The sequence below is a fragment of the Pseudomonas sp. SJZ079 genome (genome assembly GCF_007993865.1).
In the GTDB taxonomy this organism is placed as follows: Bacteria; Pseudomonadota; Gammaproteobacteria; order Pseudomonadales; family Pseudomonadaceae; genus Aquipseudomonas.
Genome location: NZ_VIUH01000029.1, coordinates 1 through 54,471 on the forward strand (window position 1 = coordinate 1; position 54,471 = coordinate 54,471).

General features: G+C 61.9%; 54 protein-coding genes, 4 tRNA genes and 1 pseudogene. 25 read left to right on the plus strand and 34 right to left on the minus strand.

Annotated elements, in window-relative coordinates:
• Positions 1 to 90: 90 nt before the first annotated feature.
• From FBY03_RS19770 to speE, 4 genes are all read right to left on the minus strand, one after another.
• Positions 91 to 1,461: a cystathionine beta-synthase gene (locus tag FBY03_RS19770; RefSeq protein WP_147174063.1), complete on the minus strand. Its 1,371-nt coding sequence runs from the start codon at positions 1,459 to 1,461 to the stop codon at positions 91 to 93.
• A 323-nt stretch (positions 1,462 to 1,784) separates the two neighbouring features.
• Positions 1,785 to 3,872 (minus strand): LTA synthase family protein, encoded by a 2,088-nt coding sequence (locus tag FBY03_RS19775; protein ID WP_147174064.1) that lies wholly within the window; start codon positions 3,870 to 3,872, stop codon positions 1,785 to 1,787.
• A gap of 5 nt (positions 3,873 to 3,877) precedes the next feature.
• Positions 3,878 to 4,744 (minus strand): hypothetical protein, encoded by an 867-nt coding sequence (locus FBY03_RS19780; protein ID WP_147174065.1) that lies wholly within the window; start codon positions 4,742 to 4,744, stop codon positions 3,878 to 3,880.
• Between the two features lie 259 nt (positions 4,745 to 5,003).
• Positions 5,004 to 5,864: a polyamine aminopropyltransferase gene (gene speE / locus FBY03_RS19785; protein ID WP_147174066.1), complete on the minus strand. Its 861-nt coding sequence runs from the start codon at positions 5,862 to 5,864 to the stop codon at positions 5,004 to 5,006.
• Between the two features lie 186 nt (positions 5,865 to 6,050).
• Between speE and FBY03_RS19790 the strand changes: the two genes are divergently transcribed.
• Together FBY03_RS19790 and FBY03_RS19795 are read left to right on the plus strand one after the other, a co-directional pair.
• Positions 6,051 to 6,935, plus strand: a complete 885-nt coding sequence (locus tag FBY03_RS19790) for a DNA-3-methyladenine glycosylase (RefSeq protein WP_147174067.1) — start codon at positions 6,051 to 6,053, stop codon at positions 6,933 to 6,935.
• A 4-nt stretch (positions 6,936 to 6,939) separates the two neighbouring features.
• Entirely contained in the window at positions 6,940 to 7,437 is a 498-nt protein-coding gene (locus FBY03_RS19795; RefSeq protein ID WP_147174068.1) for a methylated-DNA--[protein]-cysteine S-methyltransferase, read from the plus strand.
• Between the two features lie 102 nt (positions 7,438 to 7,539).
• Here FBY03_RS19795 and FBY03_RS19800 read toward each other — a convergent pair whose 3' ends face one another.
• From FBY03_RS19800 to aroC, 6 genes are all read right to left on the minus strand, one after another.
• Positions 7,540 to 7,731, minus strand: coding sequence for a PLD nuclease N-terminal domain-containing protein (locus tag FBY03_RS19800; protein WP_147174069.1), 192 nt, complete (start codon positions 7,729 to 7,731; stop codon positions 7,540 to 7,542).
• 249 nt (positions 7,732 to 7,980) lie between these two features.
• Positions 7,981 to 8,664 carry an acireductone synthase gene (gene mtnC / locus FBY03_RS19805; RefSeq protein ID WP_147174070.1) on the minus strand — a complete coding sequence of 228 codons (684 nt, stop codon included), beginning with the start codon at positions 8,662 to 8,664 and terminating at the stop codon, positions 7,981 to 7,983.
• 76 nt (positions 8,665 to 8,740) lie between these two features.
• Positions 8,741 to 9,286, minus strand: coding sequence for an acireductone dioxygenase (locus FBY03_RS19810; protein WP_147174071.1), 546 nt, complete (start codon positions 9,284 to 9,286; stop codon positions 8,741 to 8,743).
• A 120-nt stretch (positions 9,287 to 9,406) separates the two neighbouring features.
• Positions 9,407 to 10,027: a methylthioribulose 1-phosphate dehydratase gene (locus FBY03_RS19815; RefSeq protein ID WP_147174072.1), complete on the minus strand. Its 621-nt coding sequence runs from the start codon at positions 10,025 to 10,027 to the stop codon at positions 9,407 to 9,409.
• Complete coding sequence (locus FBY03_RS19820) at positions 10,024 to 11,175, minus strand: MFS transporter (RefSeq protein WP_147174073.1); 1,152 nt, start codon at positions 11,173 to 11,175, stop codon at positions 10,024 to 10,026. Before FBY03_RS19820 ends, FBY03_RS19815 begins: the two co-directional genes overlap by 4 nt.
• A 19-nt stretch (positions 11,176 to 11,194) precedes the next feature.
• On the minus strand, positions 11,195 to 12,286 hold the full coding sequence (gene aroC / locus FBY03_RS19825; protein WP_147174074.1) for a chorismate synthase: 1,092 nt from the start codon (positions 12,284 to 12,286) through the stop codon (positions 11,195 to 11,197).
• 174 nt (positions 12,287 to 12,460) lie between these two features.
• Between aroC and FBY03_RS19830 the strand changes: the two genes are divergently transcribed.
• Together FBY03_RS19830 and FBY03_RS19835 are read left to right on the plus strand one after the other, a co-directional pair.
• Entirely contained in the window at positions 12,461 to 13,438 is a 978-nt protein-coding gene (locus tag FBY03_RS19830) for an alpha/beta hydrolase (RefSeq protein WP_147174075.1), read from the plus strand.
• A 64-nt stretch (positions 13,439 to 13,502) separates the two neighbouring features.
• Positions 13,503 to 14,288 carry a hypothetical protein gene (locus tag FBY03_RS19835; RefSeq protein WP_147174076.1) on the plus strand — a complete coding sequence of 262 codons (786 nt, stop codon included), beginning with the start codon at positions 13,503 to 13,505 and terminating at the stop codon, positions 14,286 to 14,288.
• A gap of 114 nt (positions 14,289 to 14,402) precedes the next feature.
• Here the strand turns inward: FBY03_RS19835 and prmB are convergent, their stop codons facing one another.
• A complete protein-coding gene (gene prmB, locus FBY03_RS19840) occupies positions 14,403 to 15,335 on the minus strand; it encodes a 50S ribosomal protein L3 N(5)-glutamine methyltransferase (RefSeq protein ID WP_147174077.1) in 933 nt (310 codons plus the stop codon).
• Positions 15,336 to 15,571: 236 nt separating this feature from the next.
• On the opposite strand from prmB, the gene nhaD reads away from it, so the two are divergent.
• Entirely contained in the window at positions 15,572 to 16,801 is a 1,230-nt protein-coding gene (gene nhaD, locus FBY03_RS19845) for a sodium:proton antiporter NhaD (RefSeq protein WP_256678004.1), read from the plus strand.
• Between the two features lie 41 nt (positions 16,802 to 16,842).
• On the opposite strand, the gene FBY03_RS23340 is transcribed toward nhaD, so the two are convergent.
• Complete coding sequence (locus FBY03_RS23340) at positions 16,843 to 16,974, minus strand: hypothetical protein (RefSeq protein WP_256678000.1); 132 nt, start codon at positions 16,972 to 16,974, stop codon at positions 16,843 to 16,845.
• 158 nt (positions 16,975 to 17,132) lie between these two features.
• Between FBY03_RS23340 and FBY03_RS19850 the strand changes: the two genes are divergently transcribed.
• The 4 genes from FBY03_RS19850 (at position 17,133) to folE (ending at position 19,588) form a co-directional block, all read left to right on the plus strand.
• Positions 17,133 to 17,729 carry a cysteine hydrolase family protein gene (locus FBY03_RS19850; protein ID WP_147174079.1) on the plus strand — a complete coding sequence of 199 codons (597 nt, stop codon included), beginning with the start codon at positions 17,133 to 17,135 and terminating at the stop codon, positions 17,727 to 17,729.
• Positions 17,730 to 17,844: 115 nt separating this feature from the next.
• Complete coding sequence (locus tag FBY03_RS19855) at positions 17,845 to 18,165, plus strand: hypothetical protein (RefSeq protein WP_147174080.1); 321 nt, start codon at positions 17,845 to 17,847, stop codon at positions 18,163 to 18,165.
• A 69-nt stretch (positions 18,166 to 18,234) separates the two neighbouring features.
• Positions 18,235 to 18,792 (plus strand): Smr/MutS family protein, encoded by a 558-nt coding sequence (locus tag FBY03_RS19860; RefSeq protein WP_147174081.1) that lies wholly within the window; start codon positions 18,235 to 18,237, stop codon positions 18,790 to 18,792.
• 247 nt (positions 18,793 to 19,039) lie between these two features.
• The gene (gene folE, locus FBY03_RS19865) at positions 19,040 to 19,588 is read left to right on the plus strand and encodes a GTP cyclohydrolase I FolE (RefSeq protein WP_147174082.1); all 549 of its coding nucleotides are present in this window, start codon (positions 19,040 to 19,042) and stop codon (positions 19,586 to 19,588) included.
• 295 nt (positions 19,589 to 19,883) lie between these two features.
• On the opposite strand, the gene FBY03_RS19870 is transcribed toward folE, so the two are convergent.
• The gene (locus FBY03_RS19870; RefSeq protein ID WP_147174083.1) at positions 19,884 to 20,105 is read right to left on the minus strand and encodes a DUF3820 family protein; all 222 of its coding nucleotides are present in this window, start codon (positions 20,103 to 20,105) and stop codon (positions 19,884 to 19,886) included.
• A gap of 186 nt (positions 20,106 to 20,291) precedes the next feature.
• Here FBY03_RS19870 and FBY03_RS19875 point away from each other — a divergent pair, with 186 nt between their 5' ends.
• Positions 20,292 to 20,663 (plus strand): glutaredoxin domain-containing protein, encoded by a 372-nt coding sequence (locus tag FBY03_RS19875; RefSeq protein WP_147174084.1) that lies wholly within the window; start codon positions 20,292 to 20,294, stop codon positions 20,661 to 20,663.
• A 101-nt stretch (positions 20,664 to 20,764) separates the two neighbouring features.
• Here the strand turns inward: FBY03_RS19875 and FBY03_RS19880 are convergent, their stop codons facing one another.
• The 4 genes from FBY03_RS19880 to FBY03_RS19895 all read right to left on the minus strand — a co-directional run bounded on the left by FBY03_RS19880 (position 20,765) and on the right by FBY03_RS19895 (position 25,259).
• Positions 20,765 to 21,430, minus strand: coding sequence for a transglutaminase-like cysteine peptidase (locus FBY03_RS19880; protein WP_147174113.1), 666 nt, complete (start codon positions 21,428 to 21,430; stop codon positions 20,765 to 20,767).
• Between the two features lie 1,495 nt (positions 21,431 to 22,925).
• Positions 22,926 to 23,270 (minus strand): hypothetical protein, encoded by a 345-nt coding sequence (locus FBY03_RS19885; RefSeq protein WP_147174085.1) that lies wholly within the window; start codon positions 23,268 to 23,270, stop codon positions 22,926 to 22,928.
• A gap of 140 nt (positions 23,271 to 23,410) precedes the next feature.
• Positions 23,411 to 24,013, minus strand: coding sequence for a glutathione S-transferase family protein (locus FBY03_RS19890; protein WP_147174086.1), 603 nt, complete (start codon positions 24,011 to 24,013; stop codon positions 23,411 to 23,413).
• A 79-nt stretch (positions 24,014 to 24,092) separates the two neighbouring features.
• The gene (locus FBY03_RS19895; protein ID WP_147174087.1) at positions 24,093 to 25,259 is read right to left on the minus strand and encodes a PLP-dependent aminotransferase family protein; all 1,167 of its coding nucleotides are present in this window, start codon (positions 25,257 to 25,259) and stop codon (positions 24,093 to 24,095) included.
• Between the two features lie 82 nt (positions 25,260 to 25,341).
• Between FBY03_RS19895 and FBY03_RS19900 the strand changes: the two genes are divergently transcribed.
• From FBY03_RS19900 to FBY03_RS19910, 3 genes are all read left to right on the plus strand, one after another.
• A complete protein-coding gene (locus FBY03_RS19900; protein ID WP_147174088.1) occupies positions 25,342 to 25,797 on the plus strand; it encodes a MarR family winged helix-turn-helix transcriptional regulator in 456 nt (151 codons plus the stop codon).
• Between the two features lie 103 nt (positions 25,798 to 25,900).
• Positions 25,901 to 26,515: a LysE family translocator gene (locus tag FBY03_RS19905; protein ID WP_147174089.1), complete on the plus strand. Its 615-nt coding sequence runs from the start codon at positions 25,901 to 25,903 to the stop codon at positions 26,513 to 26,515.
• Positions 26,515 to 27,711, plus strand: coding sequence for a benzoate/H(+) symporter BenE family transporter (locus FBY03_RS19910; protein ID WP_147174090.1), 1,197 nt, complete (start codon positions 26,515 to 26,517; stop codon positions 27,709 to 27,711). Before FBY03_RS19905 ends, FBY03_RS19910 begins: the two co-directional genes overlap by 1 nt.
• Positions 27,712 to 27,778: 67 nt before the next feature.
• On the opposite strand, the gene FBY03_RS19915 is transcribed toward FBY03_RS19910, so the two are convergent.
• Positions 27,779 to 28,540 (minus strand): SDR family oxidoreductase, encoded by a 762-nt coding sequence (locus tag FBY03_RS19915; RefSeq protein ID WP_147174091.1) that lies wholly within the window; start codon positions 28,538 to 28,540, stop codon positions 27,779 to 27,781.
• Between the two features lie 226 nt (positions 28,541 to 28,766).
• On the opposite strand from FBY03_RS19915, the gene FBY03_RS19920 reads away from it, so the two are divergent.
• Positions 28,767 to 29,774, plus strand: coding sequence for an NADP-dependent oxidoreductase (locus tag FBY03_RS19920; RefSeq protein ID WP_147174092.1), 1,008 nt, complete (start codon positions 28,767 to 28,769; stop codon positions 29,772 to 29,774).
• A 160-nt stretch (positions 29,775 to 29,934) separates the two neighbouring features.
• On the opposite strand, the gene FBY03_RS19925 is transcribed toward FBY03_RS19920, so the two are convergent.
• The 6 genes from FBY03_RS19925 to FBY03_RS19950 form a co-directional block, all read right to left on the minus strand.
• Positions 29,935 to 33,003, minus strand: coding sequence for an efflux RND transporter permease subunit (locus FBY03_RS19925; protein WP_147174093.1), 3,069 nt, complete (start codon positions 33,001 to 33,003; stop codon positions 29,935 to 29,937).
• The gene (locus FBY03_RS19930; protein WP_147174094.1) at positions 33,000 to 34,028 is read right to left on the minus strand and encodes an efflux RND transporter periplasmic adaptor subunit; all 1,029 of its coding nucleotides are present in this window, start codon (positions 34,026 to 34,028) and stop codon (positions 33,000 to 33,002) included. Before FBY03_RS19930 ends, FBY03_RS19925 begins: the two co-directional genes overlap by 4 nt.
• Positions 34,029 to 34,159: 131 nt before the next feature.
• Positions 34,160 to 34,939 (minus strand): ABC transporter permease, encoded by a 780-nt coding sequence (locus FBY03_RS19935; RefSeq protein ID WP_147174114.1) that lies wholly within the window; start codon positions 34,937 to 34,939, stop codon positions 34,160 to 34,162.
• An 11-nt stretch (positions 34,940 to 34,950) separates the two neighbouring features.
• On the minus strand, positions 34,951 to 35,883 hold the full coding sequence (locus tag FBY03_RS19940) for an ABC transporter ATP-binding protein (protein ID WP_147174095.1): 933 nt from the start codon (positions 35,881 to 35,883) through the stop codon (positions 34,951 to 34,953).
• A gap of 68 nt (positions 35,884 to 35,951) precedes the next feature.
• Complete coding sequence (locus FBY03_RS19945) at positions 35,952 to 36,572, minus strand: glutathione S-transferase family protein (RefSeq protein ID WP_147174096.1); 621 nt, start codon at positions 36,570 to 36,572, stop codon at positions 35,952 to 35,954.
• A 356-nt stretch (positions 36,573 to 36,928) separates the two neighbouring features.
• A complete protein-coding gene (locus tag FBY03_RS19950) occupies positions 36,929 to 37,600 on the minus strand; it encodes a transglutaminase family protein (protein WP_147174097.1) in 672 nt (223 codons plus the stop codon).
• A gap of 154 nt (positions 37,601 to 37,754) precedes the next feature.
• Between FBY03_RS19950 and FBY03_RS19955 the strand changes: the two genes are divergently transcribed.
• Together FBY03_RS19955 and FBY03_RS19960 are read left to right on the plus strand one after the other, a co-directional pair.
• Complete coding sequence (locus FBY03_RS19955; protein WP_147174098.1) at positions 37,755 to 40,202, plus strand: acyl-CoA dehydrogenase; 2,448 nt, start codon at positions 37,755 to 37,757, stop codon at positions 40,200 to 40,202.
• A 66-nt stretch (positions 40,203 to 40,268) separates the two neighbouring features.
• A complete protein-coding gene (locus tag FBY03_RS19960) occupies positions 40,269 to 40,679 on the plus strand; it encodes a PA2817 family protein (RefSeq protein WP_147174099.1) in 411 nt (136 codons plus the stop codon).
• Between the two features lie 119 nt (positions 40,680 to 40,798).
• On the opposite strand, the gene FBY03_RS19965 is transcribed toward FBY03_RS19960, so the two are convergent.
• From FBY03_RS19965 to FBY03_RS19980, 4 genes are all read right to left on the minus strand, one after another.
• Positions 40,799 to 40,874, minus strand: a tRNA-Gly gene (locus tag FBY03_RS19965).
• A 28-nt stretch (positions 40,875 to 40,902) separates the two neighbouring features.
• A tRNA-Glu gene (locus tag FBY03_RS19970) sits at positions 40,903 to 40,978 on the minus strand.
• Positions 40,979 to 41,050: 72 nt separating this feature from the next.
• Positions 41,051 to 41,126: transfer RNA gene (locus FBY03_RS19975), tRNA-Gly, on the minus strand.
• A gap of 26 nt (positions 41,127 to 41,152) precedes the next feature.
• Positions 41,153 to 41,228, minus strand: a tRNA-Glu gene (locus tag FBY03_RS19980).
• A 217-nt stretch (positions 41,229 to 41,445) separates the two neighbouring features.
• Here FBY03_RS19980 and FBY03_RS19985 point away from each other — a divergent pair.
• Positions 41,446 to 42,216: a hypothetical protein gene (locus FBY03_RS19985; protein ID WP_147174100.1), complete on the plus strand. Its 771-nt coding sequence runs from the start codon at positions 41,446 to 41,448 to the stop codon at positions 42,214 to 42,216.
• A 55-nt stretch (positions 42,217 to 42,271) separates the two neighbouring features.
• On the plus strand, positions 42,272 to 42,937 hold the full coding sequence (locus tag FBY03_RS19990) for a glutathione S-transferase family protein (protein ID WP_147174101.1): 666 nt from the start codon (positions 42,272 to 42,274) through the stop codon (positions 42,935 to 42,937).
• 51 nt (positions 42,938 to 42,988) lie between these two features.
• Here the strand turns inward: FBY03_RS19990 and FBY03_RS19995 are convergent, their stop codons facing one another.
• Positions 42,989 to 43,471, minus strand: a complete 483-nt coding sequence (locus FBY03_RS19995) for a GAF domain-containing protein (RefSeq protein ID WP_147174102.1) — start codon at positions 43,469 to 43,471, stop codon at positions 42,989 to 42,991.
• Positions 43,468 to 44,358 carry an ATP-binding protein gene (locus FBY03_RS20000; RefSeq protein ID WP_147174103.1) on the minus strand — a complete coding sequence of 297 codons (891 nt, stop codon included), beginning with the start codon at positions 44,356 to 44,358 and terminating at the stop codon, positions 43,468 to 43,470. Before FBY03_RS20000 ends, FBY03_RS19995 begins: the two co-directional genes overlap by 4 nt.
• 101 nt (positions 44,359 to 44,459) lie before the next feature.
• Between FBY03_RS20000 and FBY03_RS20005 the strand changes: the two genes are divergently transcribed.
• A complete protein-coding gene (locus tag FBY03_RS20005; RefSeq protein WP_147174104.1) occupies positions 44,460 to 46,790 on the plus strand; it encodes an ATP-binding protein in 2,331 nt (776 codons plus the stop codon).
• Here FBY03_RS20005 and FBY03_RS20010 read toward each other — a convergent pair.
• The 3 genes from FBY03_RS20010 to msrB all read right to left on the minus strand — a co-directional run bounded on the left by FBY03_RS20010 (position 46,774) and on the right by msrB (position 48,234).
• A complete protein-coding gene (locus FBY03_RS20010; RefSeq protein ID WP_147174115.1) occupies positions 46,774 to 47,226 on the minus strand; it encodes a MarR family winged helix-turn-helix transcriptional regulator in 453 nt (150 codons plus the stop codon). The two genes, FBY03_RS20005 and FBY03_RS20010, sit on opposite strands and share 17 nt — an antisense overlap.
• 14 nt (positions 47,227 to 47,240) lie before the next feature.
• On the minus strand, positions 47,241 to 47,726 hold the full coding sequence (locus FBY03_RS20015; RefSeq protein WP_147174105.1) for a glutathione peroxidase: 486 nt from the start codon (positions 47,724 to 47,726) through the stop codon (positions 47,241 to 47,243).
• A gap of 109 nt (positions 47,727 to 47,835) precedes the next feature.
• Positions 47,836 to 48,234: a peptide-methionine (R)-S-oxide reductase MsrB gene (gene msrB / locus FBY03_RS20020; RefSeq protein WP_147174106.1), complete on the minus strand. Its 399-nt coding sequence runs from the start codon at positions 48,232 to 48,234 to the stop codon at positions 47,836 to 47,838.
• 310 nt (positions 48,235 to 48,544) lie between these two features.
• Between msrB and FBY03_RS20025 the strand changes: the two genes are divergently transcribed.
• The 5 genes and pseudogenes from FBY03_RS20025 to FBY03_RS20045 all read left to right on the plus strand — a co-directional run bounded on the left by FBY03_RS20025 (position 48,545) and on the right by FBY03_RS20045 (position 52,548).
• On the plus strand, positions 48,545 to 49,756 hold the full coding sequence (locus tag FBY03_RS20025; RefSeq protein WP_147174107.1) for a pyridoxal phosphate-dependent aminotransferase: 1,212 nt from the start codon (positions 48,545 to 48,547) through the stop codon (positions 49,754 to 49,756).
• A gap of 12 nt (positions 49,757 to 49,768) precedes the next feature.
• Positions 49,769 to 50,512 carry an SDR family NAD(P)-dependent oxidoreductase gene (locus FBY03_RS20030; protein ID WP_147174108.1) on the plus strand — a complete coding sequence of 248 codons (744 nt, stop codon included), beginning with the start codon at positions 49,769 to 49,771 and terminating at the stop codon, positions 50,510 to 50,512.
• Between the two features lie 5 nt (positions 50,513 to 50,517).
• Positions 50,518 to 50,969 (plus strand): annotated as a pseudogene (locus FBY03_RS20035) (hypothetical protein).
• An 89-nt stretch (positions 50,970 to 51,058) separates the two neighbouring features.
• Positions 51,059 to 51,931: a protease HtpX gene (gene htpX, locus FBY03_RS20040; protein ID WP_147174109.1), complete on the plus strand. Its 873-nt coding sequence runs from the start codon at positions 51,059 to 51,061 to the stop codon at positions 51,929 to 51,931.
• A 224-nt stretch (positions 51,932 to 52,155) separates the two neighbouring features.
• Positions 52,156 to 52,548 (plus strand): transcriptional regulator, encoded by a 393-nt coding sequence (locus FBY03_RS20045; protein WP_147174110.1) that lies wholly within the window; start codon positions 52,156 to 52,158, stop codon positions 52,546 to 52,548.
• Positions 52,549 to 52,651: 103 nt separating this feature from the next.
• Here FBY03_RS20045 and FBY03_RS20050 read toward each other — a convergent pair whose 3' ends face one another.
• Positions 52,652 to 53,311: a thiopurine S-methyltransferase gene (locus FBY03_RS20050; protein ID WP_147174111.1), complete on the minus strand. Its 660-nt coding sequence runs from the start codon at positions 53,309 to 53,311 to the stop codon at positions 52,652 to 52,654.
• Between the two features lie 251 nt (positions 53,312 to 53,562).
• Between FBY03_RS20050 and FBY03_RS20055 the strand changes: the two genes are divergently transcribed.
• Entirely contained in the window at positions 53,563 to 54,330 is a 768-nt protein-coding gene (locus FBY03_RS20055; protein WP_147174112.1) for a class III extradiol ring-cleavage dioxygenase, read from the plus strand.
• The last annotated feature ends 141 nt before the right edge of the window (positions 54,331 to 54,471 follow it).

The window sequence follows — 54,471 nt, forward strand, 5'->3', positions numbered from 1 at the left end:
TGGCAAGGGAATGACCATTACCTGCGTCCTGCGCCTAATCGGGGGCCATTTCTCGCGGCAACGCGGCTCGCAATGAAACGGCAACAGACCCTAGCGCAAGGTACGGCGCCAGAGGTTGAGTACGTCGCTCTTGGTGATCAGCCCGAGAAAACGGCCGTGTTCGACGATCAGCGCGACGTGGCCGGCATCGAAGGTTTGCAGCAGGCGGTCCAGCGGCACATCCGGGTCCAGGGTCTGCAAATTGCTGACCATGGCCTCGCGCACCGGCAGCTGGAAATGCTCCGGCGCGTCTTTCACCGCGCGCAGCAGATCCCATTCATCGATCAGGCCGACCACCCGGTCGCCCTCCATCACCGGCACCTGGTCGATGTCATGAAAGCGCATGCGCCCGTACACCGCCGCCAGGGTCTCCTCGGGCTTGCAGGTGACGGTGGTGCCTTCGTCGTAGCGGCGCGCGATCAGGTCGCGCAGGTTGCCTGCCTTGGGTCGCTCGATCAGGCCCTGGTCGATCATCCAGTAGTCGTTGAACATCTTCGACAGGTACTTGTTGCCGCTGTCACAAACGAAGGTCAGTACACGCTTGGGCGTGGTTTGCTCACGGCAGTAGCGCAAGGCGGCGGCCACCAGGGTGCCGGACGAGGAGCCGGCCAGCACGCCCTCTTGCTGCAGCAACAGGCGCGCGGTGTGCAAGCTTTCGGCATCCGGGATGCGATACGCGCGCTTGACCAACGAAAAGTCGGCCAGCGCCGGCACGAAATCCTCGCCGATGCCTTCCACCAGCCAACTGCCGGCCTCGCCGAAATGGCCGGTCTCCACGTAGTCGGCCAGCACCGAGCCTTGCGGGTCGGCCAGGACCATCTCGACCTGCGGCGCCACCCGCTGGAAGAACCGGGTCAGGCCGCCCAGGGTGCCACCCGAGCCCACGCCCACCACCACCGCATCCACTCGCTGCTCGAGCTGTTGCCAGATCTCTGGGCCGGTGCCGCGCTGATGCGCCCAGGCATTGGCCGGGTTGTTGAATTGGTCGATGTAAAAAGCATCCGGCCTCTGCTCGGCAATGCTGCGCGCCAGATCCTGATAATACTCGGGGTGGCCCTTGCCGACATCGGAGCGGGTTAGGCGAACCTCGGCGCCCAAGGCCTTGAGGTGGAAGATCTTCTCGCGGCTCATCTTGTCCGGCACCACCAGCAGCATGCGGTAGCCCTTCTGCGCAGCCACCAGGGCCAGGCCCAGGCCGGTGTTGCCGGCGGTGGCTTCGATGATGGTGCCGCCTGGCTGCAACTGCCCGCTGTTTTCCGCGGCCTCGATCATGGTCAGGGCGATGCGGTCCTTGATCGAGCCACCGGGGTTCTGGTTTTCCAGCTTGACGAACAACTGGCAGGGGCCGCTATCCAGGTGACTGAGCGGCAGTATCGGCGTATTGCCGATCATCTCGAGCAGTGGATTGGTGGACATCGGCATGACCCTCTGCAGAGCTGCCGATTCGTCGCGGTTGTGGCGTTCGGCACAGGGGCCGAGGTTAAAGCGACGCCAGGCAACGCCGATCGGCCATGCCTTAGTTATAGGCAGCTCAGCGCTGCAGGGCCAGCCGTGAAGTGCTTCGCTGGACGTGCGGTGCCGCTCTGCCAGGGGAGAGTTCGATAACCTGAGAGGCTGAATGCTGCGCACCCCACAGCGGCAGCGTCGGCGCTGACCGCCCCTAGACTCGTAGCCCACAGGCAGCCCCTCAATAGGGGCGGCCGCAGTTCGATGCGTGGTGGCCAGGCAGACGGCAGGGAGCGGTATTACTCCGCCCTAGCCGGCATGCCATCCACTACCCCGGCGGTGTTATCCAGCAGGCTCTTGGTGGCCGTCTGCAGAAAGGCCTCGAGGTCCTTTTGCAACTCGGGATCGATGTCCCCGGGCACACGCTCGGCTTGCGGATGAGCACCGAGCTGGTAGCTGTACAGGCGCGGTTCGAAGTCCTTGGGCTGAATCAGGATGCGCTCGGGAGTGACGATGGCGACGGTCTGATCGCCGCCGGACGGCTTGATCACACCGATGCCCTGATCCCCGGCCGGCAAGTTGAGCAGGTCGCGCCCCCAGCACTGGTGGCGCACTTCCCCACCGAGGCGGCCCATGATGGTCGGCACGATGTCGATCTGAGTGCCGACGCTATGGTTGACGCTACCGAACTTCTCCTGAATACCCGGCGCGATCAGCAGCAGCGGGACGTTGAAGCGGAACAGGTCCATCTCGGTCAACTGTTCATCGCTGCCGAAACCATGGTCGCCGACCACGACAAACAGGGTGTCCTTGAAGTACGGCGCCTGGCGGGCCTTCTCGAAGAACTGGCCGAGCGCCCAATCGGAATAGCGCATGGCGGTGAGGTGCTCATCCCAACTGCCATAACCGCTGACCGGTTCGACTGGCAGCTTGCTCGGCAGTGCATAGGGCGTGTGGTTGGACAGGGTTTGCAGCAGCGCATAGAACGGCTTGTCGCCGTAGTTTTGCGCCAGCTCGGCGGCGCCGCGGTCGAACATGTCCTGATCGGACACACCCCAGGTCGGGTCCATGAACACCGGGTCGACGAAGTCTTCGCGGCCGATGAAATTAGTCATGCCCTGGTTGCTGAAGAAGCCGGACTGGTTGTCCCACTGAAAGTTGCCGTTGTAGACGTACAGGTTGTCGTAATCGCGGGCACTGAGCAGCTGCGGCAAACCCGAGAACTGGTGCGCGCCCTCGGGCGTGCGCATCAGGTACTCGAAGCTCGGCAGGTTGGGGAAGCAGGCCATGGTGGCGAACATGCCCTGGTGAGTGTGGGTACCGTTGGAGAAGAAGCGGTCGAACAGCAGGCCCTGTTTGGCCAGTTTGTCGAAGTTCGGCGTGATATTGCCTGGGGCGCCCAGCGCACCGACGAAATGGCCGGCGAAGCTTTCCATGAGGATCACCACCACGTTGCGGACCGGCAGCGTGCCATCGGCCGGCGGGGTGAAGTCGCGGCGAATCGCGGCGGTGTCGGCGTCGACCAGTTGATCGTGCGGCGTCAGCAGCAACTTGCGCACGGCCTCCAGCGCCTGCTCGTCGGCCATGGTCGATTTCCAGGCGTTGTCGCGGTGCGAGGAGAAGCTGGCCATGGCGGCCGAGGCCAGGGTCAGGGTGCCGTTCAGACCGAGCTGGTTGGCGAACATCGAATCGGTGGTGTAAGCATCGCCCCAACGCAACGGCGGGCCTTGGCGCAGATGACCGCGCGCGGCGAGCACCGCCACCAGCAGGCACAGCACGAAGACGCTGCCGCGCCAGTACCAGGCCGGCGCACGCGAGCTAGACGACTTGGTTGCTTGCACGCGCGGCCGGCTGAGCAGGTCCAGGCCCTTGAACAGCTTGGCCAGCAACCAGGTGGCGATCACCCAGGCCAGCAGATAACGGGCGACCGGGAAGCCGTTCCACAGCATGCTCATTACGGTCTGGGTGTCTTCCTGAAAATACTGGAAGACCAGGCTGTTCAAACGCTGGTGGAACTCGTGATAGAAGTCCAGCTCGGTGATGCCGAGGAACAGAGTGATGCTGGCGAACCCGGTCAGCCAGGTGCGCTGCAGGCCGCGGGCGGCCATGGCGCGCACACTGAGCAAGGACAGCAACAACGGCACGCAGGCGTAGACCACCAGGCGCAGATCAAAGCGCAAACCGTTGTAAAAGGCCTCGACAAAGGTTGCCGCCGGCGTGGCGCCGATCAACTCGCGGTTATAGACCAGCAAGGCGACGCGCAACAAAGCATAGAGCAGCAGCAAAGCCACTGCGCTCAATGCGGTGAAGGTCAGGTGGCTGCTAATGCTCGGGTGAGACAAACGCGATGAGGACGACGAGTTACTCAGGGCATCCGTATTGGCCATTTGGTTCAAGATCCGTTGGGTAGACGAGTGAGTTCGAGAATGCGGTCGCGGCCTTGCTCGGCGACCAGGTAGCTGCCATCGGTCGAGGCGACTATGGTTTGCACTGCACGCATGTGATTGAGAATAACCTGTAATTGCCCCGCAGGATCCAATAGCAGGACGCGGGCCATGTGCGTGGCGTCTTCGGTGATCCATAGGCCGTCGGCGCTGCACAGAAGAAAGCCTGGCGCGTTGAGGCCGGCTTGCACCAGGGTGTCCTCGCCAGTGGCTTGCCACTGCTTGACCCAGCCCTTGGCTTTTTCCGTGTAGTACAACCGGCCGTCGGCGCAGGCGGTGATGGCTTCGCCTTCATCCAGACCATCACGCAGGGTCACGACTTCGCCGCTGACGGGGTCGAAGCGCAGCAAGCGACCGAGCTTCTTGTCCTCGATGGCATACAGAAAGTGCCCGTCGCTGGCGAGGCCCTCCACGTCGTCGGCGCCAAACAAGGACTCAGTCCGATCACCCCGCAACAACAGCACGGGAAATGTTCCGCCTTCCTGCCCCACGGCTACACCGCCGTCATACAGGGCCAGACCATCGGGCTTCGACAGGCCACTCAACATCGTTTTCAGGCTGCCATCGGTGGCGCGCTTGAGAATGGTGCCCTTGCCGTCGGAGAATTCCTGGCTGATAAACAGCGCGCCCTGGGCATCCCGTACCAATGCACTGACCCTCGGGATGTCGGCGTGGAAAACCTGGTAGCCCCAGCCCTTAGAGGCCACCACTGGGAATAGATGGCGCCAGGCGGCGTATCCGCTCACCGATACGAGCGAGACGCCGAGCACCAGCATCAGCCAACGTAGGTACTTCTGACGCAGTTGCTTCGGCATAACCACAGCCACTCCAATCGACTCGATAAAAAAGTGGCGCGAGTGTGCTGAATGCGATGTGAAAATTCTGTCGAAAGGGCTCTAGCATGCCGCTTTTGAGTTAGAGCAAGCTACCGGCTGGCTGAACCGGACCTCGCGATCAAGACCGCTGCCACGGAGCCAGGCTATTCGCAGCCTGGTGGCAGCGACCCCGGCCGCAAGGCTTTTGCTTGAGCGCCTGGAAAAGGACCCGCAGGTCCTTGTTCATGCATTCGGCGACTTAGTCGTTGCTCGGCTTGTTGATCGCCTGCAACACATATTGCGGCAGCGCGAAGGCGCCGATATGGATTTCCGGGTTGTAGTAACGGGTGACGATGCCGCTGCCGGCGAAGCGTTGGCGCAGGGTGTCCAGCGGCAGTTTGCGGTAATCGCTGTTGGTGCTGCCCCAGGCGAAGGTCATGCTGCCGCCGATATAGGTTGGCACGGCCGCCATGTAGAAGTGCCAATCGCTGAACAGGCCATGCATGCGCCCGGCGGTGGTTTGCACCTCGGACAACTGCATGAACGGTGTGCCGTTCTGGGTCACCAGGATGCCGCCATCGTTGAGGCAGCGACGGCAGGCCTGATAGAAATTCTCGGAGAACAGCACTTCGCCGGGGCCGATCGGGTCGGTGGAATCGGAGATGATCACGTCGAACTTGTCTGCGCAATTGGCGACGAAGCGCATGCCATCGTCGATCACCAGGTTCAGGCGCGGGTCGTCGAAGCTGCCCTTGGAATGATTGGGCAGGTATTCCTTGCACATCTCGACCACGGTAGCGTCGATCTCGACCATGGTGATGTGCTCGACGCCATGGTGTTTGCACACCTCGCGCAGCATGCCGCCGTCGCCGCCGCCGATGATCAGCACGCGCCTGGCCAGGCCGTGGGCGAGGATCGGCACGTGGGTGAGCATCTCGTGGTAGATGAACTCGTCGGCTTCGGTGGTCTGGATCACACCATCCAGGGCCATCACGCGGCCCATGCGCGGGTTCTCGAAAATCACCAGATGCTGATGCTCGGTGCGCACCTCGTGCAGCAGCTTGTCCATGCGAAAGCGCTGGCCGTAACCGTCATACAGAGTCTCTTGATAATCGCTCATGACGCTGTCCCCCTGATGCTGCTAAATAAGGCTGGCGAGGCGACTGGAGCAAGCCGTGGAGCCCGCCTATCAATGCCTATTAATGAAGGCGGGCATTCTACGTCGCCCTGCATGACAGGTCGAACCGTGCCCTTTGAAAGTCAGTTGTGCGCTGACAAGCCCATCGACTGCGGTTATCGTCCTGTGATGAATACAGCCGCCGAACACTGCCTGCACCTACCCTACCTGCCCCCCTGGGATTGGCAGCAATTCCACGGCCATTACGCCCTGCGCGCCCTGCCCGGCGTCGAGCGTCTCACGCCCTCAAGCTACAGCCGCAGCTTTCGCCTGGGTGAGATCAGCGGCTGGTTCAGCGTGCGCCCGCTGGTCGAGCAGAGTGCGCTGGAACTGCGCTGCAGCGACTCGGCTAGCCCCTGTCTGAGCGAGTTGCAGCAACGCGTGCGGCGGATGTTCGACCTGGACGCCGAGCCGCAGCAAATTGCCGCGCACCTGGGAGACGATCCCCAGCTCGGTCCGCTGGTCGCGCGCAATCCCGGCCTGCGCTTGCCGGTCGCCTTCGACCCCTTCGAGCAGGCGGTGCGGGCGATAGTCGGCCAGCAGGTCACGGTGAAAGCCGCGGTCACCATCACCGGCCGCCTGGTCAGCCGCCTCGGCGCGCCCTTGGCGTCGGGCATCGAGGGTCTCGAACGCCTATTCCCCAGTGCCGCGGCGATTGCCGGCGCCACCCTGGACGGTATCGGCATGCCGGGTAAACGGGTGCAAAGCCTGCAATATTTTGCCGAACAGGTTGCCAGCGGCGTGTTGCGCCTGGACCTGCAACAGGGCAGTCAGGCCTTGATCGAACGCCTGTGCGCGCTGCCCGGCATCGGTCCCTGGACCGCCGAGTACATCGCCCTGCGCGCCTTTGGTGAAGCCGACGCCTTCCCCGCCAGTGACCTGGGCCTGCTGAAAGCGCCGCTGTGGGGCAGCGAGGGCATCAGCGCCAAGCAGCTCAAGAACCGCGCCGAAGCCTGGCGCCCGTGGCGGGCCTATGCCGCCACGCACCTGTGGCACAACTATTCGGGAGGGTGAACCGATGTTCTATCGCTACCACGACAGCCCTATCGGTCGCTTGTTGTTGAGCGGCGACGCGCAGGGCTTGCAGCAACTGCTGATGGAGATAGAGAGTAAGCCCTGGCGGATTGGCGCAGATTGGCAGCTCGCCCATGCCGAGCTGGACCCGGTGTGTCGACAGCTGGATGAGTATTTCGCCGGTCGTCGGCAGCGCTTCGAGCTGCAGCTGGCGCCACAAGGCACCGAGTTCCAGCGCGCCGTGTGGCAGGCACTGCAAAGCATCCCTTTTGGTCAGACCCGCTGCTACAGCGCGCTGGCCGAACAGATCGCCCGGCCCAAGGCGGTGCGTGCAGTGGGTGCGGCCAATGGCGCTAACCCAATCGCGGTGATCATCCCCTGTCACCGGGTGATCGGCCGCGACGGCAGCCTGACCGGCTATGCCGGCGGGCTGGCGCGCAAAGCGCTGTTATTGCAGTTGGAGGGCGCGCAGCTGCCGGAACAGGCATCGTTGGCACTCTAGAGCGTTGACGGATGCTTTGAGTAGCCCAGCAGTACTACGCCCGACTGCAGGGGCAGCCCCCCTGTTATGCACAGAACCAAAGGCTCCCGCGCGAAAACGGCCTTATAGATTTACATTGCCGCGCGGCCCGGCCAGCGCCCAGATGATCAGGCCGATCACCGGCAGGAAGACGATCAGCAGTACCCAAAGCACCTTCTTGGTACTGTCGGTACCGCTCTTGATCACGTTGATGATGGCCCAGATATCCAGCGCCAGAATGATCAAGCCAAGCAGGCCATTCAATGTAGAACCCATGAGGACACTCCTGTGTAAAGGGTTGCCCTCGTAGGATAGACGTAACAGGCCGCTGAAAAACTACTGCGCTCGGCTATGCTGCGTTGAAATCAACCTCAAAATGCTCATGTACCGCTCGTACACTGCGCTTTTTCGACTGATTTCGCCTTGCCTAGCCATCGCTCGCTACATTTTTCAACGGCCTGTTAAGTCTGAGAGTTCAGGGCGCGGCCGATTCCCGCATCAAGCGGCGCCGCTAACCCCCGCGGCTTACAGTCGATTAAGGTCGATCACCGCGAAGCTGGCGACGGTCTCGTGGCCAGCTAATTCCCCGCCATCACGCGCCAGGCCGACGGTCTGCATGCCGGCCTGCTCGGCGGCGTCCAGCTCCTCGACGACATCGGAGAGAAACAGGATCTCGTCTGCCGGACGACCAATAGCCTGGACGATGCGCTGGTACGAGGCCACCTCGCGCTTGGGCCCTGAAGTGGTGTCGAAGTAGGCGGAGAACAACGGCATCAGGTCGCCGGCCACGGAGCAGCCGAAAATCAGTTTCTGCGCCTGGATCGAACCGGAGGAATAGACGTACAGGTCATAACCGCCCTGCTTCCAGCGCTTCAGCGCTTCGACCGCATCCGGGTAGACATGCCCCTTGAGCTGGCCGCGGTGATAGCCCTCGGCCCAGATCATGCCCTGCAGCGCCTTGAGCGGCGTGGCTTTACGGTCCTCGGCGATCCAGCCCAGAAGGATCTCGATCAGCCGCGGCACATCGGCCTGCGCCTCGCCACTCTCCGCCCGTACGGCAGCCAGCTGCTCGGCCACCTGTGGCTCGTCGGCGTGACTCAGAACGAATTCCGGCAGGTGCTTGGCGGCGAAGGGAAACAACACCTCGAAGACGAAGCTCACCGCGCTGGTGGTGCCTTCGATATCGGTGAGTATGGCTTTGACTGGCATGGCACTCTCGCTTCGATGGTTGAGGCTCCCCTGCCCTGGGTTCCTCGGATGGACGCGGCGCTTGGGCGATCGGACCTCAGTCGTCCAGACGCGGAAAGCGGCTGGCAATGTCGTCGCCGGTGAACTCGGCGACCCAGCCTTCCGGATTATTGAACAGGCGAATCGCCACGAAATGCGGATGCTCGCCCATGTCGAACCAGTGACGGGTGCCGGCCGGCACCGAGATCAGGTCGTTCTTCTCGCACAGCACCGCGTAGACGTAATCGTCTATGTGCAGGGTGAACAGGCCGCTGCCCGCGACGAAGAAGCGCACCTCGTCCTCGGCATGCCGGTGCTCGTCGAGGAACTTGGCGCGCAGTTCGGCCTTTTGCGGATGATCGTCGCTCAGGCTGACCACATCCACGGTGACATAGCCGCGCTCGGCCATCAGGGTGTCGATCTGCGGGCGGTAGGCGGCGATCACCTCATCCTGACTGGCGCCGGGGGCGATCGGCGCCACGGCTTGCCAACGCTCGAAGCGCACGCCGACCTCGGCCAGGGTGCTGGCGATGTCCTCGAGGTGGGTCAGTACCTTGTTCGGCAGATCGGGGGAAGACTCGTGGTAAACGCTCAGGCTGCTCATGTTCAATACTCTCTCAATTTAGTGTCGTAGGCTGGCGTAGAGCGCAGCGAAACCCAGCGTTGCATTGACCCTGCTGGGTTTCGGCAGAAAGCCCCTCTACCCAGCCTACGAAAATCCGTCTCAGCTCTTGTGCAGGGCGCGCACCTTGAGTTCGCACTCGAAGAGAAACTCGAAGGCCTCGATCTGGCGCAGGGCACCGCTCATCTGCGCGCCCCAGGTGTACAGGCCGTGCCCGCGAATCAGGTAGCCGACGCAGTCCGGGTGCCGCTCCAGCCAGGGCTGGACCTTGGCCGCCAGCCGGGCGATGTCCTGGTCATTGTCGAAAATCGGCACCTCGACCTGGGACTCGTGGCTGCTGATGCCGGTAAAGGCTTTCTGCAATTCGTAGTCGGCGAACACCAGCGAGTCGCTCAGGCTCAGCCGCGACAGCACCGTGGCATTCACCGAATGGGTGTGCAACACCGCGCCGATCTCGGCTTTCCAGTTATACAACTGGGTATGCAGCAGGGTTTCCGCCGAAGGCTTCTTCCCCGCCTCCAGGCTGCGTCCCTGCATATCGGTGACCAGCACATCGTCGAGCCCCAGCTGGCCCTTGTGCTTGCCGGAAACGGTCAACAACGCCTCGCTAGCCGACAGTCGCGCCGAATAATTGCTGCTGGTGGCCGGCGACCAACCACGCTCATAGAGAAAGCGCCCCGCGTCGATGATCTGCTGGGCGAGGTGTTCACGACTCAGGCTCATGGCCCCTCCTCTTGCATGCGGGTGGCGGTGATATAGGCTGCCGCCAAGGCTATCAGGCTGGCGATGGCAAAGGTCCAGGCGGGCCCCAGGGTATTCCAGCTGTAACCCGAATAGAGTGCGCCCAAGGCGCCCCCCACTCCAGCCAGGGTGGCATATAGCGCCTGGCCTTGGCCCTGTTGCCGGTCGGCGAAGCTGCGCTGGACGAAATGGATGGCCGCCGCATGAAAGCTGCCAAAGGTCGCCGCGTGCATCAGCTGGGCGAATAGCAGCACCAGCAGATGATCGGCCAGATTCCCCAGCAACAACCAGCGCAGCGCGGTGATCAGAAAGCTCGCGAGCAACACAGTACGCAGCGAATAGCGCGCCAGCAACCGGGCCATGAACAGGAACAGCACGATCTCGGCGACCACGCCCAGAGCCCAGAGCTGGCCGATCAGCCCGCGCGCGTAGCCGAGCGCCTCCAGGTGCAAGGTCAGAAAGGTGTAATACGGGCCGTTGCTGAGCTGCATCAAGCCAACGCTCAGGTAAAACGCGAGAATCCCGGGCCGCCGCAGTTGCTTGAGAAAGCCGCCGCGCTCCGGGCTGTTCGGGCTCGTCAGCGGCTGCGCATTGGGCACCCAGCAGCTGCTGATGACGATACCGCTCATCAGCAAAATCAGCGCCCAGGGATAGGCATCCAGGCTGAGCAACTCGAACAGCTCACCCAAGCCGACCACCGCGACGATAAAGCCGATGCTGCCCCACAAGCGGATCCGGCTGTAACGCGCGGCCTGCTCCTTGAGGTGGGCGAAGGTGATCACCTCGAATTGCGGCAGCACTGCATGCCAGAAAAAGGCATGCAAGGCCATGATCAAGGCCAACCAGGCGTAGCTCTGGCTGATGAAGATGCCGGCGAAACACAGCAGGGTGCAGCACGCACCGAAGCGCACGATGGCCAGCCGTCGACCCGTGTAGTCACCCAGCCAGCCCCACAGATTCGGCGCGATACAGCGCATCAGCATGGGAATGGCCACCAGCTCACCGATACGCGCGGCGGAAAAGCCCAGGTGATCGAAATACAACGCCAGGAACGGCGCCGTGGCGCCGAGCAGGGAGAAATAGAAAAAGTAAAAGCCGGACAGGCGCCAATAGGGCAACACAGCGCTCATGGCCTAGACACGAACGGCCTCATAGCTGCGGCAGCACCGGCGTGCCGACGCGCACATCGGCATTCTGTGCGCGATGGCGCAGCAGGTGGTCCATCAACACCATGGCCATCATCGCCTCGGCGATCGGCGTGGCGCGGATCCCCACGCAGGGATCGTGACGGCCCTTGGTGATCACCTCCACCGGGTTGCCGTCGACGTCGATCGAGCGACCCGGCGTGGTGATGCTGGAGGTTGGCTTCAACGCCAGGTGGGCGACGATCGGCTGGCCCGAGGAAATCCCGCCGAGAATGCCGCCGGCGTTGTTCGACAGGAAGCCTTCCGGGGTCAGCTCGTCGCGGTGCTCGGTGCCGCGCTGGGCGACGCTGGCAAAACCGGCGCCGATTTCCACGCCCTTGACCGCATTGATGCTCATCAGCGCATGGGCCAGTTCGGCATCCAGGCGATCGAAGATCGGCTCGCCGAGACCCGGCATCACGCCCTCGGCCACCACGGTGATCTTCGCGCCGACCGAGTCCTGGTCGCGGCGCAACTGATCCATATAGGCTTCCAGTTCCGGCACCTTGTCGGGGTCGGGGCTGAAGAAGGCGTTCTGCTCGACGCTGTCCCAGGTCTTGAACGGGATTTCGATAGGCCCGAGCTGGCTCATGTAGCCGCGGATGACGATGCCCTGGCTGGCCAGGTACTTCTTGGCGATGGCGCCGGCGGCCACGCGCATGGCGGTCTCGCGCGCCGAGCTGCGGCCACCGCCGCGGTAGTCGCGAATGCCGTATTTGTGGTGATAGCTGTAGTCGGCGTGGGCCGGACGGAACAGGTCCTTGATCGCCGAGTAGTCCTTGGACTTCTGGTCGGTGTTGCGGATCAGCAGGCCTATGGCGCAACCGGTGGTCTTGCCCTCGAACACCCCGGCGAGGATTTCCACCACATCGTCTTCCTGACGCTGGGTGGTGTGGCGGCTGGTACCCGGCTTGCGCCGGTCGAGGTCGCGCTGCATGTCCTCGAGAGTCAGCTCCAGGCCCGGCGGGCAGCCGTCAACGATGGCGACCAGTGCCGGACCATGGCTTTCGCCAGCAGTGGTGACGGTGAACAGCTTGCCGTAAGTATTGCCGGACATGTGCAAAACGCTCCGCGAGATTCAGCCCAGGGCCCGCCACCGCGTTTGCTCGCGCGCGCCAGACCCCGACACAATAGAAGGCCGCGAGTATACCCGCGGCGCCCGCCCAGTTCACCCTCGAACCTTAAGCCGTTGGGCGCGTCCAACAGGTTCCTGCCGCCATAGTGCACCGCCATGCTGCGAGTATTGCTGTTGATTCTGCCCCTGCTTGCCGGCCTGGCTCAGGCCACGCCACACACCACCGAGCAACGCCCACTCAGCCTGCAGACCGAGCAGGGCACGCTGTACGGCACCTTGTTGCTGCCGCAAAGCGATCGGCCGCTGCCCATCGCGCTGCTGATCGCCGGCTCCGGACCAACCGACCGCGACGGCAACAACCCTGGCGGCGGACATAACGACAGTCTCAAACGCTTGGCGCAAGCCTTGGCCAAACAGGGCATCGCCAGCCTGCGCTACGACAAGCGCGGGGTGGCCGCCAGCCGCGCGGCCACCCCGGACGAGCGGGATTTGAGCGTCGAGCAGTATGTCGCCGATGCCGTGGCCTGGGGGCACCAGCTCAAAGCCGACAGCCAATTCAGTCGACTGGTTCTGATCGGCCACAGCGAAGGCGCCCTGATCGCCAGCCTGGCGGCGCCAGAAGCCGGCGCCGACGCCCTGATTTCACTGGCTGGCAGCTCCCGCCCGATCGACCAGGTGCTGCGCGAGCAGCTGCACTATCGCTTGCCGCGCAAGTTGCTGGCGCAAAGCAACGCGCTGCTCGATGCGCTGGTGGCCGGGCGCCAAACCGAGCAGGTAGCCGACGAGCTACAGGTACTGTTTCGCCCAAGCGTACAGCCTTACCTGATCTCGCTGTTCCGCCAAAATCCCGCCGAGGCCTTCGCTCGCGTGCGGATGCCGACGCTGATCGTCCAGGGCAGCCACGACATCCAGGTCGACGTGGCGGATGCGCGAAACCTGAAAATCGCTAACTCGAACGCCGAACTGGCGCTGATCGCGGGCATGAACCATGTGCTGCGCATCGTGCCCCTGGATTTGAAGGCGCAGCTGGCTTCCTACGACAACCCTCGGCTGCCCTTGGCGCGGCTGCTGACCGAGCAGATCGTCAGCTTTATCCAGCGCACTGGTACAGCCATACCCTCCAGCCACAGCTAAATCGGCCGATAGACACACTACCAGTGCGCAACGAGCACTGGTTGCGCGCATAGGACCGCCGTTTATGACCACTACCGACGCCCCACCCACCGACAGCGCTGGCGCTGCGGCGGTTGAAAAAACCCACCCCTGGGCCGACCTCGAGCCGGAACACTTTCGCCTGCTGCGTTTAGCGCCGCTGCCCACGGATCGCTACAGCGGAGCCCGGCCCTTGCGCTTCGTGCAACTGGCTCGAGTGGAGCGCCATAGCCAGGAACAAAGCCTGCTGCGCTTGAGCGTGCAGCTGCCCGGCCAACGTACTCATAAACAGCACAACGTGCTCGAAGTGTGGATCGACCGGCGTCATAAAGAGGCTCGCTTCGGCCCGGAAAAAGGCCTGTACATCGAGCCGGGTAATCGCGGCCTGGGGCGCTTCTTACTGGCGCAGGGCATCGACTGGGCCAAGCAGCACTGCCCCGACTATCAAGTAGAAGGCGCCGCGCTGCCGGCCAAGGACGCGCTGAGCGAGGACCTGCGTGTACGCCGCGACCACTGCTTAGAAGCCCAAGGCTTCGTTGTCGAGTACCTGGACCCGCTGCTACTGAAGGCACGTTACAGCGCCGCGCGGGTTGACGATCTGCGCAGCGATTGGTCGACCGAGAAGGTGCAGGTCATCGACCTGCTCGATGCTGCGGCCATGCTGCAGCAGGCGGACCAGAACCTGCACGAACAAGACGTGACTATCCGCAAGCTGGGAGAGCGCATCGACCGTTTCAAACGAGAGGACGGCAGCCTGCGCTTCACCATCAGCTGCCTGATCGCCTTCTGCCTGTTCCAGGCGGGCCTGCTGATCTGGATGGCAACGCGCTAGCTAGCGAATGGCAAACTCACTGACAGCGACCATCAAGCTAGGCTGGGTAGAGGCGTTTTTTTGCCGAAACCCAGCGAGCCGAGCGGCGCTTGCTGGGTTCCACAAAGGACACATTCAACCATTAAGGCGCTCGCGAAACAGCTGCTGATGTGCGCGGCACTGCTGCGCCGCCAGCAGGAACACGCCGTGACCGCCACGCTCGAATTCCAGCCAGGTGAACTCCACTTCCGGGTATAGCGCCTCGACATGCACCTGGCTGTTGCCCACCTCGACGATCAGCGTGCCGTTCTCCGTCAGATGATCGGCTGCCTCGGCCAACATCCGCCGCACCAGGTCCAGGCCATCATTGCCACAGGCCAGCCCCAGGGCCGGTTCGTGCTGATACTCCGCCGGCATGTCGGCGAAATCTTCGGCATCGACGTAGGGCGGGTTGGACACGATCAGATCGAAACGCTGACCCGGCAAGCCGGCGAAACCATCGCCTTGCACCGTGTAGACGCGTTCCTCCAGGTCATGCCGCTCGATATTCTGGTTGGCCACCTCCAGCGCCTCGAACGACAGGTCGGCCAGCACTACTTCGGCCTCGGGAAACTCATAGGCACAGGCGATGCCAATACAACCGGAGCCAGTGCACAAGTCGAGAATGCGTGCCGGAGCCTGCGCCAACCAGGGCTCGAAGTGCCGGGCGATCTGCTCGGCAATCGGTGAACGAGGAATCAGCACGCGCTCATCCACCAGGAACGGCAGATCACAGAACCAGGCCTCGCCCAGCAAGTAAGCGGTGGGCACACGCTCGTTGATGCGTCGCTCAAGCAAGGCATGCAACTGGGCATGCTCAGCGTCTTCCAGGCGACAATCGAGGTAGCTGTCGGCAATTTCCCAGGGCAGATGCAGGGCACCGAGCACCAATTGCCGCGCCTCATCCCAAGCATTGTCTGTGCCGTGACCGAAAAACAGCCCTTCGTTATGAAAGCGGCTGACCGCCCAACGAATGTAATCGCGCAGGGTGCGCAAGCGCGTGTTGCTGGCAGAGGTAACGGTGGTCACAGATTCTCTCCGGTCAAAGGGTGCGCCATTTTAACCGAAGCGTTGGCGCGCGACGCATTGCCGAACTAAAACGCCGCCTGTGCACGAAAGTAGCGCTGCCAAAGCGCTCGGCGCACCGATATAATTTGCAACGATTTCTTAACCCTTCCTATCCCTTTGTTTAGAGACCTCCAGTAATGGTCATAGAACCCTTCTCGCTCACGGGCTTGCTCGTGCTGGCGATATTCCTCATTGGAATGACGCTTATCGTTTTTGAAGCACAATTAGAGATGGATAAATTCAAGCCGGCCATGTTCATGATGTCCGGCTTGATCGTAATTGGCGCGCACTACGCCCTCAGCGACCCTAACGGCTTCCAGTATTTCCTCCACGCCCAAAGCGAGACCAAGGAAGAACTGTTCGGCCTGATCGCCTTCATGGCGTTCATGTGGATGATTGTGGAGCTGCTCAATGAGCGAAACGTGTTCACCGCCCTGAACGGCTACCTGATGCGCAAAGGCCTGGGTGCCAAAGGCATGTTCTGGGCCACTGGCGCACTGTCGGCGCTGCTTTCACCCTTCCTCAACAACATCACCACGGCGATGATTTTCGGCAAGACGGTGAAAAGCATCTCCACCCATCCGCGCTACACCCATGTGGCGCTGTGCAATATCGTGGTGGCGTCCAACAGTGGCGTCTGGTTCCTCGGCACCTCGACCAGCCTGATGGTGGTGCTGGCGGGCAAAATCAGCATTGCCGGGCTGCTGCTGCTGATTCCTTCGGCGCTGATCGGCTGGTTGCTGTTCGCCGCCACCCTGCACCTGTTCTACCTGCGCAAGCTCGACGGGCAGAATCTGATCCACCTGGCGGATCAATCAGAAACCGCCCTGAAACCGGGTGGCGCCGGCCTGGCCATCGTCGGTTTCATATCCATAATCGCGGCTGTGCTGTGCAACATCCTGCTGAAAGTCAGCATCGAGTTCGCCATCGGCATCGCCCTGGGGATGGTGGCCCTGTATGCCTGGCTGCTGATGCACCGTGGCATCGAGCTACCCTGGCAGGACCAGCTGCAGAAGGTCGAATGGAACGCCCTGTTGTTCTTTATCGGCATCATCACCGCGGTTTCGGCCCTCAACCACGTGGGCTGGCTGACTTACATCTCGCAGCTGTTCGAGCTGATGAGCCCGACCGCGGTCAACATCATTCTCGGGGTCGCTTCCGGGGTGATGGACAACGTACCGGTGGAAGCCGCCGCACTGATGTCCGACCCCGAACTGGGTCTGAACCAGTGGGCACTCAACGCGTTGATGGTGGGTATCGGCGGCTCGCTGACCGTGGTCGGCTCGGCCGCCGGGGTCATGGCCATGTCGCTGGACAAGACCTACAGCTTCGGCGTGCACTTGAAGTTCCTGCCCGCCATCCTGGTCAACTTCTTCGGTTCGCTGGGAGTCTGGTACCTGCAGTTTCAGGTGTTCGGCCTCTATTAAGTAAGGCACGCTGCCCAGTATTCTGCTGGGCACACACCCCGCTACTTTTTCCGCCGAGTCGTCCGCCAGGATGGCTCGGGGCGGTTGCGCCTGAGCTCGCGAATCACCGCGATGGACACCGCCAGGGAAAACAACAGCCAGAAATGCGCGGAAAACTGCGATATCAGGTACATAAGCAACTCCTTTTGCCATACGACTCCAGCACTTCTGGAGTGGTTCGATTCTGCGTGCGCCATCCGTCGCTCGCAAGTCGGTTTATCGCAGAGGTTCACAGCAGCGTTGCACAGGCGGACAATAGGTTCAGTTGTCCGCGCCAGCGAGGAGTCCTCCCATGTCCTATCCGCAAACCCTGTTCCAACTCACTGGCCGCAGCCATGCGCCGGCCAGCCTGAGCAATGCCACCCTGTTGATCATCGATGTCCAGGAGGAATACCGCAGTGGTGTACTGCAATTACCTGGCCTGGAAGCGGCTCTCGCGGAAATCAGCAAACTCTTGACGGCGGCACGCGGCATGGGCGCCTCGATCGTCCACGTCAAGCACCTGGGGATTCCCGACGGCCTGCTCGATCCACGCGGCCCACGCGGCCATCACTTGCCCGAGGTTGCGCCACTGCCCGGCGAGATCGTCGTGGAAAAACGCCTACCGAATGCCTTCGCCGGCACCGACCTGCATGAACGCTTGCAAGCACTCGGCCATCTGGACCTGATTGTCTGCGGCTTCATGACCCACTCCAGCATCAGCACCACGGTGCGCGCCAGCAAAGATTATGGTTACCGCTGCACCCTGGTCGATGCCGCCTGCGCCACCCGCGACTTGCCGACCCCGGACGGCAAGGTGATCAGCGCAGCGGACATGCACCGCGCCGAGATGATCGCCTTGGCCGATAACTTCGCGGCTCTGGTGCCGCAAGCCAGCGCCTTGGTCTGAGGCACGCTGAGACTGAAACGCGCGCAAGGTCACAACCTGCGACCTTGCGCGATGATGTTTTGAACCACAGCGCCCGGTGCCGGTCATACCGCCGATACCCTCTGAGGAAATCGGAATGAAGTTATCCGATGGTTTCGACGCCCGCCGTCTGCGCCCACGCGAGTCGGGCAACTGGCGCTTGCGTTTGCTTGCCGCGCTGGGAGCATTGTTCGCCAGCTTCGGCGTGTTGCTGGCGATGGCGGGTAGTGCCACCTTGCTCGGCCGGCCACCGGCACTTGGCCCGCTGAATGACTCGCCCGGCGCCGCGGGCGTGTTATTGCTGGTAGGCCTGCTGCTGCTCTGGGGCGGCATTTCACTATGGCGCAGGTGCCGTCGGCGCATGCGCCGCGGCAACGATCTGAGCATGGCGCCGCACCTGATGAAAAAACGCGACTGAACCCCCGCCTATCAAGGCAGCACCACAGCCATCACCTTGGTTACACTAGCGGCCTTCGCGGAGGCCCAGATGCAAGACGACGACCTTTCCCTATTCAAAGCCGAACTACGCGGCGTCAAGCCGATCAAGCACGATCGCGCAGACACCGGCAAACCGAAAAGCGACCGCAAGCAGCTCGCCACCTTGCGCCAGGCGGCCTCGGTGCGCGTGGAATCGACCAAGGTCGATGGCTTGTCCGACCAGTACGTCATCGACGTCGGCCCCGAGGATGCCCTGTATTGGGCCGCCAACGGCGTGCAGGAAGGCCAGATGCGTAAACTCAAGCTCGGCCAGATTGCCTTCGAAGGCAGTCTCGACCTGCACGGCATGAGCGTGGAAAAGGCCCGCGACACGCTGTGGGAGTTCCTCGCCGAAGCCAGCAAACTCGAAGTTCGTTGCGCGCGCATCACCCACGGCAAAGCCGTGCGCATGGATGGCCGCAGGCCCATGATCAAAAGCCACGTCAACACCTGGCTACGCCAGCATCCACAAGTACTCGGCTTTACCTCTTGTCTGGCCAAACACGGCGGCACCGGCGCGATTTACGTGCTGCTCAAGCGCACGATGATGGACGGGCGCGACGAATAATCAGACCGGGAAGCGCGATAATAGCCGTGCAGCTGAACAACCCGATCCGGATTCGTCACTGCCGCGCTGGTGTACCGTACTGACCGGACAGCAGCACCCGCTGATACACCAGACAGAAAGCTGAGTGGCAAGCCCCGCGGCACCAGCAGAAAATTCAGGACAACTGGCGTACGGCCCTCTTGCCAGGCTGGCAGCGGCGCCCTACCCTGCGCTCCTGTGCATTCCGATAGTCCCCACAGGAAGATCCATGTCCCTGGAACAGAATTACACCGCGATTCTCGGCCAAATCGGCGAGGACGCTTCCCGCGAAGGCCTGCTCGACACCCCCAAGCGTGCCGCGAAAGCCATGCAGTATCTTTGCCGCGGCTATCAGCAAACCTTGGAAGAAGTGACCAATGGTGCGCTGTTCAGCTCCGATAACAGCGAAATGGTGCTGGTCAAACACATCGAGCTGTACTCGCTATGCGAGCATCACCTGCTGCCGTTCATCGGCAAGGCTCATGTCGCCTACATCCCCAACGGCAAGGTGCTGGGCCTGTCCAAGGTGGCGCGGATCGTCGACATGTACGCTCGCCGCTTGCAGATCCAGGAAAACCTCAGCCGCCAGATCGCCGAAGCCGTACAAGAGGTCACCGGTGCGCTTGGCGTGGCGGTGGTCATCGAAGCCCAGCATATGTGCATGATGATGCGTGGCGTGGAGAAGCAGAACTCCTCGATGGTCACCTCGGTGATGCTCGGCGAGTTCCGCGAAAATGCCGCGACTCGCAGTGAGTTCCTCAGCCTGATCAACAACTGATCGCAGCAGAATGAGAAAACCGGCCAAGGCCGATTTTTTTATGCAGAACGCAAAATTCGGCCAATAAAGAAGGGGCTGATCGAGCGCGAGAGCCCGCAGCCGGCCTGCTTGTCACTGACCAGTGCAGTCATGTTGTCCTTGAGCGCTTGCACCTAGCCCGCGTCGTCACTACGAACAGGGTTAAACAACCCGCACGAAAGCAGGTCGATGAGCACCTGGGAAATGTCTTCGCGGGTCTGGCGGGTGGTTGAACCACTAACACGATCCGACTCTGGCCATCCTCCGAGCGCCCTACTTAGCGCGTCGACGAAGTTCGCAACGGCTCCAGCAAGGGCGACAAGCCGTTGTGGTCGATCTCTTGCATCAGTGCCAGCAAGCGACCGATCTCCCCGGAGGGGAAGCCCTCGCGCGCGAACCAGTTGAGATAGCGCCCAGGTAAATCGGCGATCAAACGCCCCTTGTATTTACCGAAGGGCATTTCACGGGTCACCAGTAGTTGCAGGTCTTCGGGGCGCATTCAGTACTCAAGGCAGTTGATGATCCATCCGCAGCGACAGATCGGGGTGATACAGACCCGTGAATTATGCCTAAAGCCGCACCGGTTTGGCGGGCTTGCTGCGACCGTTCAGCCTTAGCCCAGGCCAGCGCCAGCAAACTCGGGTAAGCTGCGCGCCCAGAATTTCCAACCGAGGCGCCCTTCGCGATGATTATCAAAGCACTCAGAATCGGCCTAGGCCAGCTGATCGTCTTCATTGACTTCATCACCCGTCCCCGCAAGATGAAACGCACACCGCAAGCCCAGGCTGCGGTCGAGCGATCCGCTGCGGGGCTGTCGTTGTTTCAGTTTCATGCCTGCCCGTTCTGCGTGAAAACCCGCAGAACCCTGCATAAGTTGAACGTGCCGGTAACCCTGCGTGACGCAAAGAACAACCCGCAAGACCGGCAGACCCTGCTCGAGCAAGGCGGCAAGATCCAAGTGCCGTGCCTGCGCATCGAGGAAGACGGCCAGAGCACTTGGCTGTACGAGTCCAAGGCCATCAGCGCCTACCTGCATGAGCGCTTTCTGCCGCAATAATGGGCACGCTGAAGCCGGCGCGTCATATAGTCGCGCCGGTCGACGGTCATTGACTCAGGGTGGATGGGACTAGCCGGCACTGCGGGTTGCAAGTGTGCGCCTCAGCCTTGTCCCACGATGAAGCCTTCCTCGCGCATTTTCGCCTGCAACGTCTGCCAGCAAGGCAGGCGCGCGACGGTGCCGACCCGCTTAAGGCCTTCTGCTTGAACGGAGTAGAGTGCTTGGCTATCGAAGGCATAAAGCAGCAGCAAGTCCGTGCGCTCTGCAGCGGGTCGAATGTCATCGACCAGATTATCCAGAAGCAGTGGATCGGCAGTCGGTGTTGGGTAGTAACTCAATACCATGTGCGCCTGATCGGGCTTGACCACTTTGGCATAGGTGATCCGCAGTTTTTCCTCAGACACCCCCATCTGACGCAAGGTAAAGTACTTGGCCATTGAGAAGTCCTCGCAGTCTCCTCCACCTTTGACCAGGGTCTCGATGGGTGTCGCCCAATAGTCGTTCTGCTTCCAAATCGCGATGTCATCGCTGAAGCGTATCTGGCTGTTGAAAAACTGGTTCACCATTTTCAGCTTTTCTACTTCCGGTAGAAATCGCCCTCTTTCGATCAGCTCATTCCAAGACACCAGACGCTTCTTGGCAGGCGTCAGTCGCCCATAGCGCTTTTCCGCCTTGCGCAGGATGAGTTCGAAGCTCCAGTTAGCCTTGGCCTCGACTTTGGGCATGCCGCACAGCAAGCTGCCGCTGATAGTCGTCACTGCGACCATGCGCCACAAAGCGCTCGAATATTTGGACTTAACGGCTCGCCGGAGTAACACGTATAGATTTCCTCGAGTGCGGCCATGACCGCGTTTAACCTGGCCGATCATGCCGTTGCGCTGCCGATCCACACCTTTCACGCAGCGCGGTGGCACCGCGCCTGCAATCCTCGATACAGATTCCCTTCCCCAGCAAGCGCCTCCTGCTTCGCGACTCGGTCCGACTGGACTAAGGCAGGGTGACTGTCAGGTCAAACTAACGTCATTGCAAACCGTCGATCAAGCGTTCCAGAGTCGGACGTCATCCGCCACCCCGCGCGCAACAAAAGGATTTCGAGCCTTGCTCCATATGCCTGACGACCCTTGCATGCTTGCTGTGACGCCCTCAGGCACATGCTTTAGAGCCACAATCATCTGAAATGCAGCGTGGTTCTCGCCACCGGTCGAATAGCTCAACTAGCACACTGTATCTGCCAGCTTTTTCGACCAGTGGTTGCCTGCCCTGCATCACCGACAGTCGCAATACCGGCTGGGTGATGCGTACCTCATCGCCGACAGCATCATGGCGCAGAACAGCCTGTAACTAAGCCATCGCTCGTCCATCCAAAAAGCCGCGCGTCGGAACAGTTATGCGCAGATGTTTGCGCCCTTGCTCGTATAACCATGGCCGCAGCGCCAATGCAAATACCCATCCGCCACATTGCCAAGACGTAGCCGATCGGTAACCGACACACAGCGCTGGAGATCCAAATGGGCAAGCCAGACAGGTTGGCAAACAAGGACCCTGCACAGCTGTTCAAACGACAGCTAGCTATTTTAAGCATAGCTAGCAGTTTGCTCGGCGTTGCTCTCAGTTTGCTAGCCGACATACCTGTTGGTGCCGCCCGTCTGCTGCCCACAAACCCCGAGACCTATGCGAACTTCATCCGCTCGGGCGGCCCGGGTAAGGACGGCACTCCGTCGATAGGCAGCCTCACTGACGCTGGGATCACTTGTGACCCTCAATCTTCACGGCATCTGGTTCTCCGGGAGCGGGCCGCATGCCACTTGGCCGAGGGCGCCGCTTGGAGCGCCGGTATATGGCCCGTCCTGCGCGCCGCGTCTGCTACTGGTGCTGGGCATTCCAGGGTTGGGGCCATTATTGGCTTATTCGTCTGGCTCGGGCCGCTCTCGGCTGCCTTGTTGGTCGCCAGTCGTTGCTGGCAACGCTGGCAGGCGCGCCAGCCATACTGCACTGACTATGAGCTCTTGCGGCGCATGGAGCCGCCAAAGGCGAACGCCAACTGCCGGAAGCAACTGGCATTTCCACCTGACTGAGAAAAGGGTTGTTCGTTCTGCAGACGCTGAACGAGGTAGTGAACTGCGGCGCCGCCTGACTGGGTCGAAGGACCCACCTATGTGAAGTGAACCACCGTGCCTGGTGCAGGATAAGTCCCGTCTCACTCTCGCTTGTCACCGGGCGCATAGTCATGCGCTGAGCGCCCGGAGCGGCAAACCGCTGTGATCAATGCAGACCGTACTCAACTCTGTCCCGATGAATTGGAGACTTGAACGACGGCTCGGATTGCATCGTCGAACGATCGCTCTCAATCTGGAACTGTGGACCCGCCGCCGTAGGCTTGCGCTCGAGCATTCGGGCGAATCCCTGGCTTTCATCCCCACGGTTCTGATAGCGGTCTTCACGTTGCATGCGATAGTCCAACAAGTAGTTACTACCACCCTCCGCCAGCATGAATGCTGACTCCTGTTCAGCCGATGGGAACGGCGCGCTGACTGCTTGCCCAGCAATGGCGGCCGTGAGTACCAACAACAGGCCGCTAAGGCCCGTCTTAGCATGTGCCGATTTCATGGTGTCATCCTCTCGATCCCCCTGACCCCGTAAATTGGACAGATACCTCAGAGCGTTGTTACATCGACGTGGGGCGTTCGGATAAACGGTGCCTTGGTCAGTCTTTGTCGCTGGCCTGTCTTGCTTGCAGAAGACAGGGCTTAGTCAAGCATGCCGACATGCCGCGGGTGGCTGGCCACTCGATCCATCCAGGCGCGAATCGCCGGGTAGTCGCCGAGGTCGAAACCGCCCTGATCGGCGACATGGGTGTAGGCGTACAGGGCGATATCGGCAATCGAATACTGCTCGCCGACCAGATAGGCGGTGCGCTGCAACTGCTGCTCCATCACCTTCAGCGCCTTATGGCCACGCACGTGACATACCTGATATTCATCCCTGCGCGCCTCAGGCATCCCCAGGTACAGCTGGATAAACCGCGCCACCGCGACATAAGGCTCATGGCTGTATTGCTCGAAGAACTGCCACTGCAGCACCTGGGTGCGCAGGCGCGGCTCACTCGGTAAGAACGCGCTGCCGTCCGCGAGGAAATTGAGAATCGCGTTGGACTCCCACAGGTAGGTGCCGTCTTCCAGTTCCAGTACCGGGATCTTGCCGTTGGGATTCTTCGCCAGGAATGCTTCGCTCTGGGTATCGCCCTTGAGGATGTCCACCGGTAGCCACTCATAGGCGATGCCGAGCAGGTTCAGCAACAGTTTGACCTTGTAACAGTTGCCCGAGCGGGTATCGCCGTAAACCTTCAACATAGTCACTCTCCCTTAGATGCTGAGGCGCGGGTGCAAGCCGCGCGTATACCTGACTTCTGACGGGACGCCCTACCTACCCTCAGGCCGCCACGCTGGACTGCGCCGCTCTGATGACACCCGCCAGACGCTTCAGACCTTCGCTCAAACGCTCCGGGGCCACATGACTGAAATTCAGACGAAGATGGCCTGGATGCTGGTCCGGGTCGATAAAGAAGGGTTCACCGGGCATGAACGCGACGTTCTGCGCCAGCGCCGGCGCCAGCAAGGTGCGGGTATCCAACGGCTGCTTGAGCGTCAGCCAGAAGAACAGCCCGCCCTGGGGAACCTCCCAGTCGGCCAGATCGCAGAAGTGCTGTTGCAGCGCTGCCTGCATCGCATCGCGACGCATCCGGTAGAACTCGCGCAGCTCGGCCAAGTGCTGACGATAGTGCTCGCTGCCCAGCCATTGCAGAGCCTGCCACTGGCCAATGCGATTGGTGTGCAGATCCGCCGACTGTTTGAGGCGCAGCAGGTAGGGGAACAAATCCGGGGTGGCGATCAGGTAGCCGACGCGCAGGCCCGGTAACAGGGTCTTGGAAACCGTGCCGGTGTAGATCCAACTGGCCTTTTGCAGGCGACTGACGATAGGCGTGGCGCTGCCCGCATCGAACACCAGGTCGCGGTAGGGCTCGTCCTCGATCAGGGTCACGCCGAACTCATCCAGCAACGCCGCCACGGCGTCGCGCTTGGCTTCGCTGTAGCGTACCGCCGAGGGATTCTGGAAGGTTGGAATCAGGTAGGCAAAGGCCGGTTTGTGCCTTTCCAGGCGTTGGCGCAGTGCCTCGATCAGTGGCCCGTCGGCCTCCTGGGGCACGCTGATGCAATCGGCGCCAAACAGCTGGAAGGCTTGCAGCGCGGCCAGATAAGTTGGCGCCTCGAGCAACACCTCGGTGCCCGGATCGATAAACAGCTTGCTGGCCAGGTCCAGGGTCTGCTGCGAGCCGCTGACGATCAGCACCTGGCTGGCCTCGCAGGGCACGCCCAGGGCGCGCGCCTCGGCAGCAATCACCTCACGCAACGCCGGCTCGCCCTCGCTCATGCCGTACTGCCCCATGCTCGCCGGCATGTCCGCCCATTCGACCTTGGGCAGCATCGGTTCGGCGGGCAGGCCGCCGGCGAACGACATGACTTCCGGACGCTGCGCTGCGGCGAGAATTTCACGAATCAAAGAGCTTTTCAGGCGGGCAACGCGTTCGGAGAAGGCCATGGAGGTCACCGGGGTGCTAATGCATGGAAATTGGGTCAAACTGTTTGACTGAAATTACGACGACCCAGATAGATACGTCAATATGCTTGACCTTAAAAATCCAGCCATTCAGCAGTCCGCCATGGAGGCCTTCTTCTTCGGCTACCAGGCATTCACCGCCAAGGCCGACGAAATGCTCGCCCGTCGCGGCCTGTCGCGGGTACATCACCGAATTTTATTCTTCATCGCCCGCTATCCGGGGTTGAGCATGAAAGAGTTGCTCGGCTACCTGGGGGTGAGCAAGCAAGCGCTGAACATTCCGTTGCGCCAATTACTGGAGATGCACCTGGTCACCAGCCTGGCTGCCGAGGACGACAAACGTAAGCGCGTGCTCGGCTTTACCGACGAGGGCGCCAAGCTTGAGCTGGCGCTGCGCCGTGAGCAGGCCAAACTGCTGCAACGCGCCTTCGCCGACGCCGGGGAAGCGGCCGTCAACGGCTGGTTGCAGGTCAACCAGGCGTTGGGCAACAGCCGTCAAGCGGGCTTGGGCGACAGCTGACGACGGCTCGGCCGCGACTGTATCGCCCTTTACACCCCTCGCTGTACCGCGACGCATTCGGTGCCTGCCTTTAGGCTGCTGGCATTGCCACCGAGTGCCCGCCATGACTGCCGAACTGCTAATCGCCTTTATCGTCTTCGCCTTCGTCACCTCGGTCACCCCGGGGCCGAACAATATGATGCTGCTCGCCTCCGGGGCGAACTTCGGCCTGCGTCGCACCCTGCCGCACATGCTCGGCATCAGCCTGGGCCTTATGTTGCTGGTGCTAGCGGTCGGTTTGGGTCTCGGCCAGCTGTTCGAACAGCTGCCGCTGCTCTATAACCTGCTGCGCTACCTAGGCGCCGCCTACCTGCTGTATCTGGCCTGGAAGATCGCCCAGGCAGGCGCACCCGATAGCCGTGAGGGCGAGCGCGGCAAGCCCTTCAGTTTTCTCCAGGCCGCAGCCTTCCAGTGGGTCAATCCAAAAGCCTGGATCATGGCCATCGGCGCCATTACCACCTACACCCCACAGGACGATTTCGTGATCAATGTGCTGTGCATCGCCGCCCTGTTCGCCCTGGTCAACTGCCCGACCATGAGTGTCTGGACACTGGCCGGCAGCCTGCTGCGCAACTGGCTGGACAAGCCGCAGGTGCTGCGCGGTTTCAATATCGGCATGGCCCTGTTGCTGGTCGCCTCGCTGTACCCGATCATGGCTGACGTCAAAGGAGTCCTCTGATGGCAGAAGCAACCCAGGCGCGCCTGCGCCCACTGGCCGACACCTCGACCTCGGCGGTGGTCGCCGGTTTTATCGCCATGCTCACCGGCTATACCAGCTCGCTGGTGCTGATTTTCCAGGCCGGCCAGGCCGCCGGTCTCTCCAGCGGGCAGATTTCCTCGTGGATCTGGGCACTGTCGATCGGCATGGCGATCTGCTGCATTGGCCTGTCGCTGCGTTATCGGGCACCGGTGATGATCGCCTGGTCGACCCCCGGCGCGGCGCTGCTGATCAGCGGCCTGCCCGGCGTGCCCTACGGCGAGGCGATTGGCGCCTACATCCTCGCCTCGGGGCTGATCGTGCTGATCGGCCTGACCGGCAGCTTCGACCGCCTTATGCGCCGAATCCCAGGTTCCATCGCCGCGGCCCTGCTGGCCGGGGTGCTGTTCAAGATAGGCCTGGAGATCTGCGGAGCGGCCGAACAGCAACCCACGCTGGTGATCGCCATGCTGTTTGCTTACCTGCTCGGCAAGCGTCTGCTACCGCGCTATGCCGTACTCGCCGCGCTGCTGGTGGGCACTGTGCTGGCCGGGCTATTCGGCTTATTGGACTTCTCGGACTTCGAGTTGCAACTGGCTACGCCCGAGTGGACCACTCCGAGCTTCTCGCTTGCCGCGGCGATCAGCATCGGTATTCCGCTGTTCATCGTCGCCATGGCCTCGCAGAACCTGCCCGGCATGGCGGTGCTGCGCGCCAACGGTTATGACGTGCCCGCCTCGCCGCTGCTGAATATCACCGGCCTGATTTCGATCCTGCTGGCGCCCTTCGGCTCCCACGGCATCCACATGGCCGCCATCAGCGCCGCGATCTGCGCCGGCCCGGAAGCCCATGAAGACCCTCGCAAGCGCTACACCGCAGCAGTCTGGTGCGGGGTGTTCTATGGCATCGCCGGGATCTTCGGCGCCACCCTCGCCGCCCTGTTCGCCGCCCTGCCCAAGGCGCTGATCCTGTCGATCGCCGCCCTGGCCCTGTTCGCCTCGATCATCGGCGGCTTGACCCAGGCCATGAGCGTAGCCAAGGAGCGCGATGCCGCATTGATCACCTTCCTGGTGACGGCCTCCGGCATGAGCCTGTTCTCGGTCGGCTCGGCCTTCTGGGGCATAGTCGCCGGCCTACTGACCCTGGTAATCCTCAACTGGGGCAAGACGCCGAGCTGAGCACTGCGCCTCCACCGCACACAAGAAAGGCGCCCTTGGGCGCCTTTCAGTTTTCCAGCCTGAGCAATCAGATTGCCGTGGCGCCACCGTCAACCGCCAGCGCATGGCCGGTGGTGAACGCCGCATTATCGCAGCACAGGTAGAGCACCGCGGTGGCAATCTCCTCGACCTTGCCGATACGGCCGACCGGGTGCATGGCGGCCGCAAACTCGCCCTTCTTCGGGTCGGACTCATAGGCACGGCGGAACATGTCGGTATCGATCACCGCCGGGCACACCGCATTGACGCGGATTTTCTTCTTTGCATATTCGACCGCTGCCGACTTGGTCAGGCCAATCACCGCATGCTTAGACGCCGCGTAGATGCTCATCTTCGGCGCCGCGCCGAGACCGGCGACCGAGGCGGTGTTGACGATAGCGCCGCCGCCCTGGGCCAGCAGCAGCGGGATCTGGTGCTTCATGCACAACCACACGCCCTTGACGTTGACCCCGATGATGGCGTCGAACTCGGCTTCGTTGCCGTCTGCCAGCTTGCCCTGCTCGATCTCGATACCGGCGTTGTTGAAGGCGTAGTCCAGACGTCCGTAAGCGTCCAGAGTCGCCTCCATCAGGGCTTTGACTTGCGCTTCCTGGGTGACGTCGCAAGGCACGAACGTGGCTTCGCCACCGGCGCCACGGATCAGCTCGACAGTGCCTTGGCCGCCGTTCGCATCGACATCGGAAACCACCACTTTGAGGCCTTCGTTGGCGAACGCCAGTGCGGTAGCACGGCCGATGCCAGCGGCGCCGCCGGTGACCAGGGCAACCTGGCCGGAAAAGGTCAAACTCATCTGCGTGTCCTCGCAAGGATTGAAAGTCTGCGCAGAGTCTAGTCAGAGCAGCGCCCTACGCGGCAGCACTATTCGAAGAACAGTTTTGTCTTCATGGAAAATAATGATTAAGCACCCCAGGCCCTCATCATTCTGATGGATTAACCCCTATTCGGTTGGCTGGCTTACCTTGCCCAGCGCACCGCAAAGGGCTATCACCATGGTTTCCGCTCAGTGAGTACCGACCATGACTGCCACGCTCAACCGTCAATTCCTGCTCGCCCAACGCCCTGTCGGCCTGCCCAGCCGCGAGACCTTCAGCTATGTCGAAACACCGGTCGGCGAGCCGGGCCCAGGACAGATCCTGGTGAAGAACGCCTACCTGTCGCTCGACCCCGCCATGCGCGGCTGGATGAACGATGCCCGTTCCTATATCCCGCCGGTCGGCCTCGGCGAGGTGATGCGCGCCCTCGGCGTCGGTGAGGTGATCGCCTCGCAGCACCCGGATTTCGCCGTGGGCGACCACGTTAACGGCGCCCTCGGCGTACAGGACTACTTTCTCGGCGAGCCCAAGGGCTTCTACAAGGTCGACGCCAAGCGCGCCCCGCTGCCGCTGTACCTGTCGGCACTGGGCATGACCGGGATGACCGCCTACTTCGCCCTGCTCGACGTCGGCGCGCCCAAGGCCGGTGAAACCGTGGTGATCTCCGGCGCCGCCGGTGCGGTCGGCAGCGTCGCCGGGCAGATCGCCAAGCTCAAGGGCTGCCGCGTGGTCGGCATCGCCGGCGGCGCCGACAAGTGCAAGCTGCTGATCGACGAACTGGGTTTCGACGGTGCCATCGACTACAAGAACGAGGACCTGCACGCCGCCCTCAAGCGCGAGTGCCCGAAAGGTGTGGATGTGTATTTCGACAACGTCGGTGGCGACATCCTCAATACCGTGCTGACCCGCATCAACTTCAAGGCACGGGTGGTGATCTGCGGCGCCATCAGCCAATACAACAGCAAGGAAGCGATCAAGGGTCCGGCCAATTACATGCAGCTGCTGATCAACAGCGCGCGCATGGAAGGCATGGTGGTCATGACCTACGCCTCACGCTTCGCCGAGGCAGCGCAGGAAATGGGCGGCTGGTTGGCCAGCGGCCAGCTGAAGTCCAAGGAAGACATAGTCGAGGGTCTGCAGACCTTCCCGGAAACCCTGCTCAAGCTGTTCAGCGGGGAGAACTTCGGCAAACTGGTACTGAAAGTCAGCTAAAAGACCGACGCCCAGCCTAGGCAACTCGCAGCCACTGCTAGGCTGGGCCAGCGGTGCGGGCCACGATCCGGCAGCGCCAGCGCTCCAGGCCGCCGCGTAACCCAGCACAGCGGCATTAGTCACAAAGCTGTAGCTGGGTTTCGCTGCGCTCTACGCCAGCCTACGCCGGACTCGTCTCCAGCGCTTCCCGTTTGATCGGCCGCCAGCGCCGCAACAGCAGATACAGGGTCGGAATCACCAACAGGGTGAAGAAGGTGCCGACCAGCAACCCGCCGACTATCACCAGACCGATCTGCTGACGACTCTGCGCGCCGGCGCCGCTGGCTATCGCCAAGGGCAACGAGCCCAGGACCATGGCTCCGGTGGTCATCAGGATCGGCCGCAACCGCTGCACCGAGGCCTGCAACACAGCCTGGTGCAACTCCACACCGCGGCGCTGCATCTGATTGGCGAACTCGACGATGAGAATGCCGTGCTTGGTGATCAGGCCGATCAGCGTCACCAGACCGACCTGCGAATAGATGTTCAGGGTGCCGCCGAACAACGTCAGGGCAAGCAAGGCGCCGGCCATCGACAAGGGCACGCTGAACAGAATGATCAAGGGGTCGCTGAAGCTCTCGAACTGCGCCGCCAGCACCAGAAAGATGAAGGCCAGCGCCAGGACGAAGATCAGCGCGATGCCGCTGCTGGATTCCTTGAACTCGCGCGAGGTGCCGGTGTAGTCGAACTGGGTATCGGCCGGGAACACCTCGCCGGCCGCGCTCTGCAGGTGGTCGAGGGCCTCACCGAGGGTGTAACCGGCGCCGACGTTGGCACTCAGGGTCACCGCGCGCAGTTGGTTGAAGTGGTTGAGTTCGCGCGGCGCCACCGTCTCCCGCACCTCGATCAGGTTGGACAGTTGCACCATGCCGCCGTCGCGGCCGCGCACATAGACGCGATCGAGGTCCGCCGGGTTGCTGCGGTCGACATCGGCCAGCTGCACCAGCACGTCGTACTGCTCGCCATGCCGCTTGAAGCGGGTCACCTGGCGGCTGCCGAACAGGCTTTCCAGGCTGCGGCCGATGGTCGCCACGTCGCTGCCAACCGCCACCACCTGCTCGCGATTGAGCGCCACTTTGAGCTGCGGGGTATTCAGCTTGAGGTCGCTGTCCAGACTCTCCAGCCCCGGATAGTCACGCACCCGGTCGAGCAGTTGCTCGACCAGCTGTTCCAGCTCGACATACTCCAGCGAGGAGCGGATCACCAGGTTGACCGGCTGATTGCGCGCACTCTGTCCCAGCGGCGGGCGGTTGACCGGGAAGGCGCGAATACCGGGGATGTCCTGCAGCTTGGGCAACAGCTCCTGACGAATCTCGAACTGACTACGCCGGCGCAGCGCCCAGTCCTCCAGCTTCATGAAGGAGATGCCCTGGGTCACCGTGGGAAACCCGGTCACCACCACGTAGCGATTGGTCTCGGCCAGCGTGTCGTACACCGCCTCGATCTGCCGCGCGTAGCGGCTGGTGTAATCGATGGTGGCGCCATCGGGGGCATTGAACACGCCGATGATGGTGCCGGTGTCCTCGGTCGGCGCCAGCTCCGACTTGAGCCCGCCGAACAGCCCGACGCAGGCCAGCAGCACGGCCAGCAACAGCGCGACGATCAGCCACCAGCGCTGCAGCACCCAGGCCAGCAATTCCTGATAGTGCTGGGTCAGCTTGTGCAGAACGTCTTCGATCAGGTTGTAGGCGCGGTTGTGCCGAGCGTCCGGCTGGTGCGCCTTGAGCAGCAGCGCGCACATCATCGGCGACAGGCTCAGGGCGACGAAGCCGGACACCAGCACGGCGCCGGCCAGAGTCCAGGCGAACTCGGTGAACAGTTTGCCGGTGGCACCGGGCATGAAGCCGATCGGCGCGTAGACCGCGACCAGGGTCAGGGTCATGGCGACCACCGCGAAGGCGATTTCGCGGCTGCCGCTGAACGCCGCCTGCAGTGGCGTCATGCCGGCCTCGATATGCCGGTGGATGTTCTCCAGCATGACGATCGCATCGTCCACCACCAGGCCAATCGCCAACACCATGGCCAGCAGCGTCAGGGTATTGATGGAAAAGCCCATCAGCGCCATCAGGGCGAACGCACCGATCAGCGAGACCGGAATGGTCATCAGCGGAATCAGGGTGGCGCGCAACGAGCGCAGGAACAGGAAGATGATCAGGATGACCAGCGCCACCGCCTCCCAGATGGTGGTGTAGACGTTGGCGATCGACTCGCGGATGAACAGCGAGTTGTCGTGCGCGACCGCCACCTGCATGCCCTCGGGGAGCAGCGCGCGCACATCCGCCAGCGCCGCATTGAGGCCATCGGAAATATCCAGCGGATTGGCCGTGGCCTGCTTGACCATGCCGATGACCACTGCCGGGCGGCCGTTGTAGCGCACCACGCTGCGCGTGCTGGCGGGCGCGACTTCGGCATGGCCGACGTCGGCCAGGCGCAGCAGGTAACCCTGCGAGTCGTCGAGAATCAACTGATCGAACTCCTCCGCGCTACGCAGATCAGTTTCCGAGAGCAGACTGAACTCGCGCTGCGAGGATTCGATGCGCCCGGCCGGAATCTCCACGTTCTGCCGGCGCAGCGCATCCTCGACGTCCTGCACCGTGAGGCCATGGGCGGCGAGTTGTTCCGGGTCCAGCCAGATGCGCATGGCCGGGCTGCGCCCGCCGCGGATCTGCACCTCGGAAACCCCGGGAATGACCTGCAGGCGGTCCTTGACCAGGCGTTCGAGCAGGTCGGTGATTTCCATCGCCGAGTGACGCTCGCTGAAGAACGCCAGGAAGACCACCGGCTGGGCATCGGCCTCGACTTTCTGCACGATGGGCTCGTCGATCTCGTCCGGCAGCAGCCCGCGCACTCGGCCGAGGCGGTCGCGCACGTCATTGGCCGCCTCGTCGGCGTCGCTGCCGAGACGGAACTGCGCGGTGACCTGGGTGTTTTCCGAGCGACTGATGGAGCTGACGAAGTCCAACCCCTCGATGCCCGAGAGCACATCCTCGACCGGCTGCGCGATCTGCGACTCCATGATCTCCGGGCTGGCGCCCGGGTAGCCGACGTTGACCGTGACGATTGGCACGTCGATGTTCGGGTACTCGCGCACCGTCAGGCGTTGATAGGCCATCAGGCCGAGCAGCACCAGCAGCAGTGACAGCACACTGGCGAACACCGGGCGGCGGATACAGACATCCGAGAGGGTCACACACCCTCCTCGGCACGCCGGGTGCGCACCGCCATGCCCGGCCTGACCTTCTGCCAGCCGGCACTGATCAGGGTCTCGTCGCCGCTCAGCCCCTCACGCACTTCGACGCGTCCGCGCAGACGCCGGCCCAGCTTGATTTCGCGCTGCACCACCTTGCCGTCGATCACCAGGTTGACCAGCAAGCGCTCGCCCAGCGGCATCACCGCCTCCTCCGGGATCACCAACGCCTGCGGGCGTTCGGCGAGGATCACGCTGACCCGCACGAACTGCCCGGGCTTGAGCCGCAGCTCAGGATTGGCCAGCCGCGCGCGGATCGCCTGGCTGCGGCCGACCTCGTCCAGGCGCGGATTAATGGCGCTGATCTCGCCGCGAAACACCTCGTCGGGATAGCTATCCAGGCGGATCTCGATGGGTTGGTGCAGGCGAATCTGGCCGACGGCCTTCTGCGCCACGCGGAAGTCGACCTTGAGGGGGTCGAGCACCTCCAGGTTGACGATGTCCTGACCGGCGTCCAGGTAATCGCCGACACTGACCTGACGCAAACCGAGCACGCCGTCGTGGGGCGCCTTGAGCTGGGTCTTGTCCAGCCGCGCCTGGGACAAGGCCAGGCTGGCCCTCGCAGCCTGCTGCAGGGACTGTGCCTCGTCCAGCGCCTGGGCATTGCTGGCACCGCGCTGGAACAACAGCTGCGCACGGCGGAAGCTCTTTTCCGCCAGATCCAGGTTGGCCCGTGCCTGGGCCAGTTCGGCGCGGGCGATGGCACCATCCAGGCTGACCAGCAGGTCGCCCGCCTTGACCGCCTGCCCCTCGCGAAAATGCAGGGCGGCCAGCCGCCCCTCGATCTCGGGACGCAGCATGACCGACTCGTCGGAGCGCAATGAGCCGAAGGTCACCAGCTCATCGCGCACCAACATGGTCTGTACCGCGACGACCTCGACCAGCGGCCCCTCGACCGTCTGCGCCTGGGTCAACCCGCTCGCGAGCAGCACCAGTGCGGTGGCCAAACAGCGCGTCAGAGTGCCCATACTCAACCTCATTCAGCTAGAGGTTGAGTCTAGGAGCCTGTCGGACTTAACGCTGCCCTACTGCGGAAAAACCGGCCGTACCACAGCGAAGCGCTGCGCCAGTTGCTTCCCTTGCGATTAGGGCGCTTGGCTTACTGACGCATGCCTCTGCCGCTGACCAGCAAGCGAATGCACAGGCTATACAGCAGTGCCATGGCCACCAGCATGAAGCCGATGGCCACACCGATGCCGATATCCGAGACACCGAGGATGCCGTAGCGAAAGGCATTGACCATGTGCAGCACCGGGTTGGCCAGCGACACCGTCTGCCAGAACGGCGGCAGCAGCGCGATCGAGTAGAACACCCCGCCCAGGTAGGTCAGCGGCGTCAGGACGAAGGTCGGGATGATCGAAATATCATCGAAGTTGCGCGCGAACACCGCATTGACGAAACCGCCCAGGGAGAAAATCGTCGCGGTCATCAGCACCACCAGCACGGTCACGCCCAGGTGATGCACCTGCAGCTTGGTGAAGAACAGCGACAACAGGGTGACGATCAGACCCACCGCCAAGCCGCGCAACACTCCGCCGGCGGTATAGCCCAACAGAATGATGTGCGGCGACACCGGCGACACCATCAGCTCCTCGACCGAACGCTGGAACTTGCTGCCGAAGAAGCTCGACACCACGTTGCCGTAGGAGTTGGTGATCACCGACATCATGATCAGCCCCGGCACGATGTACTCCATGTAACTGAAGCCGCCCATGTCGCCGATCTGCCGCCCGATCAGATTGCCGAAGATGACGAAGTACAACACCATGGTGATCGCCGGCGGCAGCAGGGTTTGCGGCCAGATGCGGGTGAAGCGGCGGATCTCCCGGTAGACGATGGTGCGCAGCGCCACCATGTTGGCGGCGAACTCGCTATTCAGATACGTCGTACTCATATCGCCTCCTTGGCCAGGTTCTTCTCGACCAGGGAGACGAACAACTCTTCCAGGCGATTGGTCTTGTTGCGCAGGCTCAGCACCTCGATGTGCTGCTGGCCCAGCTGGCGAAACAGCTCGGTCACGCCCTGGGTCTTCTCCACCTGCACCTCCAGGGTGTGGTGATCGAGCAGCTGCGACGGATAACCCACCAGTTGCGGTGGCACCAGCAGCGACTCCTTCAAGTCGAGCAGGAAGGTCTCCACGTGCAGCTTCTTCAGCAGCTCGCGCATACTGGTGTTCTCGACGATGCGACCGTGGTCGATGATGCCGATGTTGCGGCACAGCTGCTCGGCCTCTTCCAGGTAATGGGTGGTGAGAATAATGGTGATGCCCTGCTGGTTCAGTTCGGTGAGAAAACTCCACATCGAACGGCGCAGCTCGATATCCACCCCAGCGGTGGGTTCATCGAGAATCAACAGACGCGGCTGATGCACCAGGGCGCGGGCGATCATCAGGCGCCGCTTCATGCCGCCGGAGAGCTCGCGCGAAGGCACATTGCGCTTGTCCCACAGGCCCAGCTGTTCGAGGTACTGCTCGGCTCGCGCCTTGGCGATCTTCCCCGGAATGCCGTAATAACCGGCCTGGGTGACGACTATGTCGAACACCTTCTCGAACTGGTTGAAGTTGAACTCCTGCGGCACCACGCCGATGCAGCGCTTGAGCGCGGACGGCTGCTGGTCCAGGTCATGGCCGAACACGTTGACCATGCCACTGGTCTTGTTCACCAGGGTCGAGAGGATGCCGATGGTGGTGGACTTGCCGGCGCCATTCGGGCCGAGCAACGCAAAGAAATCGCCTTCGGCCACATCCAGGTCGATGCCATGCAACGCCTGGAAGCCGTTAGCGTAAGTCTTGGTTAACTGCCGGATAGACAGAGCTGAACTCATAAGGGGGCACGCACGCAGGAAGGATTAGATTAGATAAGGTCGGACTCGGGCAAATGCAATCGCTGGTTTCAAGTGAGCGGCGTCATCACGCCGCGGCGGTATGCCGGCCTATCGCGAAGTCGCTGGTACCAGGCGGCCAGATGCGGGAGCTCGGGACGCACGATCGGCATTTCGAACCAGGCGTAGGCAATACACCCCAGCGGGATATCGCCCATGGCGAACGCCTCACCGGAAAGATAGGGGCGGCTGGCCAGCACCTTCTCGGGTATCGCCAACAGCTCGACGCAGCGCTCGAGGGCACCGGCCATCAGCCTGTGGTCGCGTTGTTCGGGCGGGGTGCGCACAGTGCCGACGAACACATCGCTGAAAGGATCGATCAGGCAAGAGGAGACCCAGTCCATCCATTGCTCGCTTGCAGCGCGCTGCACAGCAGACTCCGGGTAGAGACTGCCAGGCGCATAGCGGGCCGCCAGGTAACGCACGATGGCATTGGACTCCCAGAGCACCAAGTCGTCGTCCTCGATCATCGGGATCAGGCCATTGGGGTTCTTCGCCCGATACTGCGCATCATGCACTAGACCGAAGGCACCGCCGGCGTTGATCGACTGATAGGCCACACCGGCTTCTTCGGCGCACCACAGCACCTTGCGTACGTTGGTTGAATTCTGCCGTCCCCAAATTTTCAACATGCGTTCTCGCTCCTCAGTCAATCGTTTGCCAGCGTGCGTGCAGAGTTCAGCACAGGCCGCAAAGCTAGGCACCCTACCACTGTGAATTCAAGAAGAAAGACACGAATACTGATGTTAACTATCGACCGCCTGCATGCTGAGCGCTTCGCTCTGGTAGATCGCCGGCGCTAAACGGCGACGCCGCATCAAGCCAACACCCGCCGCACATCCGGTTCGCTTCAGCCTGAGCCGAGGGACGGAGTCTATGAGTCCGCCTACTGAACACTGGTTTTGCACATAGCAGGAGATTCACGGACAGGCGCTGGCCGGACGCGGGCATAGCAGACTAGGGCTGGCTCGACGGGCGAACCGCTCGCTTAGCTCGATGCGCCGCCAGCGGCCGCCTCGGCGTGCAGATCGCCACCGGCGAATGCCGAGCCGGCCTCGAACAGGTGCGGGTAACATCGCTGCAGATGGGCAAAGAAGAATCGCTCCGGCAGGTCGGCAAACTGGCCATGATCGGCGAGGTATTCCATATAGCGCTCACCCTGCTGGTTGAACGCATGGAACACGCTGTCGTTATGGCCATCGAACTCCAGTGGCGCCACCTTGAATACTTGGCACAAGGCCCGATTGAACGCCGGAGTGGCCTTGACCCAGCGCCCATCCAGGTAAAATTCGGTATAGCCGTGCATGGCGAATACCTCACTGCGTAACAGCTCCAACAGGCGTGGTGTGGCCAGGTGGTTGCGCACATCGGCCAGGCCGATCCGCGCGGGAATCCCGCAATGTCGTGCGCAGGCCGCCAGCAGCGTGGCTTTGGGTACGCAGTAGCTTTCGCCGTGCAGTAGCGCGTGGCTGCCTTTCAAGGTTTGCGGATCGCGACTGAATACATAAGGGTTGTAGCGGATGCCATCGCGCACCGCGTAATACAGTCGGACGGCCTGCTCGCGAGGGTCGCGTGACGGACCACGCGCTTGCTCGGCGAACTCAAGCAGTGCAGGGTGGTCACTATCGATGAAGCGACCGGGTTCCAGGTATTCGCGCATCAGCAGTGCTCCGTGGCTAGACTGTCAGTCTAGCCACGACAATTGCGCCTATGTCACGACGATCCGGCCAAGTTAACCGCCCTTGTCGCCATCTTATTGTCGGCTACGCTCACGACGGTCGCGCCCACCGCGCCGTCATCATGGAGGATTCTGCATGCTCGCTGTCTGGTTGATCGTACTGGTGCTCGGCACGACCTATCTGGCTCACCGCCGCACCGCGCCGCTTACCGCCCTGGCCATGGTGGCGGGTTACCTGTTCGTCATGGGCCTGTTCAGTCATACGCCGGGCTGGTTATTGGTCGTGTTCTGGCTGCTGTGGCTGGGCGTGGCATTGCCCCTGGCGCTGCCAGAGCAGCGTCGCAAACTGTTCAGTGCACCGCTGTTCGACTGGTTCCAGCGCGTGCTGCCGCCGATGTCCGACACCGAACGCGATGCCATCGAAGCCGGCACCGTATGGTGGGACGGCGAATTATTCAGCGGCCGACCGAACTGGGACAAACTGCTCGCCTACCCCAAGGCCAAGCTCAGCGAAGAGGAACAAGCCTTTCTCGACGGCCCGACCGAAGAGCTCTGCGCCATGGTCAGTGACTGGGAGATCGGCCAGCAGATGGACTTGCCAGCCAAAGCCTGGGAACACATCAAGCAGCACGGTTTCTTCGCCCTGATCATTCCCAAGGAATACGGCGGCAAGGGTTTTTCCGCCTACGCCCACTCCCAGGTGGCGATGAAGCTGGCCACCCGCAGCGGCGACCTGGCCTCCACCGTGATGGTCCCCAACTCCCTCGGCCCCGCTGAACTGCTGCTGCACTACGGCACCGACGAACAGCGCCAACATTACCTGCCACGCCTGGCATCTGGGGAAGACATCCCCTGCTTCGCCCTCACGGGGCCGCTGGCCGGCTCCGATGCCGGCGCCATGCCGGACACCGGCATCGTCTGCAAGGGTCAATGGCAGGGCCAGGAAGTACTCGGCCTGCGCCTGACCTGGGAGAAGCGCTACATCACCCTCGGCCCAGTCGCCACCCTGCTCGGCCTGGCCTTCAAGGCCTATGACCCCGACCACCTGCTCGGCGAGGAGGAAGACCTCGGCATCAGCCTGGCCCTGGTGCCCACCGACACCCCCGGGGTGGAAATCGGTCGTCGTCATCTGCCGCTCGGCGCCGCCTTCATGAATGGCCCGAACGCCGGCAAGGACGTGTTCATTCCCCTGGATTTCCTGATCGGCGGCCAGGACATGCTCGGCAAGGGCTGGATGATGCTGATGAACTGCCTGTCGGTCGGCCGCTCGATCTCGCTGCCCGCAGTCGGCACCGGTGCGGCCAAATTCACCAGCCTGGTCACCGGCCAGTACAGCCAGGTGCGCGAACAATTCAACGTGCCGCTGGCGGCCTTCGAAGGCATCCAGGAAGCGCTCGCGCGCATCGGCGGCAACGCCTGGCTGATGGACAGCGCGCGCATTCTCACCGCCAACGCGGTGGACCTCGGCGAAAAACCCTCGGTTCTCTCGGCAGTCCTCAAGTATCACCTGACCGAGCGCGGCCGCGAGTGCATCCAACATGCCATGGACGTGCATGGCGGCAAGGGCATCATCATGGGCCCGAATAACTACCTGGGCCGCTCCTGGCAAGGCGCGCCGATCTTCATCACCGTGGAAGGGGCGAATATCCTCTCGCGCAACCTGATGATCTTCGGCCAGGGTGCTATTCGCTGCCATCCCTATGTACTCAAGGAAATGGCCCTGGCCGGCCGCGAAGATCACGACCAGGCGCTGCTCGAGTTCGACCAGCTGCTGCTGCAACACATCGGCTTTACCGTGAGCAACGCCGCCAGCAGCTTGATCCTCAGCCTGAGCCTCGGCCGCTTCGGTCAGGCCCCGGGTGACAACCTCAGTCAGCCGTATTTCCGCGCACTGAATCGCCTGGCCGCAGCCTTTGCCATGCTCGCCGACTTCAGCATGATGCTGCTGGGTGGCGACCTGAAGCGCCGTGAACGCTTGTCGGCGCGACTCGGCGATGCTCTCAGCCACCTTTACCTGGCCTCGGCGGCGCTCAAGCGCTACCACGACCTGGACTATCCGGAGCATTCGCGGCCACTGCTGCGCTGGGCCCTGGAAGAGAGTCTGGCGCTGGCCGAAAAGGCACTGGACGAGCTGCTCAACAACTTCCCTAATCGCCTGATGGGCGGCGCCCTGCGCGTACTGGTATTCCCCCTCGGTCGCCGACACAGAGGCCCGAGCGATGAGCTGGATGCACAGGTTGCGGAAATTATCGGGCGCAACAGCGGCGATCCGGCCCTGGAAGAAATACTCGCCGGCTGCTACCGCCCACAGGCGGAAAAAGACCCAGTGGGCGCCTTGCAACAGGCGATGAACCTGCTGGAAAGCACCCAGCCCATTCGGAAAAAACTGCAGCAGGCACTCAAAGACAATCAGGTTCAGGCGTCACCCGGACAAAGCCCGCTCGACGCAGCGGTCAGCGCCGGTGCTTTGACCGCAGAGGAAGCACAGAGCCTGCAACAGGCCGAAGTGGCCCGCCGCGCAGTGATCGACGTCGACGACTTTGCCAAGGACGAGTTGAAACTCAGCCGCGGCAAAGTCCGCTAGCAGGACAGAGGGCGCGCAGAGCCTTATACTCTCGCGCCCGTTTTACTTAGATTGAGAGCTTTTGCCATGGCCAGCGCCCACCTCGACCACCACCTCGCCCTGCTCGCTCACCTGCGCGGCATTCTGGTTGCCCTGGGGGAAGCCGAGCAGATACTCGACAGCAGCCACTCACTGTTTCTCGAGCGTTTCGATGAACTGGTCGAGGAGTTGCCTCGCGACCCAGAAGCCAGCCTGTACCTGGGCCAAGAGCTGATCAGCCAGATTTTCCACCGCTACCCGCAGATTGCTCACTTGGTCCCGCGCGACCTGCTGTGGTTCTTCGGTGGCGACTGCCTGCACTTCATGCCAGATGAAGAGATCGAGCTGTTCCAGCGCCTGGAAGAACGCCGTTTCGAAGCGCAGCAGAACGACGAACCCTTCGACTGGAACCAGGAAAAACAGCTACTGGCGCTGCCGCCGGAAAGCAGCAAGCATTAAGCACCTGTCGCTCACTGCGCTACCCTCATAAACGCCCGCAAAGCATCACCGGCGGGCCTTTTGGGCAGAAAAGCACCAGACACAAAAAAGCCGCTCAGTGAGCGGCTTTTTTGTTTATTTGGAGCGGGAAACGAGACTCGAACTCGCGACCCCGACCTTGGCAAGGTCGTGCTCTACCAACTGAGCTATTCCCGCATTTACAACATGTTGCTTACAACAATAATGGCGTCCCCTAGGGGACTCGAACCCCTGTTACCGCCGTGAAAGGGCGGTGTCCTAGGCCACTAGACGAAGGGGACCTGGAACTTTTTTGTCGAAGCGCAGCCAGCGCATTCGATCTAAACACCGCTCAGCGAGCGATGTCTGAAACTTGGAGCGGGAAACGAGACTCGAACTCGCGACCCCGACCTTGGCAAGGTCGTGCTCTACCAACTGAGCTATTCCCGCAATTACAGCCCACCCCGATTAAGAAGTGGCGTCCCCTAGGGGACTCGAACCCCTGTTACCGCCGTGAAAGGGCGGTGTCCTAGGCCACTAGACGAAGGGGACGCAGCCCGGAACTTATTACAGACTTTCCGGCTTCTAGCGCGCAGCCATCAGGCATTGCGTTATGAAGTGGCGCGCATTCTATGGAGCCTTTTGGGGATCGTCAACCTCTCTATAATTTTTTTTTAAAATCAACGACTTCAATCCTTTACGTGACGCTGCACTATGAGCCTCGCGGCTAAGGCACTACACTCGGTCGAAAATTCGAGAGGCTGAAACGATGTCCCCACTCGTGATTACCCTGCTGATTGTCGGCGGCATTGTCATTCTGATTACGATCGCCTACATCAATCACATGGTCGAGAACAATAAGCTGGAAAAGTCTCGCCTCAAGGCCGAGCTGAATGATCGCATCCGCCGCTGCGCCACGCTTTCCGAAGCCTTGCCCGGGCAGCTGATGACGCCGCCACTGAAACTCCTGCTGAGCCGCCTGCAACTGGACTTCAGCGAGCGCTTGCAACAGGTCGATAAAGGCGATCGCGACAATAAGGCACGCCTCACCGAACTCCAGCAGCTGATCGCCCAGGGCGAGTCGATCCCCGTACGCAACCCGCCTCAGCCCATCGCCACCGAAGCCAAGGCCAAAGAGGTGCGCTTCCAGCTGGAAAACCTGCACGGACAGATCACCCGCTCGGCTCAGGATGGCATCCTGCCAGCCAACGAAGCGAAATCCTGGATCAACGAGATACGCCACCTATTGGCACAGTTGCATATCGAATTCTTCAGCTCGCTCGGCCAGCAGGCGCTGCAACAGAATCAACCGGGTCAGGCTCGCCTGGCCTTCGAGCGAGGCGTGCAGTACCTGCGCAAGCAATCCGACCCGGCACGCTACCAAGCTCCGCTGCAGACGTTCGAACAGCAACTGGCCCGTGCCAACGCCCTGGTTCTGGAAACCTCCAAGCCCAACCCGGAACAGGAAAGCGAGCTGAATGAAGGCCTGAAATCCCTTGAGGGCGACGAGGACTGGAAGAAAAACAATATCTATGACTGAGACCCAAGCGCTTTCGCCGCCTGCAGCACAGCCCTCAACCAGATAAGGATATTCGATGAGCCTGACAGTTTATGGCGCCCCGCTTTCGCCTTTCGTGCGCAAGTTGCGCCTGTGCTTGGCGGAGAAAGGCCTGGACTACCAACTGGAAATCGTTCTGCCCTTTGGTCAGCCTGCCTGGTACCGCGAACTCAACCCGCTGGGCCGCATCCCCGCCTTCAAGGATGGCGATTTCGACCTGGCCGACTCCAGCGTGATCTGCCAATACCTGGAAGACAAACACCCCGAGCGCCTCAGCCTGCTGGGGCAAACCGCCGAACAGCGGGCCCGGGTACGCTGGCTGGAAAAGTATGCCGACTATGAGCTGGCGCCCCTGAGCACCTTCACAGTATTCCGCAACCGCGCGCTCAAACCGAGCATGGGCCGTCCCTGCGATGAAGCCGCAGTGCAGACGGCCCTGATGAGCGAAAAACTGCCGCCGCACTTCGACTACCTGGAACAGTGCCTGGGTGACGCCGACTACTTCGTCGGCGACAGCTTGAGCCTCGCGGACCTGGCGTTCGCCTGCCAGATGGTCAATATGGAGCACGGCGACGAGCAGCTGGATGCGCAGCGCTGGCCAAACCTGGCGGCCCTGTACGCACGCATCAAGGCCCGCCCCTCGATGCAGGCGATACTGCCGGACGAACAGAAAATACTCGCCAAGATGAGCGCTTCGGCCTAACCAGGAACAGTGAGAAGCCCCGGCACACCGGGGCTTCTCATGCAACTCGGCTCAGCAGTCGCTTAGCCGCAAAAACACCTCGACCAGGCACTCTATCCCGGCCTGATCCACCTCAGTGAAACGCGCCAATCGTGGGCTGTCCAAATCCAGCACGCCGATCAGTTGCCCAGCCTTCAGCAGGGGAATGACCAATTCGCTATTGGATGCGCTGTCACAGGCGATATGCCCGCTAAACGCGTGCACGTCATCTACTCGTTGAGTTCGCCGAGTGGCCGCCGCTACGCCGCAGACACCACGACCGAAGGGAATCCGCACACAGGCCACCTTGCCCTGAAACGGGCCCAGCACCAGCTCATCGCCGCGCTGCAGATAGAAACCCGCCCAATTAAGCTCAGCCAGTTCCTGAAACACAAAGGCAGAAAATTGCGCCGCATTGGCAATGAAGTCACGCTCCCCGGATAGCAAGGACTCCAACTGCGCAGCCAATAACGCATAGCCCTCCAGGCCGGCGGCAATCTGCTTGAAATCATTCATGCTTGGTTCTCCAACAGTTGCAGCCCCACCCACTGGCGGGCGAACTGATAGGCACAGCGACCATTACGGTTGCCGCGACCCAGCGCCCAGCGTATCGCCACCTTCTCCAGCTCTTCACTCCACTGCCAAGGCAACTGGGCTTGCGCCGCCTGCACCTCAATCCAGTGCCGCACCACGTCCAGGAAGTGTTCCTGGGTGAACGGGTAGAAGGACAGCCAGAGCCCAAAACGGTCGGACAGCGCGATCTTGTCCTCCACCGCTTCGCTCGGGTGCAGTTCGCCGTCGATCCTCTGCCAGTGTTCGTTATCGCTGTGTTTTTCCGGTACCAGATGCCGGCGATTAGAGGTGGCGTATAGCAAGACATTCTCCGGCGCGCGCTCCAGCGAGCCATCCAGTACGCTTTTCAGCACCCGGTAATCGCCCTCGCCTGCCTCGAAGGACAGGTCATCGCAGAACAGCACGAAATTCTGCGGCAAGCTGGCCAGCAGCTCGACGACCCGCGGCAAATCGGCCAGATGATCACGCTCGATCTCGATCAAACGCAGCCCAGCCGCAGCATGCTCGGCCAACAACGCACGCACCAGCGAGGACTTGCCCGTGCCGCGCGCCCCCCAGAGCAAGGCATGATTCGCCGGCAGGCCTTGCACGAATTGCCGGGTATTGCGCGCCAACTGATCGCGCTGGGTGTCCACCCCGATCAAATCGCTCAGACTCAAATCGAGACTGATGTTCAACGGCTGCAAATAACCACCGCGCCCCTCGCGGTGCCAACGGGCGGCCAGGCTCTGCTGCCAGTCGATATCATTGCGTTTGGCAGGCAGTAGCGGCTCGAGGCGCGTCAGCACGCTCTCGGCACGCAGTAAAAAAGCATTTAAACGGGAGTCCATTATCGGTTCCTTGCTATTGAGCCCTGCTACACCCAATTGCCGTCAGGCGCAGCAGATGGGCTATGCTTTGCAGGCGAACGGACACGAGATAAGCCCGCCTTATGGATATAGCGCTCACCCAACGCCTGTCATTCAAACAGGCCGGCTGGACCGTGCTGGTGGCGTTTACCCTCGGCATGGCTTTCAGCGCGCTTCAAGTCGGCATCGATTATGCCAGTGAAGATGCCTCCATCAACCGCGAGATTCGCGCGCTGATGGAGATCAGCCACAATCCGGCCGCGCGCATCGCCTACAACATTGACGCCGAACTGGCCCAGGAACTGGTTCGCGGCCTACTGCGCTCGCCTGCAGTGATCAGCGCCCAGATCCTCGACAACAACAGCAGCACAGCCCTGGCCAGCGTCAGTCGCCCTCCCAGCGAAAGCCCCTACCGGCTGCTCAGCGACTTTCTGTTCGGCAAGCAACGACAGTTCGAAACAGCCTTGTTCGTCAGCCACGCCCCAGAAGAGGCGCTCGGCCTGCTGCGCCTGGAAGTCGACACTTACGCGTTCGGCAGCCACTTTCTACGCCGCTCGCTACTCACCCTGCTGGCGGGCTTCGCTCGCAGCTTGCTGCTTTCGCTGATCCTCCTGGTGCTGTTCTATTTCATGCTGACCAAGCCGCTGATCGAGGTCATCCGCGCGCTCAGTACACGCGACCTGCACAGCCCCAATCACCACAGACTGCCCTGCCCACCCGGCCATGAGCGCGACGAGATCGGCACGCTGGTCGACGTCACCAACCAACAACTCTCCAGCATCGCCACGGAAATACAACAGCGTCACCATGCAGAGGACCGCCTGACCCAGTACCTGGGGGAGCTGGAAAATATAGTCTCGGCACGCACCACCGAGCTGGAAACCACCAACGCACAGTTGACCGAGTCCAACCAGCAGCTCGAACAGGCGCGACGTACCGCCCTGCAAATGGCCCAGGCCCGCTCGACATTTCTGGCCAACATGAGCCATGAAATCCGCACACCACTCAACGGCCTGCTCGGCATGCTTTCGCTGTCCCTCGACGGCCCACTGAACGGCGAGCAACGCCAGCAGCTGTCGATTGCCCACGACTCTGGAAAAGTTCTAGTCGAACTGCTCAATGACATTCTCGACTTGTCGAAATTCGAGGCTGGGCAGCTGGAGCTTGAGAACATCCCCTTCGACCTCGGCACATTGGTCGAAGACACCGCCAACCTGCTCTCGCAGAATGCGGCAGCGAGCGTCGAACTGACCTGCTTCATCGACTCACAGCTGCCGGCCCAAGTAATCGGCGACCCGACCCGAGTCCGCCAGGTAGTCAGCAACCTGCTATCCAATGCCTTGAAATTCACCCGATTCGGCCGCGTAGACATCCGCATCAGCGCCAGCCAGACCGGCGTCCAGATACTCGTGCGCGACACGGGTATCGGCATCGCCGAGGACGCCCAGGCGCGCATCTTCCAACCCTTCGCCCAAGCCGACGCCGGCATCAACCGTCAGTTCGGTGGCACCGGTCTGGGCTTGGCACTGACCCGAAGACTCTGCGAAGCCATGCACGGCCAGCTCAGCCTGAAATCCAAGGACGGCTTCGGCTCGCAGTTCTGCGTCGAACTGCCGCTACCCGGCCACAGCCCTGCGGTGACTTTTCCAACCCCGGCGCTAACCGGACGAGTGGTGGCACTCAGCGCCCCCAACTCAGGCCTGCATGAGCAACTCAGCAACCTATTGCCTAACTGGGGGCTGGACTATCGGCGCCTGGACGCCGATGCCCGCCCCACCGAGATGGTCGCAGACCTGCTGATCAGCGACGATCCGGAGTGCCTGCCCAGCCTGCGTCAGGCGTGCCAGGTGCCGTTTCTGCTGATCAGCGCTTATGGCAGTTTCTTTCCCAGTGAACAGATACAGACGCTGGAGCCTGTCGAACAGCTGGCTCGCCCCTTGTCGCGCCAGGTTTTGCTCCAGGCACTACGCCGCAGCTTGGGACAGCCCGCACACAGCCTCCCCGTACCGACCGACACAGAGCAGTGGGTCAATAGGCAAATGCGCATACTCTTGGTCGAAGATAACCAGGTCAACCAACTGGTCGCCAGAGGCATGCTCGGGAAACTCGGTTGCGAGGTGCTACTGGCCAACCACGGTGCAGAAGCCCTGAGTCAGCTGGAACTGCACGAGGTTGACCTGGTACTGATGGACTGCAACATGCCGGTGATGGATGGTTATGAAGCCAGTCGGCGCATTCGCCGGGGCGGACGCTACCCTGAACTGCCGATCATCGCACTGACAGCCAATGCCCTACCGGACGAACGCGAGCGCTGCCGCGCCGCCGGCATGAACGATTACCTGGCCAAACCCTTTCGCCGGGAGGAGCTAGCCGCCCTGCTCGACCAGTGGCTACCCACTAGCGTAGCGCCATAAACCGCTGCAACAGCTCCCCGACATGGCTGCGCAGCTCTGCCAGCTCATCCAGATCGACACCGTGCTCGCACAGCAGCTGACTCCGCAAAGGTTGCACCCGCTCACGCAACTCGCTGCCCGCCTCGGTCAACAACGGATGGACTTCGCGCTCGTCCTCGCTCGAGCGCTGACGCACCAACATGCCCAGCTGTTCCAGGCGCTTGAGCAGCGGAGTCAAGGTGCCGGAGTCGAGCATCAAGCGTTCCCCCAGCGCCTTGACCGTTGGCTGCAATGGCGGCGCTGCCTGCCACTCCCACAGCACCAGCATCACCAGATACTGCGGGTAGGTCAGGTTTAACTGATCGAGCATAGGTTTGTACGCGCGAATAACTGCCCGCGATGTCGCATACAGCTTGAAGCACAGCTGGTTATCCAGCAGCAAAGCAGCATCCAGCATGACAGGCGCTTGCTTCATTTGAGCAGCGCTTCGATCTCGGCGGTCAGGTCTTCCGGCTTGGTCGTTGGTGCGAAACGCTTGACCTGCTGACCGTCGGCGCTGATCAGGAACTTGGTGAAATTCCACTTCACACCCTGACTGCCGAGCAGACCCGGAGCGCGCTTTTTCAGCTGCACGTACAGCGGATGGGCATCGCTACCGTTCACGTCGACCTTTTTGAACAGCGGAAAGCTCACCCCGAAATTCAGCTCGCAGAACTCGGAAATGACCCCTTCATTGCCCGGTTCCTGCTTGCCGAACTGATTACAAGGGAATCCCAGCACCACCAGGCCCTTGTCCTTGTACTGCTGCCAAAGGTTCTCCAGGCCCTTGTACTGCGGCGTAAAACCGCACTTACTGGCCGTATTGACCACCAGCACGGCCTTGCCCTTGAAGTCGGCCAGAGTTTTTTGCTCGCCTTTGATGGTGGTGCACGGGATGTCGAACAGTTCGTTGCTCATGATGATCGCCTTTACCTTTGATGAATCCATCAAAGGTATCGAGCAATTGAATTGTGCGCAATTCAATTGGCTAAAAATAAGGCCCACTGATAGGCAGACCTCATTCTCATCAAGTTTCGCGCGGCATCAGCTTGAGCGACGCCGAATTGATGCAGTAACGCAAGCCCGTGGGCGCCGGGCCGTCCGGGAAGACATGCCCCAGGTGCGCGTCGCACTTGGCGCACTTCACCTCGATGCGATGCATGCCATGACTGAAATCGTCCAGGCTGCTAATGACTTCCTTACTCACCGGCTGAAAATAGCTCGGCCAGCCACAGCCCGAGTCGAACTTGGCGGCGGAATCGAACAGCTCGACCCCGCAACAGGTGCAGTGATAGACACCGGGTACCTTGCTGTCATGGTATTCGCCGGTAAAGGCGCGCTCCGTGCCACCTAAACGGCAGACATTGAACTGGGTCTCCGACAGCTCTTCGCGCCAGACTTCCAGGGGTTTCTCGAGCTTGTCCACAGGCAGGTCTCCTCAACTGAAAAAAGCCCGATCAGTCGCTTTGCCAAGATCGGGCTGCCACGTATGATTCGACCCCAGTCTGTCACCCGCGTTACAGCCTGCCAAGACGTGCTGGATTGAGTCTTTTACCCGGCCTTTCGGGTCGTGGAACGCTATGACGCGGGGTGGTATAGGGTTTAGCGCAGGCACAACATGTCCATTTGCGGCGCGTAATCTGCGCTTTTTACCAGTTTTGGCCTAGCCAGCCTTTGCTCGTCACGCGTTCACACGGCCTGAATCAGCGGCGCCTCATCATTTCGGGATCACTTACATGCAGGTCAGCAAATCGAACAAGCTCGCCAACGTCTGCTATGACATTCGCGGACCGGTGCTCAAGCACGCCAAACGCCTGGAAGAGGAAGGCCACCGCATCCTCAAGCTGAACATTGGCAATCCGGCACCGTTCGGTTTCGAAGCCCCCGAGGAGATCCTCCAGGACGTGATTCGCAACCTGCCCTCCGCGCAAGGCTACAGCGACTCCAAGGGCCTGTTCAGTGCCCGCAAGGCGGTGATGCAGTATTACCAGCAGCAGCAGGTGGAAGGCGTCGGCATCGAGGACATCTACCTCGGCAACGGTGTCTCCGAGCTGATCGTGATGGCCATGCAGGCGCTGCTCAACAACGGCGACGAAGTGCTGATCCCGGCACCGGACTACCCGCTATGGACCGCCGCAGTGGCCCTGTCCGGCGGCAAGCCGGTGCACTACCTGTGCGACGAACAGGCCGGCTGGTTCCCCGATATCGCCGACATACGCGCAAAGATCACCCCGAGCACCAAGGCGCTGGTGCTGATCAACCCGAACAACCCGACTGGCGCCGTGTATTCCAGGGCCATACTGGAAGACCTCGTCGAACTGGCGCGGCAGCACAACCTGGTGCTGTTTTCCGACGAAATCTACGACAAGATCCTCTACGACGAGGCCCAGCACACCTGCACCGCTTCCCTGGCGCCGGACGTGTTGTGCCTGACCTTCAACGGCCTGTCGAAGTCTTACCGGGTCGCGGGCTTTCGCAGCGGCTGGGTGGCGATCTCCGGGCCCAAGCATCGGGCACAGAGCTACATCGAAGGCCTGGATATCCTCGCCAACATGCGCCTGTGCCCCAACGTGCCGAGCCAGCATGCGATCCAGACCGCCCTCGGCGGCTACCAGAGCATCAACGACCTGGTACTGCCCAACGGCCGCCTGCTCGAGCAACGCAACCGCACCTGGGAGCTGCTCAACGACATCCCCGGGGTCAGCTGCGTCAAGCCGATGGGCGCGCTGTACGCGTTCCCGAAGATCGACCCGAAAGTCTGCCCGATCCACAACGACGAGAAGTTCGTACTGGATCTGCTGCTCTCGGAAAAACTGTTGGTCGTCCAGGGCACCGCGTTCAACTGGCCGTGGCCGGATCACTTTCGCGTGGTCACCCTGCCGCGAGTAGACGACCTCGAACAGGCGATCGGCCGTATCGGCAACTTCCTCAAGGGCTACCAACAGTAACCGGAGCGTTCCATGTCCCAGGCCAAACGCTACTTGCTCACCGGCGCCAGCTCCGGCATCGGCGCCGCGCTCGCCCGCGAACTGGCCAGCAAAGGCTATGACCTGGCGTTGGCTGCACGTCGCGAAGACAGCCTGCACCTGCTGGCGGCGGAACTGCAGGCGCGCTTCGGCCGCCACGTGGCGGTGTTGCCGCTGGATGTCACCGACTACGCCGCCTGCCAGGATGCCGTAGGCCTGGCCGCCAACGCCCTCGGCGGGCTGGATGGAATCATCGCCAATGCGGGTATCGCCCTGGCCGGCAAAACCGGCGGCGGGCACTTCGAGCGCGCCCGCCTGACCCTGGAAACCAATCTGATCGGCGCCATCGCTTGCCTGGACGCCGCTGCCGCGCTGTTTCGTCAGCAAGGTCATGGTCACCTGGTCGCCGTCGCTTCGGTCGCCGGCAAACGCGGCCTGCCTCATACCGCCGCCTACTCGGCGAGCAAGGCCGGACTGATCAGCTACATGGAATCCACTCGTACCGAATTACTCGGCAAAGGCATCGACACCAGCCTGATCCTGCCAGGCTTCATCGACACACCACTGAACCGTGGCATGCCCAGCCGGCCCTTTCTGATCGACGTGGAACGTGGCGCCGCGCTGATTGCTAACCACATCGACAAGCGCCACCGCAGCGCCTATGTGCCCGGCTGGCCCTGGGCAATACTCGGTCGCCTGCTGCCTTTACTCCCCACCTCGATGATTGCCAAGTTCTGAGCCCCATGGACCTACAGATCGACGATTTCTACCAGGATGCCGCCCGCGGCCTGCTGCTGCTCTACCAAACCTTCCCGCGCAAGATGGCGCTGTATGTGGAGGACCTGATCGGTCGCGAAGAGGCGGACGAGTTCGGCCTGCCAAGCAAACGCCACCAGAGCTGCCTGGGCGCCCTGCTGTGGCTGGCCGAAGAAGGTTACCTGCGCTTCGACTCGAGCATTGCCTACGACGCCCTGGATCAGGCGTACTCAGTGAAAAAGGCTTTCTGCGCCTGTCACGTAGCGTGCCCCACGCCCTATCCGACGGCGACGCATTGCCACCCAGCGTGCGCCGCGTGCAAGGCACCCTGGCCTTCCGACTGCGCCAGGCAATCGCCGAGCAACACGGCGAACGAGTCGCCCGCCTGACTCGCCTGCTCTTCGAAAGCGCTCTAGTTGGCGCAAACGACACAGTTTGAAATAGTCCCTCGATTGAAGATTCCAGCCCCGCGCCCTTATATAGCCCGCATAACCGGTACGCCTTTCCCGTGAGGAGTAGTTTCACACCATGATGCGCATTCTGTTGTTCCTGGCCACCAACCTGGCCGTCCTTATCATCGCCAGCATCACGCTAAAACTACTAGGGGTGGACCGCTACACCGGCCAGAACTACAGCAGCCTGCTGATTTTCTGCGCCGTGTTCGGTTTTGCCGGCTCGCTGATCTCGCTGCTCATCTCCAAATGGATGGCGAAGATGAGCACCGGCACCGAGATCATCAGCCAGCCCCGCACCCGCCATGAACAGTGGTTGCTGCAAACCGTCGAGGAACTGTCCCGCGAAGCGGGCATCAAGATGCCCGAGGTGGGCATCTTCCCGGCTTACGAGTCCAACGCCTTTGCCACCGGCTGGAACAAGAACGATGCGCTGGTCGCCGTGAGCCAGGGCCTGCTGGAGCGCTTCTCCCCCGACGAGGTACGCGCCGTACTGGCCCACGAGATCGGTCACGTGGCCAATGGCGACATGGTCACCCTGGCGCTGATCCAGGGCGTGGTGAACACCTTCGTGATGTTCTTTGCACGGATCTTCGGCAACTTCGTCGACAAGGCGATCTTGAAAAACGAAGGCGGCCATGGCATCGGCTATTTCGTCGCGACCATCTTCGCCGAACTGGTACTCGGCATCCTGGCCAGCATCATCGTCATGTGGTTCTCGCGTAAACGTGAATTCAAGGCCGACGAAGCGGGCGCACGCCTGGCCGGCACTAGCGCCATGATCGGCGCGCTGCAGCGCTTGCGCGCCGAGCAAGGGGTACCGGTGCAGATGCCCGACAGCCTGACCGCGTTCGGCATCAACGGCGGCCTGAAGCATGGCCTGGCTGGTCTGCTGATGAGCCACCCGCCACTGGAGGAGCGCATCGAAGCGCTGCGTCAGCGCGGCTAAGCACGGCACGCACAAAAAGGGCGACCAGTGGTCGCCCTTTTTTATGGCTAATGCTCAGAGCCCGCACCAGCCCGAGCTCTCCTTACGACTGTGGCGAGCCTGGCCATGCCGCGGTAACGAACCTTAAGCCCACACCCCTGTCGGATTTTAGGAAGGTCAAGAACCTCGAGGATTGAGCATGCCTCGACACTGTTCCGAGCACGACGACAACGGGAGACGATGACATGAACTACAACTGGGATCTGATCGAACGCTTGCTGCATGAAGTGCAGAACTCCGCCGGCAAGCGCTTCGCCCCACGGACTTACGCCGAGGAGCTGGCTGCCGAACTGCAGCACGCCGGCCAGGCCATCGGCAACTTGGACGCACTGAAGGCGCAGGCGACAGAATATGAGGCGCTGCTGCTCAAGGCGGGCTTTATTGCCGCTCGCCCGGAAAGCGAAGGCGGTAACGGCGAGAACTTCGTACTGACCGATCGCGGATTGCAGCTGCTCAGCATGATCGACAGCAGCTTCCCTGGCGACGAACACCCACGTGAAGTGCTCGACAAGCAAGGATTGGCCGTGCTGACGCCAGAGATTTTCGACAAAGTTGCCGCCGAAGCGACTCTCACCTGACGGCCCGAACGTTTGGCGCCATCACCGCTGCATGATTGACTCTACCTGGGGCCTGACTGCCCCAGACGGGTCATGCAACTACAAACTTCGGGATAACTGCTGCTCATTCGGTGCGGATCAGTCGATAAGCCCGCTCATCCAGGCGTGTCAGCCCTCGCTGCTGAAACTTCAAGTTCTCCCCTAGCACGTCCCGCGCCTCCATTAACCTCATCTGCCAGCCACTCTCGAATAGCCCCTGGACTTCTGCCTCATCCAGCGCAAAGGGTGGCCCCTGCATCTCTGCTTGCGGGTAATCCAGAGTCACCAGCAGGCCCTGGCAACCAGGCGCGAGAAGCTCACGCAGGTGCGCCACATAGCGCGCGCGCATCTCGGCGGGCAAGGCGATCAGGGCGGCACGGTCATAGAACGCCTGGCAGTCGCCCAATTGCTGCGCAGTCAAGGCGAAGAAGTCACCGCAGTAGATCTCCAGCGAGCCGGCTCGATAGACCTTGAACGCCCCGTCCTGACTGATCTGCGCCTGCAACTCATGGACGCTGAAGAAATCCTCGACTGCCTTCTGCGCCAACTCGACACCCACCACCCGACAACCTTGCGCCGCCAGCCAGGCCATATCCAGGCTTTTGCCGCACAGCGGCACCAGCACCCGCGTCCCGCTCGGCAACGCCAGATCTGGCCAGTAACGTTGCAGGTAGGGATTGACCTCGTGCGCATGAAAACCGATTTCGTTGCGCGCCCAACGCGCCTGCCAGAATTCCGCGCGCATGCTGCCTCCTCAATGTTTAACCGAGCAATCCTGACCCAAACTGCGCGCCGAGGCCAACCCACTCTACTCCCGGGGGCAATTGGAAACTGAGCACTCAGACGCCGATCAGCCCTGCGCGGCAAGGAGCGAATAACGCCTCAAGCCAACGCCTGCCCAAAGCATCTATTAAGCCGATCAAATAGTCCGAATATTACCGTTTGATTCCCCCGAATGACTGATTGAAGATCGTCCTCATTGCTAAGGAGCACGCCATGCTACCCAGTCTGTTCATCTCTCACGGCTCACCGATGTTGGCCCTGGAGCCCGGTGCCAGCGGACCGGCGCTGGCCCGCCTGGCCGCAGAACTGCCGATACCCCGCGCGATCCTGGTCGTGTCGGCACACTGGGAGAGCCCGGAACTGTATGTCACCAGCTCTGCCCGGCCGGCCACCTGGCACGACTTTCATGGCTTCCCAGAAGAGCTTTATGCACTGCACTACCCCACCCCAGGCCATCCGCAGCTAGCCCAGGAGGTCGTCGAGCAGCTAAAGGTTGCCGGACTGCACGCTCGACTCGATCCACAGCGGCCGCTGGATCACGGCGCCTGGGTCCCTCTGTCGTTGATGTACCCGCAGGCCGAGATTCCCGTAGTGCAACTGTCATTACCCAGCCGCCAAGGCCCTGCATTACAGACCCAGATCGGCCATGCCCTGGCCGGACTGCGCGAAGACGGCGTGCTGCTGATCGGCTCCGGCAGCATCACCCACAACCTGGGCGAGTTGGACTGGCACGCCGGCCCGGAGGTGATTGCACCCTGGGCACAAGCCTTCCGCGACTGGATAGTGGCGGCATTGGCCCGCGACGATGAGATCGCGCTGCATGACTACCGTCGCCAGGCTCCGGCTGCCGCACGTAATCATCCTAGCGACGAACACCTGCTGCCGCTGTTCTTCGCCCGCGGCGCCGGCGGCACCTTCAAGGTCGAGCACAGTGGCTTTACCCATGGCGCACTGGGGATGGACATCTACAGCTTCGCCTAACAGCCTTGCAAAGCGCGCCTCCCGGGCCAAACAGCAGCCATGAAAAAGGCTCTGTCCCAAAATTGTGTTGCAAGGACTAAGCTTTAAGGCAGACATCCGCTTGTGAGGTCTGCCCACCATGGATACTCAAGCCTTTCAGCG

What these genes read in the sequence shown, in the direction of transcription:
- FBY03_RS19770 (WP_147174063.1), bottom strand. Translation starts at nt 1,461, where the DNA reads ATGCCGATGTCCACCAATCCACTGCTCGAGATGATCGGCAATACGCCG.
- FBY03_RS19775 (WP_147174064.1), bottom strand. Translation starts at nt 3,872, where the DNA reads ATGGCCAATACGGATGCCCTGAGTAACTCGTCGTCCTCATCGCGTTTG.
- FBY03_RS19780 (WP_147174065.1), bottom strand. Translation starts at nt 4,744, where the DNA reads ATGCCGAAGCAACTGCGTCAGAAGTACCTACGTTGGCTGATGCTGGTG.
- speE (WP_147174066.1), bottom strand. Translation starts at nt 5,864, where the DNA reads ATGAGCGATTATCAAGAGACTCTGTATGACGGTTACGGCCAGCGCTTT.
- FBY03_RS19790 (WP_147174067.1), top strand. Translation starts at nt 6,051, where the DNA reads ATGAATACAGCCGCCGAACACTGCCTGCACCTACCCTACCTGCCCCCC.
- FBY03_RS19795 (WP_147174068.1), top strand. Translation starts at nt 6,940, where the DNA reads ATGTTCTATCGCTACCACGACAGCCCTATCGGTCGCTTGTTGTTGAGC.
- FBY03_RS19800 (WP_147174069.1), bottom strand. Translation starts at nt 7,731, where the DNA reads ATGGGTTCTACATTGAATGGCCTGCTTGGCTTGATCATTCTGGCGCTG.
- mtnC (WP_147174070.1), bottom strand. Translation starts at nt 8,664, where the DNA reads ATGCCAGTCAAAGCCATACTCACCGATATCGAAGGCACCACCAGCGCG.
- FBY03_RS19810 (WP_147174071.1), bottom strand. Translation starts at nt 9,286, where the DNA reads ATGAGCAGCCTGAGCGTTTACCACGAGTCTTCCCCCGATCTGCCGAAC.
- FBY03_RS19815 (WP_147174072.1), bottom strand. Translation starts at nt 10,027, where the DNA reads ATGAGCCTGAGTCGTGAACACCTCGCCCAGCAGATCATCGACGCGGGG.
- FBY03_RS19820 (WP_147174073.1), bottom strand. Translation starts at nt 11,175, where the DNA reads ATGAGCGCTGTGTTGCCCTATTGGCGCCTGTCCGGCTTTTACTTTTTC.
- aroC (WP_147174074.1), bottom strand. Translation starts at nt 12,286, where the DNA reads ATGTCCGGCAATACTTACGGCAAGCTGTTCACCGTCACCACTGCTGGC.
- FBY03_RS19830 (WP_147174075.1), top strand. Translation starts at nt 12,461, where the DNA reads ATGCTGCGAGTATTGCTGTTGATTCTGCCCCTGCTTGCCGGCCTGGCT.
- FBY03_RS19835 (WP_147174076.1), top strand. Translation starts at nt 13,503, where the DNA reads ATGACCACTACCGACGCCCCACCCACCGACAGCGCTGGCGCTGCGGCG.
- nhaD (WP_256678004.1), top strand. Translation starts at nt 15,572, where the DNA reads ATGACGCTTATCGTTTTTGAAGCACAATTAGAGATGGATAAATTCAAG.
- FBY03_RS23340 (WP_256678000.1), bottom strand. Translation starts at nt 16,974, where the DNA reads ATGTACCTGATATCGCAGTTTTCCGCGCATTTCTGGCTGTTGTTTTCC.
- FBY03_RS19850 (WP_147174079.1), top strand. Translation starts at nt 17,133, where the DNA reads ATGTCCTATCCGCAAACCCTGTTCCAACTCACTGGCCGCAGCCATGCG.
- FBY03_RS19855 (WP_147174080.1), top strand. Translation starts at nt 17,845, where the DNA reads ATGAAGTTATCCGATGGTTTCGACGCCCGCCGTCTGCGCCCACGCGAG.
- FBY03_RS19860 (WP_147174081.1), top strand. Translation starts at nt 18,235, where the DNA reads ATGCAAGACGACGACCTTTCCCTATTCAAAGCCGAACTACGCGGCGTC.
- folE (WP_147174082.1), top strand. Translation starts at nt 19,040, where the DNA reads ATGTCCCTGGAACAGAATTACACCGCGATTCTCGGCCAAATCGGCGAG.
- FBY03_RS19870 (WP_147174083.1), bottom strand. Translation starts at nt 20,105, where the DNA reads ATGCGCCCCGAAGACCTGCAACTACTGGTGACCCGTGAAATGCCCTTC.
- FBY03_RS19875 (WP_147174084.1), top strand. Translation starts at nt 20,292, where the DNA reads ATGATTATCAAAGCACTCAGAATCGGCCTAGGCCAGCTGATCGTCTTC.
- FBY03_RS19880 (WP_147174113.1), bottom strand. Translation starts at nt 21,430, where the DNA reads ATGGTCGCAGTGACGACTATCAGCGGCAGCTTGCTGTGCGGCATGCCC.
- FBY03_RS19885 (WP_147174085.1), bottom strand. Translation starts at nt 23,270, where the DNA reads ATGAAATCGGCACATGCTAAGACGGGCCTTAGCGGCCTGTTGTTGGTA.
- FBY03_RS19890 (WP_147174086.1), bottom strand. Translation starts at nt 24,013, where the DNA reads ATGTTGAAGGTTTACGGCGATACCCGCTCGGGCAACTGTTACAAGGTC.
- FBY03_RS19895 (WP_147174087.1), bottom strand. Translation starts at nt 25,259, where the DNA reads ATGGCCTTCTCCGAACGCGTTGCCCGCCTGAAAAGCTCTTTGATTCGT.
- FBY03_RS19900 (WP_147174088.1), top strand. Translation starts at nt 25,342, where the DNA reads ATGCTTGACCTTAAAAATCCAGCCATTCAGCAGTCCGCCATGGAGGCC.
- FBY03_RS19905 (WP_147174089.1), top strand. Translation starts at nt 25,901, where the DNA reads ATGACTGCCGAACTGCTAATCGCCTTTATCGTCTTCGCCTTCGTCACC.
- FBY03_RS19910 (WP_147174090.1), top strand. Translation starts at nt 26,515, where the DNA reads ATGGCAGAAGCAACCCAGGCGCGCCTGCGCCCACTGGCCGACACCTCG.
- FBY03_RS19915 (WP_147174091.1), bottom strand. Translation starts at nt 28,540, where the DNA reads ATGAGTTTGACCTTTTCCGGCCAGGTTGCCCTGGTCACCGGCGGCGCC.
- FBY03_RS19920 (WP_147174092.1), top strand. Translation starts at nt 28,767, where the DNA reads ATGACTGCCACGCTCAACCGTCAATTCCTGCTCGCCCAACGCCCTGTC.
- FBY03_RS19930 (WP_147174094.1), bottom strand. Translation starts at nt 34,028, where the DNA reads ATGGGCACTCTGACGCGCTGTTTGGCCACCGCACTGGTGCTGCTCGCG.
- FBY03_RS19940 (WP_147174095.1), bottom strand. Translation starts at nt 35,883, where the DNA reads ATGAGTTCAGCTCTGTCTATCCGGCAGTTAACCAAGACTTACGCTAAC.
- FBY03_RS19945 (WP_147174096.1), bottom strand. Translation starts at nt 36,572, where the DNA reads ATGTTGAAAATTTGGGGACGGCAGAATTCAACCAACGTACGCAAGGTG.
- FBY03_RS19950 (WP_147174097.1), bottom strand. Translation starts at nt 37,600, where the DNA reads ATGCGCGAATACCTGGAACCCGGTCGCTTCATCGATAGTGACCACCCT.
- FBY03_RS19955 (WP_147174098.1), top strand. Translation starts at nt 37,755, where the DNA reads ATGCTCGCTGTCTGGTTGATCGTACTGGTGCTCGGCACGACCTATCTG.
- FBY03_RS19960 (WP_147174099.1), top strand. Translation starts at nt 40,269, where the DNA reads ATGGCCAGCGCCCACCTCGACCACCACCTCGCCCTGCTCGCTCACCTG.
- FBY03_RS19985 (WP_147174100.1), top strand. Translation starts at nt 41,446, where the DNA reads ATGTCCCCACTCGTGATTACCCTGCTGATTGTCGGCGGCATTGTCATT.
- FBY03_RS19990 (WP_147174101.1), top strand. Translation starts at nt 42,272, where the DNA reads ATGAGCCTGACAGTTTATGGCGCCCCGCTTTCGCCTTTCGTGCGCAAG.
- FBY03_RS19995 (WP_147174102.1), bottom strand. Translation starts at nt 43,471, where the DNA reads ATGAATGATTTCAAGCAGATTGCCGCCGGCCTGGAGGGCTATGCGTTA.
- FBY03_RS20000 (WP_147174103.1), bottom strand. Translation starts at nt 44,358, where the DNA reads ATGGACTCCCGTTTAAATGCTTTTTTACTGCGTGCCGAGAGCGTGCTG.
- FBY03_RS20005 (WP_147174104.1), top strand. Translation starts at nt 44,460, where the DNA reads ATGGATATAGCGCTCACCCAACGCCTGTCATTCAAACAGGCCGGCTGG.
- FBY03_RS20010 (WP_147174115.1), bottom strand. Translation starts at nt 47,226, where the DNA reads ATGCTGGATGCTGCTTTGCTGCTGGATAACCAGCTGTGCTTCAAGCTG.
- FBY03_RS20015 (WP_147174105.1), bottom strand. Translation starts at nt 47,726, where the DNA reads ATGAGCAACGAACTGTTCGACATCCCGTGCACCACCATCAAAGGCGAG.
- FBY03_RS20025 (WP_147174107.1), top strand. Translation starts at nt 48,545, where the DNA reads ATGCAGGTCAGCAAATCGAACAAGCTCGCCAACGTCTGCTATGACATT.
- FBY03_RS20030 (WP_147174108.1), top strand. Translation starts at nt 49,769, where the DNA reads ATGTCCCAGGCCAAACGCTACTTGCTCACCGGCGCCAGCTCCGGCATC.
- htpX (WP_147174109.1), top strand. Translation starts at nt 51,059, where the DNA reads ATGATGCGCATTCTGTTGTTCCTGGCCACCAACCTGGCCGTCCTTATC.
- FBY03_RS20045 (WP_147174110.1), top strand. Translation starts at nt 52,156, where the DNA reads ATGAACTACAACTGGGATCTGATCGAACGCTTGCTGCATGAAGTGCAG.
- FBY03_RS20050 (WP_147174111.1), bottom strand. Translation starts at nt 53,311, where the DNA reads ATGCGCGCGGAATTCTGGCAGGCGCGTTGGGCGCGCAACGAAATCGGT.
- FBY03_RS20055 (WP_147174112.1), top strand. Translation starts at nt 53,563, where the DNA reads ATGCTACCCAGTCTGTTCATCTCTCACGGCTCACCGATGTTGGCCCTG.